At 62.1% G+C, this 56,889-nt stretch carries 54 protein-coding genes and 1 tRNA gene (2 of these 55 only partly in view); 17 read left to right on the top strand and 38 right to left on the bottom strand.

Annotated elements, in window-relative coordinates; all coding sequences use genetic code 11:
* Positions 1-476, top strand: the 3' portion of a protein-coding gene (locus ACFVHU_RS01285) for an HAD-IA family hydrolase (RefSeq protein ID WP_133833365.1). Its footprint begins 112 nt before the window's first position; only the last 476 of its 588 coding nucleotides appear in the window; its start codon lies off the left edge, out of view; its stop codon occupies positions 474-476.
* A 55-nt stretch (positions 477-531) separates the two neighbouring features.
* On the opposite strand, the gene ACFVHU_RS01280 is transcribed toward ACFVHU_RS01285, so the two are convergent.
* Positions 532-999 carry an SRPBCC domain-containing protein gene (locus ACFVHU_RS01280; protein WP_388022037.1) on the bottom strand — a complete coding sequence of 156 codons (468 nt, stop codon included), beginning with the start codon at positions 997-999 and terminating at the stop codon, positions 532-534.
* 172 nt (positions 1,000-1,171) lie between these two features.
* Positions 1,172-1,534, bottom strand: a complete 363-nt coding sequence (locus tag ACFVHU_RS01275) for an ArsR/SmtB family transcription factor (RefSeq protein ID WP_388022035.1) — start codon at positions 1,532-1,534, stop codon at positions 1,172-1,174.
* Positions 1,535-1,852: 318 nt separating this feature from the next.
* Between ACFVHU_RS01275 and zapE the strand changes: the two genes are divergently transcribed.
* The 6 genes from zapE to ACFVHU_RS01245 all read left to right on the top strand — a co-directional run bounded on the left by zapE (position 1,853) and on the right by ACFVHU_RS01245 (position 6,501).
* Complete coding sequence (zapE, locus tag ACFVHU_RS01270; RefSeq protein ID WP_166650693.1) at positions 1,853-2,905, top strand: AFG1/ZapE family ATPase; 1,053 nt, start codon at positions 1,853-1,855, stop codon at positions 2,903-2,905.
* On the top strand, positions 2,902-3,543 hold the full coding sequence (def, locus tag ACFVHU_RS01265; RefSeq protein ID WP_388022032.1) for a peptide deformylase: 642 nt from the start codon (positions 2,902-2,904) through the stop codon (positions 3,541-3,543). The genes zapE and def overlap by 4 nt, the downstream gene beginning before the upstream one ends.
* A complete protein-coding gene (locus ACFVHU_RS01260; protein ID WP_133833368.1) occupies positions 3,543-4,394 on the top strand; it encodes a putative RNA methyltransferase in 852 nt (283 codons plus the stop codon). The genes def and ACFVHU_RS01260 overlap by 1 nt, the downstream gene beginning before the upstream one ends.
* Positions 4,395-4,498: 104 nt before the next feature.
* Complete coding sequence (locus tag ACFVHU_RS01255) at positions 4,499-4,975, top strand: NfeD family protein (RefSeq protein ID WP_105657869.1); 477 nt, start codon at positions 4,499-4,501, stop codon at positions 4,973-4,975.
* Positions 4,976-5,030: 55 nt separating this feature from the next.
* Positions 5,031-5,969 carry an SPFH domain-containing protein gene (locus ACFVHU_RS01250; protein ID WP_105657849.1) on the top strand — a complete coding sequence of 313 codons (939 nt, stop codon included), beginning with the start codon at positions 5,031-5,033 and terminating at the stop codon, positions 5,967-5,969.
* Between the two features lie 184 nt (positions 5,970-6,153).
* On the top strand, positions 6,154-6,501 hold the full coding sequence (locus tag ACFVHU_RS01245) for an RNA polymerase-binding protein RbpA (protein ID WP_105657848.1): 348 nt from the start codon (positions 6,154-6,156) through the stop codon (positions 6,499-6,501).
* A 358-nt stretch (positions 6,502-6,859) separates the two neighbouring features.
* On the opposite strand, the gene ACFVHU_RS01240 is transcribed toward ACFVHU_RS01245, so the two are convergent.
* From ACFVHU_RS01240 to ACFVHU_RS01165, 16 genes are all read right to left on the bottom strand, one after another.
* Positions 6,860-7,588: a polyprenol monophosphomannose synthase gene (locus ACFVHU_RS01240; protein WP_105657847.1), complete on the bottom strand. Its 729-nt coding sequence runs from the start codon at positions 7,586-7,588 to the stop codon at positions 6,860-6,862.
* Between the two features lie 411 nt (positions 7,589-7,999).
* A complete protein-coding gene (locus tag ACFVHU_RS01235; protein WP_332594754.1) occupies positions 8,000-9,604 on the bottom strand; it encodes an amidohydrolase family protein in 1,605 nt (534 codons plus the stop codon).
* A gap of 56 nt (positions 9,605-9,660) precedes the next feature.
* Positions 9,661-12,444: a DEAD/DEAH box helicase gene (locus ACFVHU_RS01230; RefSeq protein WP_332727056.1), complete on the bottom strand. Its 2,784-nt coding sequence runs from the start codon at positions 12,442-12,444 to the stop codon at positions 9,661-9,663.
* Between the two features lie 28 nt (positions 12,445-12,472).
* On the bottom strand, positions 12,473-13,339 hold the full coding sequence (tatC, locus tag ACFVHU_RS01225) for a twin-arginine translocase subunit TatC (RefSeq protein WP_105657844.1): 867 nt from the start codon (positions 13,337-13,339) through the stop codon (positions 12,473-12,475).
* Positions 13,340-13,348: 9 nt separating this feature from the next.
* On the bottom strand, positions 13,349-13,564 hold the full coding sequence (tatA, locus tag ACFVHU_RS01220) for a Sec-independent protein translocase subunit TatA (protein WP_105657843.1): 216 nt from the start codon (positions 13,562-13,564) through the stop codon (positions 13,349-13,351).
* A 32-nt stretch (positions 13,565-13,596) separates the two neighbouring features.
* Entirely contained in the window at positions 13,597-13,857 is a 261-nt protein-coding gene (locus ACFVHU_RS01215; protein WP_388022027.1) for a hypothetical protein, read from the bottom strand.
* Positions 13,858-13,959: 102 nt separating this feature from the next.
* A complete protein-coding gene (locus ACFVHU_RS01210) occupies positions 13,960-15,963 on the bottom strand; it encodes a helix-turn-helix transcriptional regulator (RefSeq protein ID WP_388022025.1) in 2,004 nt (667 codons plus the stop codon).
* Positions 15,964-16,056: 93 nt separating this feature from the next.
* A complete protein-coding gene (locus ACFVHU_RS01205; RefSeq protein ID WP_013348985.1) occupies positions 16,057-16,452 on the bottom strand; it encodes an FKBP-type peptidyl-prolyl cis-trans isomerase in 396 nt (131 codons plus the stop codon).
* A gap of 16 nt (positions 16,453-16,468) precedes the next feature.
* Entirely contained in the window at positions 16,469-17,404 is a 936-nt protein-coding gene (locus ACFVHU_RS01200; RefSeq protein ID WP_332486254.1) for an FKBP-type peptidyl-prolyl cis-trans isomerase, read from the bottom strand.
* Between the two features lie 119 nt (positions 17,405-17,523).
* Positions 17,524-18,897 carry a Pup--protein ligase gene (gene pafA / locus ACFVHU_RS01195; RefSeq protein WP_388022022.1) on the bottom strand — a complete coding sequence of 458 codons (1,374 nt, stop codon included), beginning with the start codon at positions 18,895-18,897 and terminating at the stop codon, positions 17,524-17,526.
* A 78-nt stretch (positions 18,898-18,975) separates the two neighbouring features.
* The gene (locus tag ACFVHU_RS01190; protein WP_105657838.1) at positions 18,976-19,161 is read right to left on the bottom strand and encodes a ubiquitin-like protein Pup; all 186 of its coding nucleotides are present in this window, start codon (positions 19,159-19,161) and stop codon (positions 18,976-18,978) included.
* 66 nt (positions 19,162-19,227) lie between these two features.
* The gene (gene dop, locus ACFVHU_RS01185; RefSeq protein ID WP_388022020.1) at positions 19,228-20,844 is read right to left on the bottom strand and encodes a depupylase/deamidase Dop; all 1,617 of its coding nucleotides are present in this window, start codon (positions 20,842-20,844) and stop codon (positions 19,228-19,230) included.
* Complete coding sequence (arc, locus tag ACFVHU_RS01180; protein WP_166650701.1) at positions 20,841-22,478, bottom strand: proteasome ATPase; 1,638 nt, start codon at positions 22,476-22,478, stop codon at positions 20,841-20,843. The genes dop and arc overlap by 4 nt, the downstream gene beginning before the upstream one ends.
* Positions 22,479-22,698: 220 nt before the next feature.
* Positions 22,699-23,760: a tRNA (adenine-N1)-methyltransferase gene (locus tag ACFVHU_RS01175; protein ID WP_388022018.1), complete on the bottom strand. Its 1,062-nt coding sequence runs from the start codon at positions 23,758-23,760 to the stop codon at positions 22,699-22,701.
* Positions 23,761-23,805: 45 nt separating this feature from the next.
* Positions 23,806-24,930 carry a site-2 protease family protein gene (locus tag ACFVHU_RS01170; RefSeq protein WP_388022016.1) on the bottom strand — a complete coding sequence of 375 codons (1,125 nt, stop codon included), beginning with the start codon at positions 24,928-24,930 and terminating at the stop codon, positions 23,806-23,808.
* Positions 24,927-25,640 carry an HAD family phosphatase gene (locus ACFVHU_RS01165; protein WP_133833380.1) on the bottom strand — a complete coding sequence of 238 codons (714 nt, stop codon included), beginning with the start codon at positions 25,638-25,640 and terminating at the stop codon, positions 24,927-24,929. Before ACFVHU_RS01165 ends, ACFVHU_RS01170 begins: the two co-directional genes overlap by 4 nt.
* 83 nt (positions 25,641-25,723) lie before the next feature.
* On the opposite strand from ACFVHU_RS01165, the gene ACFVHU_RS01160 reads away from it, so the two are divergent.
* Positions 25,724-26,632 carry a PAC2 family protein gene (locus ACFVHU_RS01160; protein ID WP_133833381.1) on the top strand — a complete coding sequence of 303 codons (909 nt, stop codon included), beginning with the start codon at positions 25,724-25,726 and terminating at the stop codon, positions 26,630-26,632.
* A gap of 33 nt (positions 26,633-26,665) precedes the next feature.
* Here ACFVHU_RS01160 and mshC read toward each other — a convergent pair whose 3' ends face one another.
* The 3 genes from mshC to ACFVHU_RS01145 form a co-directional block, all read right to left on the bottom strand.
* Positions 26,666-27,928, bottom strand: coding sequence for a cysteine--1-D-myo-inosityl 2-amino-2-deoxy-alpha-D-glucopyranoside ligase (gene mshC, locus ACFVHU_RS01155; protein ID WP_133833382.1), 1,263 nt, complete (start codon positions 27,926-27,928; stop codon positions 26,666-26,668).
* A 127-nt stretch (positions 27,929-28,055) separates the two neighbouring features.
* Positions 28,056-28,880 carry an undecaprenyl-diphosphate phosphatase gene (locus ACFVHU_RS01150; protein ID WP_105657830.1) on the bottom strand — a complete coding sequence of 275 codons (825 nt, stop codon included), beginning with the start codon at positions 28,878-28,880 and terminating at the stop codon, positions 28,056-28,058.
* A gap of 78 nt (positions 28,881-28,958) precedes the next feature.
* Positions 28,959-29,168 carry a hypothetical protein gene (locus tag ACFVHU_RS01145; protein ID WP_105657829.1) on the bottom strand — a complete coding sequence of 70 codons (210 nt, stop codon included), beginning with the start codon at positions 29,166-29,168 and terminating at the stop codon, positions 28,959-28,961.
* Between the two features lie 44 nt (positions 29,169-29,212).
* Between ACFVHU_RS01145 and ACFVHU_RS01140 the strand changes: the two genes are divergently transcribed.
* Entirely contained in the window at positions 29,213-29,446 is a 234-nt protein-coding gene (locus ACFVHU_RS01140) for a DUF5703 family protein (RefSeq protein ID WP_105657828.1), read from the top strand.
* A 65-nt stretch (positions 29,447-29,511) separates the two neighbouring features.
* On the opposite strand, the gene ACFVHU_RS01135 is transcribed toward ACFVHU_RS01140, so the two are convergent.
* From ACFVHU_RS01135 to ACFVHU_RS01115, 5 genes are all read right to left on the bottom strand, one after another.
* Positions 29,512-30,651 (bottom strand): acyl-CoA dehydrogenase family protein, encoded by a 1,140-nt coding sequence (locus ACFVHU_RS01135; RefSeq protein ID WP_388022012.1) that lies wholly within the window; start codon positions 30,649-30,651, stop codon positions 29,512-29,514.
* Between the two features lie 47 nt (positions 30,652-30,698).
* Positions 30,699-31,988 carry a M20/M25/M40 family metallo-hydrolase gene (locus ACFVHU_RS01130; protein WP_388022010.1) on the bottom strand — a complete coding sequence of 430 codons (1,290 nt, stop codon included), beginning with the start codon at positions 31,986-31,988 and terminating at the stop codon, positions 30,699-30,701.
* Between the two features lie 111 nt (positions 31,989-32,099).
* Complete coding sequence (locus ACFVHU_RS01125) at positions 32,100-33,059, bottom strand: TAXI family TRAP transporter solute-binding subunit (RefSeq protein WP_388022008.1); 960 nt, start codon at positions 33,057-33,059, stop codon at positions 32,100-32,102.
* A 4-nt stretch (positions 33,060-33,063) separates the two neighbouring features.
* Positions 33,064-34,500, bottom strand: coding sequence for a HAMP domain-containing sensor histidine kinase (locus ACFVHU_RS01120; protein WP_133833385.1), 1,437 nt, complete (start codon positions 34,498-34,500; stop codon positions 33,064-33,066).
* Positions 34,497-35,165, bottom strand: coding sequence for a response regulator transcription factor (locus tag ACFVHU_RS01115; RefSeq protein ID WP_133833501.1), 669 nt, complete (start codon positions 35,163-35,165; stop codon positions 34,497-34,499). The genes ACFVHU_RS01120 and ACFVHU_RS01115 overlap by 4 nt, the downstream gene beginning before the upstream one ends.
* Positions 35,166-35,407: 242 nt before the next feature.
* On the opposite strand from ACFVHU_RS01115, the gene ACFVHU_RS01110 reads away from it, so the two are divergent.
* The 5 genes from ACFVHU_RS01110 to ACFVHU_RS01090 all read left to right on the top strand — a co-directional run bounded on the left by ACFVHU_RS01110 (position 35,408) and on the right by ACFVHU_RS01090 (position 40,096).
* Positions 35,408-36,688, top strand: coding sequence for an Nramp family divalent metal transporter (locus ACFVHU_RS01110; RefSeq protein ID WP_388022006.1), 1,281 nt, complete (start codon positions 35,408-35,410; stop codon positions 36,686-36,688).
* Between the two features lie 80 nt (positions 36,689-36,768).
* A complete protein-coding gene (locus ACFVHU_RS01105) occupies positions 36,769-37,413 on the top strand; it encodes an NADPH-dependent F420 reductase (RefSeq protein ID WP_388022004.1) in 645 nt (214 codons plus the stop codon).
* Between the two features lie 228 nt (positions 37,414-37,641).
* A tRNA-Leu gene (locus tag ACFVHU_RS01100) sits at positions 37,642-37,725 on the top strand.
* Positions 37,726-37,857: 132 nt separating this feature from the next.
* Positions 37,858-38,835, top strand: coding sequence for an alpha/beta fold hydrolase (locus ACFVHU_RS01095; RefSeq protein ID WP_388022002.1), 978 nt, complete (start codon positions 37,858-37,860; stop codon positions 38,833-38,835).
* 67 nt (positions 38,836-38,902) lie between these two features.
* On the top strand, positions 38,903-40,096 hold the full coding sequence (locus ACFVHU_RS01090; protein ID WP_332727068.1) for a glycosyltransferase: 1,194 nt from the start codon (positions 38,903-38,905) through the stop codon (positions 40,094-40,096).
* A 62-nt stretch (positions 40,097-40,158) separates the two neighbouring features.
* Here ACFVHU_RS01090 and ACFVHU_RS01085 read toward each other — a convergent pair whose 3' ends face one another.
* Genes ACFVHU_RS01085 through ACFVHU_RS01075 form a run of 3 tightly spaced genes read right to left on the bottom strand, consistent with a single transcriptional unit; the run spans position 40,159 to position 43,646 of the window.
* Entirely contained in the window at positions 40,159-41,013 is an 855-nt protein-coding gene (locus ACFVHU_RS01085; RefSeq protein ID WP_388022000.1) for a MaoC family dehydratase, read from the bottom strand.
* Positions 41,014-42,351, bottom strand: coding sequence for a 3-oxoacyl-ACP reductase (locus ACFVHU_RS01080; RefSeq protein WP_388021998.1), 1,338 nt, complete (start codon positions 42,349-42,351; stop codon positions 41,014-41,016). It abuts the gene before it with no gap.
* The gene (locus tag ACFVHU_RS01075; protein ID WP_105657820.1) at positions 42,351-43,646 is read right to left on the bottom strand and encodes an acetyl-CoA C-acetyltransferase; all 1,296 of its coding nucleotides are present in this window, start codon (positions 43,644-43,646) and stop codon (positions 42,351-42,353) included. Before ACFVHU_RS01075 ends, ACFVHU_RS01080 begins: the two co-directional genes overlap by 1 nt.
* A 75-nt stretch (positions 43,647-43,721) precedes the next feature.
* Between ACFVHU_RS01075 and ACFVHU_RS01070 the strand changes: the two genes are divergently transcribed.
* Both ACFVHU_RS01070 and ACFVHU_RS01065 read left to right on the top strand, forming a co-directional pair.
* Positions 43,722-44,381 (top strand): TetR/AcrR family transcriptional regulator, encoded by a 660-nt coding sequence (locus ACFVHU_RS01070; RefSeq protein WP_388021996.1) that lies wholly within the window; start codon positions 43,722-43,724, stop codon positions 44,379-44,381.
* Between the two features lie 52 nt (positions 44,382-44,433).
* A complete protein-coding gene (locus ACFVHU_RS01065) occupies positions 44,434-46,449 on the top strand; it encodes an acyl-CoA dehydrogenase (RefSeq protein ID WP_388021994.1) in 2,016 nt (671 codons plus the stop codon).
* 57 nt (positions 46,450-46,506) lie between these two features.
* Here the strand turns inward: ACFVHU_RS01065 and ACFVHU_RS01060 are convergent, their stop codons facing one another.
* The 3 genes from ACFVHU_RS01060 to ACFVHU_RS01050 all read right to left on the bottom strand — a co-directional run bounded on the left by ACFVHU_RS01060 (position 46,507) and on the right by ACFVHU_RS01050 (position 48,926).
* The gene (locus tag ACFVHU_RS01060) at positions 46,507-46,953 is read right to left on the bottom strand and encodes a VOC family protein (RefSeq protein WP_105657817.1); all 447 of its coding nucleotides are present in this window, start codon (positions 46,951-46,953) and stop codon (positions 46,507-46,509) included.
* A gap of 93 nt (positions 46,954-47,046) precedes the next feature.
* Positions 47,047-47,985, bottom strand: coding sequence for a dihydrodipicolinate synthase family protein (locus ACFVHU_RS01055; RefSeq protein ID WP_105657816.1), 939 nt, complete (start codon positions 47,983-47,985; stop codon positions 47,047-47,049).
* Positions 47,982-48,926, bottom strand: coding sequence for a DMT family transporter (locus ACFVHU_RS01050; RefSeq protein ID WP_388021992.1), 945 nt, complete (start codon positions 48,924-48,926; stop codon positions 47,982-47,984). The genes ACFVHU_RS01055 and ACFVHU_RS01050 overlap by 4 nt, the downstream gene beginning before the upstream one ends.
* Here ACFVHU_RS01050 and ACFVHU_RS01045 point away from each other — a divergent pair.
* A complete protein-coding gene (locus tag ACFVHU_RS01045) occupies positions 48,925-50,328 on the top strand; it encodes a PLP-dependent aminotransferase family protein (protein ID WP_105657814.1) in 1,404 nt (467 codons plus the stop codon). The two genes, ACFVHU_RS01050 and ACFVHU_RS01045, sit on opposite strands and share 2 nt — an antisense overlap.
* 1,098 nt (positions 50,329-51,426) lie before the next feature.
* Here ACFVHU_RS01045 and ACFVHU_RS01040 read toward each other — a convergent pair.
* From ACFVHU_RS01040 to ACFVHU_RS01015, 6 genes are all read right to left on the bottom strand, one after another.
* Complete coding sequence (locus tag ACFVHU_RS01040) at positions 51,427-51,987, bottom strand: hypothetical protein (RefSeq protein WP_105661251.1); 561 nt, start codon at positions 51,985-51,987, stop codon at positions 51,427-51,429.
* A 76-nt stretch (positions 51,988-52,063) separates the two neighbouring features.
* Positions 52,064-52,750, bottom strand: coding sequence for an N-acetylmannosamine-6-phosphate 2-epimerase (locus tag ACFVHU_RS01035; RefSeq protein WP_105657812.1), 687 nt, complete (start codon positions 52,748-52,750; stop codon positions 52,064-52,066).
* Positions 52,751-52,762: 12 nt separating this feature from the next.
* The gene (locus tag ACFVHU_RS01030) at positions 52,763-53,698 is read right to left on the bottom strand and encodes an ROK family protein (RefSeq protein WP_388021989.1); all 936 of its coding nucleotides are present in this window, start codon (positions 53,696-53,698) and stop codon (positions 52,763-52,765) included.
* A gap of 11 nt (positions 53,699-53,709) precedes the next feature.
* Positions 53,710-54,657 carry a dihydrodipicolinate synthase family protein gene (locus ACFVHU_RS01025; RefSeq protein WP_388021987.1) on the bottom strand — a complete coding sequence of 316 codons (948 nt, stop codon included), beginning with the start codon at positions 54,655-54,657 and terminating at the stop codon, positions 53,710-53,712.
* A 43-nt stretch (positions 54,658-54,700) separates the two neighbouring features.
* Positions 54,701-55,495, bottom strand: a complete 795-nt coding sequence (locus ACFVHU_RS01020; protein WP_388021985.1) for an ABC transporter ATP-binding protein — start codon at positions 55,493-55,495, stop codon at positions 54,701-54,703.
* On the bottom strand, positions 55,492-56,889 hold the 3' portion of the coding sequence (locus tag ACFVHU_RS01015; protein ID WP_332731074.1) for a dipeptide/oligopeptide/nickel ABC transporter permease/ATP-binding protein. It continues 615 nt past the right edge of the window; 1,398 of the gene's 2,013 nt are visible here — the last part of the coding sequence; its start codon lies off the right edge, out of view; it ends in the stop codon at positions 55,492-55,494. Before ACFVHU_RS01015 ends, ACFVHU_RS01020 begins: the two co-directional genes overlap by 4 nt.

Here is a 56,889-nt window from a genome sequence, read left to right as displayed (position 1 = left end):
CGGCTTTCGACCCTGCTCGCCTGGAAGGACTCACTACAGGTAAAATATCTCGTTTGACATGGATCAAGGAGATTGGGAAGAGCATTGGATCCACGGAAGCCGCCAACGCATGGGGTCGCATAGAGCCCGTTGTAGATCAGGATGTGCTGCAGCTACTCGACGATCTACAACGTGCAGGTATCACCACCGCCATTCTCACGAACGGCAGCGACACCATTGACATCGAACTTAAGCGGCAAGGAATCGCCACCCACGTCGCCCGAGTATTCAATTCAGCAACAATCGGTTATCCGAAGCCAGACCGACGAGCATTTCTGCACGTAATCAATGCTCTGCACCTGTGTGCAAACCAGATCCTCTTTACCGACGATTCCGCCGGGAAACTTGTCGGGGCGACCGATCTCGGGATCCACACACATCACTTTGCTTCCGCTGCGGATTTGAGGTCGGCATTGACCCGGCGCGGTGTACTCTAGCCGGATCGATCATCGTTTGGAATAACATCGAGGGGAGTGGCAAGAGGAAAGCGCCCTAGTTCTCGAATACCTCCTGATAAACGTCCCAGAATTGATCCATCGAGCGCGGAGCCCCAAGCAGGACGGCCTCCAGATACATGAGATGCGTTTCCCATCCCGCCAAGTAATTCGAGACGCCAACGCTGAGTTTGGAGTGGCTCAGCGCAAGTTCAGCTCCGAAGAGGCTCGACTGCAGAGTCAAACTAACCTCCGACACAGATTCTTCCGGAAACTTCCAGGACATCACGAGGGCGGATGCTGGCTCGACCTGTTCAATCCGGCTTTCGCAGATGAAGTTTTCCGCATGCTCGATCTGCACAGTAGAACCCACGCCAAGGCTTCCAGCGACGTGAGTTCCCAGCCAGAGTGGCAATGCCTGACGATCAATCATTGCGTGCCAAAGCCTGTCGGTCGATACGCCGAAGGACCACCTGAGATCCACAGATCCCGCCGAAGCGTCCGCGAACTTTCGAATGATGGGCATGAAAGGAGCCTGCTTCGATAGACGGGGCAGCCAGCACAAATGGCTGCAGTGAGACCCTGCGTGGGGAGTCGTGGATTTCCATTACTTTACATAATGTAGATTATCGGCTTATTCGCAATGTCGCTGGAAGTAGCCATATTCGTCCATTTACGCCACGGATTTCGAAGGCCGCTTACTGCTCAGCTTGTTGACGCTGATCCTGCAAATCCAGCCGGTGCCTCGCGAACTCCAGGGTCTGCCGAATGAACTCGCGCGATCGCTCATCATGCATCGAGTAGATGACATGGCGGCCGGACTTCCTCGTTTGCAATACACCAGCTGCTCGCAGCTTGGATAGCAATTGGCCGGCAACCGTTGGACTAACGCCGATCAACTGAGCCAAATCGGACAGGGAAAGATCGTCCATGGACAGCGCCCAGAGCATCTGGAGCCTTGCCGGATCCGACAAGGTTTTGAGTACCGTTGCCGACATGTCCAAAAGATCGCTGGAGACGATCTCGTCTTCAGCCGTTGGGACAATGAATTCACTGGTCATCTCACGCGCTCCCTCTCCGCATTTCGCCCGCCCTGGTCCGATTCAACTGCTTCAACCCAGCTCTATGGGTGTGTCCATTATGGCCACGGATCAAGATAAAGCGATAGGTATGCTCAAAATTCACAAGACTAAACAGGCTCGTAGCCATCTTTGGGAGCACTCCCCTATTTAAATCATCCGTTTCGAAATAAATCGAAGGCTTCTTGACTAGGCACTTTAACGTCGCCTCGGCACCGCAAGGCATCCCTGCAAGCTGGAATGGTGGCGATTGCATCACAGAAGATTGGCCGCGTCTGCGCTCAGTGGCAAAATTTAGATATGGCTAATCCGTTGCTACGCATTCCCCACGGGAATAAGTACGCTCTTCAGATCCGCGAAGCTCTCAAGCTGCAAGGTATCGAAGTTGACCCGGTTCAGAGTGATCTGATCGACCTTCTAGGACGTACTTTGCGTACGACGATGACGGCAAAGCACCCTGGCGTCTACATTTATGGCCCTCCTGGTCGAGGCAAAACCCTCATCATCAATACCTTGGTCTCGGTGCTGCCTGAAACCACGACAGCGCGCTTCCATTTCCACGAGTTCTTCCAGCGCGTAAATTCCCCGGTCAACCGTGTCCCGGGCCAGCCGCTGGGCGCGATTTTCTCGCAAGGGCTTGAGCGCGAGCTAGCTGGACTGCAGTTGCTGGTCTTCGATGAGTTCCATTGCACCGAACCTGGCGACGCGATGTTCATGGCCAAGCTCATTCGGCATTGCACGGAACACGAGATCCAGCTGGTCACTACGTCGAACTACGGGCCGGAGAAGCTGCTTGACGATGACACTTTCCATCACCTGGTTCAGCCAATTATTGACCGGATCCAACGGGACTTCACTGTATTCTCGCTGGATCATTCGGTGGACTACCGACAGCTCGCCGCCGATCCCGAGCAGGTCTTGGACGGGTATCGGAGAGGCACGCTAAATCTCTTCGAAGCACCAGGAGAACTGCCGGTCCACGATACGATGATCCAGATCGGCTACGACGAAATCGGGCCAGTCCACGTGAATGCGTATGAGATCTGGATCAGCTTCGATCAGATCTGCCGAACCCGTCGCAACACTGCCGACTATCTGGATTTGGCAAGCCGGTATTCGCGCTGGCATATAACCTGCATCCCAGCTAGTGCCACCATGCCAATGGATGAGGAACGCCGATTGGCGAATCTTATCGATATCTTCTACGACAAGAACGTGGAAGTCCATCTGTACGCCGCAGACAATCTGGGCAATCTTGGACACATGCTGCATGACACTGAAAAGGCCCGACTCACCTCGCGCCTGGCTCAACTTCAGCTCAACGAATACGAACGGACTAGCGCTTGCCGATGAACACCGAGTACACCGAACAGGACATCGAGAATATAGTTCGAGAAGTCCTGGAGACTGCAGATGAGAACCTCATACTGCCTATTGTCCAGCTGGGACATCCCGTTCTCCGCCAGCAGGCGGTGGCCTACGAGCAGCAGCTTCCGCAGGAACTGCTCGAAGAACTCCTTGAAGCAATGCGCCAGACCATGTACGACGCCCCTGGCGTAGGACTCGCCGCTCCTCAGGTGGGTATCCCCCTGCAGATTGCCGTGCTCGAAGATCTCTATCCCATTCCGGAGGAAGCTGCCTCGCACAGAGAGCGTGAGCCGCTGGAGTACTTCGAGATCTTCAACCCCGTATATACGGCATCAACAGAGCGCGCGGCAGTCTTCTACGAAGGTTGCCTGTCTTTCGAAGGATTCCAAGGCGTAGTGAGCCGGGCCGCCGATATCACCGCCACTTATAAAGATCGGGACGGCCAGGAAATAACTCGAAGCTTCTCCGGTTGGCAGGCCCGCATTGTCCAGCACGAAACTGATCATCTGTCGGGCACTGTCTATATCGACAAAGCACTTACCCGCTCCTTGATTAACGAATCCGAACTGTGGCGCCATGAAAGCATGGACGTTGCAACGGCACAAGAGGTTCTGAAATTCTAATGTTCTCCGGCACCACGAACGTTACTTGCCCGGTCTGCGAGCAACCCCTTGGCTTCGAGGAATCTCGGGATAGAACCCTGAGTTGCGAAGCCGGGCATCGTTTTGATGCTGCCAAACAGGGTTACTTCAACTTCCTTACTGGCAAAGGAACGAACTTCCTCGAAGACACCTCGGCCATGGTCCAAGCCCGCGATGCTTTCCAGTCAAAGGGACATTATGAGCCTCTGGCGCGCGCGCTGTCCGAGCTGATCAATGATCATCACGACGGACATTCGCTTGACGTGCTGGATGCGGGCGCAGGTACCGGCTACTACCTGGGGAAGATTCTAGAGAACTCTCCTGCTGCTGAACTTGATGCTTTGGCTCTGGACATCTCCCGCTTTGCCATGCGTCGTGCCGCGAAGGTTCCAAGCACGCTCGCTGTGGTCTGGGATGTCTGGCGCAAATTGCCTACTGCCGACCGATCACGCGATGTGGTGATCAACTGCTTCGCACCGCATAACCCGGCAGAGTTCCAACGTGTACTGCGTACTGGTGGATTATGCATTGTCGTGACCGGCGAACCAGATCATCTCAACGAAGTCGTCGACCCGCTGGGCATGCTCACCGTAGGACAGGGCAAGCAAGCCGCCTTGGTGGAAAAATTTGCGGCTGAAGGCCTTAATCATCGCGGATCCAAGAATCTGACATATCGGATGAACCTGAATGCGGACGATCTCTATAACCTTGCATTCATGGGTCCGTCCGGGCACCACCTCTCCCCTGAAATTCTTCATCAGCAGACGCTGGCGTTGGGTTCCCAGCCTGTAACAGCTTCCTTTGGAGTACACGCATTCGTCACGCAGGGCTAGAAGATACCCCAAAATGACTACACCTTTTATCTGCCTTCTACGGCAGAATGTAGGAAAGACCAGTTACGACTGGTCAATGTCCTAACAGAATTTAGGTGAATGCCATGACAACAGCCGAATGGATCATCAGCAACGCTTGGGTGATCTGGCTGGCACTGTTCTTGCTGCTGGCGATCATCGAGATGCTTTCTCTTGATCTCTACTTCATCATGCTCGGCGTAGGTGCCCTTGGTGGTGTAGCGGTCGCACTGCTCAGTGGACCCATGTGGTTGCAGGTCCTTGTATTCTGCGTCATTTCATTGTTGATGATCTTCCTGGTTCGACCTATTGCCGTCAAACATTTACGGAAATCACCCGAGGGCTTCCGCACCAATATCGAGCGATTAATCGGTGCGGATGCACTTATTCTCGAGCCGACCTCGCGCATGTCGGGTTCGGCCAAGATCCGTGGAGAGATCTGGACCGCCCGTGCTGAATCCAGCGTTCCGACCATGAATCCCGGCACCTATGCCGTGGTTTCACGTATCGACGGGGCAACTGCATACCTCACCGCGAAGTCCCCTGACCCTGCTAACGGCTAGCTAGCCTGACGCCCCCAAATTCATCACTACTGCACAAGGAAAGAGAGTACGAACCATGAATTCAGATGGCTTTGGCTTGACTATTGTGCTTGTCGTTCTGGCAATCTTCGTGATTGTCGTCCTACTGCGCAGCGTGCGCATCGTGCCGCAGGCACGTGCTGGCATCGTTGAGCGCCTCGGCAAGTACAACCGAACCCTAAATCCCGGTCTGACAATCCTGATCCCCTTTGTGGATCGCTTGCTGCCGCTGCTGGACCTGCGTGAACAAGTTGTTTCCTTCCCGCCGCAGCCAGTTATTACCGAGGACAACTTGGTAGTTTCGATTGATACCGTGGTCTACTTCCAGATCACCGAGCCGCGTGCCGCGACGTATGAAATCGCTAACTACATCCAGGCCGTAGAACAGCTGACCACCACTACGCTTCGTAATGTCGTCGGTGGCCTGAATCTGGAAGAGGCCCTGACTAGCCGCGACCAGATCAACGGCCAGCTGCGTGGTGTCCTTGACGAGGCAACCGGCAAGTGGGGCATCCGTGTTTCCCGTGTCGAGCTGAAGGCTATCGATCCACCGCTGTCCATCCAGGACTCGATGGAGAAGCAGATGCGCGCCGAGCGTGACCGCCGTGCTGCCATCCTGACCGCTGAGGGCACCAAGCAGTCCTCCATCCTTACTGCCGAAGGCGCACGCCAGGCTTCCATCCTCGAAGCCGAGGGCGATGCACAGGCCGCAATCTTGCGCGCTGACGGCGAGTCCCAGGCCATCCAGAAGGTCTTCGATGCAATTCACGCCGGCAAGCCGGACCATGAGTTGCTCGCCTACCAGTACCTGCAGACTCTGCCGAAGCTTGCCGAAGGCACTTCGAATACCCTGTGGGTGATTCCAAGCGAACTGACCGAAGCACTCAAGGGCATCGGCGGAGCGCTGGGCGGCAACGGATCGGGCAGCAAGCCTGCCACTCCGGAATCGCCATCGGCCCCAGGTAGCAACCTGTAGCAACAGCTGGTTTAGAACCGATTAGCCGTCTGCGGCGAGGTGCATACAATGCACCTCGCCGCAGACGCGTATAATGGATGTTTTGGCACCAAGAATTATCTTCACCTCTAGTCGGAGGGAATTATTTCCGAGTGCCAAACGTTGGTACGTGTAGCGAATTCTTCAATCATCGCGGAGGGAAAACATGAGCGATCGCAGCCTACGAGGCATGCGCCTGGGTGCACAGAGCATGGAATCTGAGGCAGGTGTGGAGCCGGCTGCCCGTCAGCGTGTGGAATACCGTACCGAAGAGGGCGAGACCGTCTTCGTCGTCTTTGCTGCCGAAGCTGAAATTCCAGCAACCTGGCACACCAAGACCGGTAAGGAAGCCAAGCTCGTCCACGGCGAAGCCAAGGCCGAAGAACCGGGCAATGAAAAGCCTGTCCGTACCCACTGGGACATGCTTCTTGAGCGCCGTTCCGAAGAAGAACTGGAAAAGACTCTGGCAGACCGCCTCCAGCAGCTGCGCGCTGCTCGCGGGGAAACTGCCTAATCTCCCCCACGCACGGTTCCATGCTGCCTTAGCATGGCCGTAGGGGCTTGGTTGAGGGCTGGGTTTGATGACCAATGGTTATCAAACCCAGCCCTCACTCTTTTGCCTGTCTGCTATGGGGCTCAAAGACCACGCCCAGTATTTTCAACTGCGTCAAAGAGCCTGCATGAAATTGCGCGGCCAGCGCCGCCGGCCTAAGCAGCTTCGTAGAAGCTATCTTCATCCTGCACAGTCCGCCTTTGGGGCGGTGGGCTGGTTTGTATTTCACTGCCTGCCCGAGACCTGATGATGATTCCTGGTTAAACGAACTGGCGTGCAACGATCCATCGTTGCACGCCAGTTCGCTTAAACACGGGTATTACTTCTTGGAAGTCAGCTTCTTCCACCGGGCGCCCAAGCCCCAGCGGGTGACATTCCACATTGCTTCGAACACAATGTTGCCGCTCATCTTCGACGCGCCCAGTTCGCGCTCTACGAAGGTCACGGGAACTTCAACGATCGTCTTGCGCAGCATGGCCACGCGGAAGGTCATGTCCACCTGGAAGCCGTAGCCGCGCGACTCAACGGCGTCAAAATCGATTGCTTCCAGGGTTTCGCGCTTGAAGGCGCGGTAGCCTGCGGTGATGTCGCGCAGAGGCAAGCCCAGCATGGTGCGCGAGTAGAAGCTGCCGCCGCGCGAGATGATCTTGCGCAGCATTGGCCAGTTCACGACTTCGCCGCCCTTGACCCAACGCGAACCGATTACGAGATCTGCGCCCGCGGCACTGGCTTCCAAAAGGCGTGGAAGCTGCTCTGGCATATGCGAGCCATCGGCATCCATCTCTACCAGTACGTCGTAGTCGCGAGCCAACGCCCATTCGAAACCTGCAATGTAGGCGGCTCCCAGGCCATCCTTGCCGGTACGGTGCAATACGTGGATATTCGAGTCCTCAGCAGCCATCTTGTCTGCAAGTTCTCCGGTGCCGTCAGGCGAGTTATCATCAACGATCAATACATCCGAGTCAGGAACTGCGGTACGCAAGCGTCCTACGGTCAGCGGGAGCGACTCCAGTTCGTTGTAAGTCGGAATGATTGTAATGACGCGCACGCGGCGGCACCTTTCTGGGTATACAACACAAAGCCTCTTGCCTGCTCGGCGTCGACTGCATGGCTTATGCAGGACACCGGGTCGAAAAGAGTTAATCCAAATTCAAAGTATAGTCATCATTTGCCAATCAGCGCGCTGGAGACACCGCATTAACGAACGATCCTCAGTGACTTCGGCCCTATTCTCCACGCCGAAAGGCACAGAGAATGTTATCTAAGGTCACTGAGGATCGTTGTTTAAATTGCGTAGTTTCCAACGCAATGCATGTGCATCTCGAAGAGGCGCTTAGACCAGCCTAGTGGGTACCCCACCTAGGCTGTCAACCATCAAATGACTTCACTCTTTACCTAGACACCACTAGTCAGGGCAAATTTTGCGAATTCATTCTGCTTATTGAGCATCTGTTTCGCTTTAAGCCGATTCGCTTGGCTCAAGGGTATTGAAAAGCGTGATTCCAGCGCGTACTGTACGCAGGCACTGCGGAATTTCCTCATCAACGACCGGAAGCATCGGAGTTCCAGCTCGTGCATCGGTACTCCAAGAACTGATTCGGACGTCCGGAGTTTGCACAGCAAGTTCAGAGGCAGTCCACACTGCAAAAGTCGCCGGCGCGCCGATCACGAGCTGCCCGGCAAACGGGTTCATCTCGCCCATGGCGCGGTAGGTGGATCGGGTTTGAGCCAAGAAGGCCGCACGAGCCGAAATGCGAGCCTCAGCATTCGTCATGTTCATGCCGGCGCGAACAACCTGCCAGCCATCAACCTCCGTTACCGGAGCATCAGAGCCAAGCACCATTGGCACACCAGCCGAAAGCATAGCGGAGAGGTTGTTCATCGATGCTGCGCGCTCCCCCAGGCGCTGCGCGTACATGCCGTTCGAGCCGCCCCACGCCTGGTCGAAGACCGGCTGCATCGAAACCATGATGGCGTACTGCAGCAAACGGGCCCGCGAGTCTTCATCAACCATCTCGACATGCTCCAGACGGTGCCGGCACATCTGCAGCTTAGCTGCCCCAATCTGCTCAGCAGCCAGGTCAAAACCTGCCAACACCTCGTCCAGGGCGCCGTCTCCGATCACATGGAACGAGGCCTGGATCTCCCGGGAACTGCAAGCGACCAGGTGGGCCGCAATTTCGTCACGCTTCAGATACAGGGTGCCGCGTTCGCCCGGCTGATCGCTGTAGTCTTCGCGCAGGTACGCCGTGTGGCTGCCTAGCGAACCATCCACGCGAAGATCGCCACCCAAGCCCAGCACCTTTCCCGTTGGGAAGGATGCGACCAGTTCCTGGGCGATGTCTGCATCGCTAACCAGTTCGCCCCAGTAGGCATGGACTTGCGGCAGTTCAGGGTTGTCGATGGCCAGCAACTGCTCCAGCGCCTCTCGGCCCTCAATATGCGGGGCCGCCATCTCCACAACGCTGGCGAAACCACGCGAGGCGTAGTGCTCCAGTGCCAGGCGCTGGTATTCCTGTTCGGCCTTCTGCGTATTGGTGAGTGCTTCACGCACGGCGTCGTGATCCGCACCAGAAATGATGCCAGCGGCGAGGTGGCCCAGGTCCAGCAGATCCAGCAGTTCCCGATTGACCAGGGCACTGTGCACATCGCGACGCGCCAGGTAATAGCCGCGGCCTTCCGCGGCACTGGTCAGGTCGGTTTCCGCGGGCAGCTGCTGGTCAGCCCAGTTCGAGTTGTCCCACCCCTGAGCCAGGACCAGCTTGGTCGACTTCTGCGCCTGCTCGGCGACGAGGGAAAGCAGCGAAGAAGCCGAGGTTGCTGCACCCAAATCGGCTCCCGAAAGGGTGCGGCCCAAGGCGGCAAGGTGCGTGTGGGATTCGACGAACGCCGGGGTAATCAAACCACCATTGAGGTCGACCACTTCGTCGACGGCAGACGCGTGGCGCTCGGCTGCGTCCTCGCCGCCCAACCATGAAATGGTGTCGCCGTCCACCACCATTGCGGTAGCAAATGGATCGGCCGCTGAGTAGATGGACCCGTTTCGGTAGAGTGTTTTTGCCATCAGCGTCTCCCTTTTCTCGTGCACTGGCTAATAAGTTTTTCGGCTGGACCTGCTGGCTAGTCCAGCACGTTCGAGTAGGCCACTACACCGCGCTTGATCTGGTCTACTGCCTTGTAGGCATTGCGAACCAGCAATGGCGGAAGGTCGCTATTCTTTGCGAACTGGTCCAATGTGTCGATGACCTGCTTGGCCCAGCGCACGAAGTCACCCGGTGCCAGATCGGTACCGCGCAGCGCGCTGTTCAGGCTCGAACCGCGGGCCCACTTGTACATTGGCCAGATCAAACCGGATTCCGGTGGAGCGGTCGGGTCAAGGCCCAAGGCCTCTTCAGCGTCCGATAGCTCGCCCCAAATCTTGATGGTGCTATTCCAGATGTCATCGATCTTGCCCGTTGGCATTTTCGGATCGGCACGGTCCCCGTCGCGGCGTGCCTGGTAGACCAGGCTGGCGACAACCGCGCAGAGTTCTTCCGCATTGAGCTGCGTGAGCTTGCCGGTCTCCAGGATTTGGCTGGTGAGCAGATCTCGGTCGCCATAGATGCGGCGCAGGCGGCGGCCCGAGTCGGTCAGCGCGAAATCTTCGCCGCCCTCGGAAGGCACGAGGTATTCGAACTGCTCGAGCACTTTGCAGACCTTGTCGAACTGCGTGGCAATGGTATTGGTTCGCCCGCGGATGGCGCGACGGGCCTTGTCCGTGTCCTTCTTCAGCTTCCAGTACCTGTCGGCCCAGCGCATGTGCTGGTCCTTCTCCGAGCAGGCGTGGCAAGGATGGTCCTTGAGCTCCAGGCGCAGTGCGTTGATTTCACGCTCGAAGGAATCCGAGCCTTCGAAATCAAAGCTCTGGGCGTCCTGGCGTGGAGGACGCGACTCGTAGATCGCGTTGCGCAAGGATGAAGCAAGGTCCCGGCGCTCCTTCGGTGTGCGCCCGTTGAACCCCTTGGGAATCTTGATCCGCGAAATGATCTGCACTGGTCCGTTGAGGTCTTCCACCGAGAGCCGGCGAAGCTGCGCTTCTTCGGTCAGCACGGTGTGTCGCGGGTTGTACATGGCCTTATCAAGCTCGACGACCACGGCGCGGCCGAAGCGGCGGCCACCTGGCAGGTCCACCACGTCGCCGCGGATCACGGCCTGCAGTGACTGCTCAGCTGCCGAACGGCGCTCGTGGCGGCGGTCCTTCGCAGCGTTCTTCTCGACCTGGGCCAGGTTTCGTTGGAGTTTCAGGTACTCGGTGAAATCTCCGAGATGGCATTCCATCGACTTGGCGTAGCCGGCCAGGGATTCTTCCTTGGAACGCACCTGGCGCGCCATGCCCACCACGGAACGGTCCGCCTGGTACTGGGCAAAGGAGGTTTCGAGGATTTGACGAGTCTGTTCACGGCCAAACTGCGCCAGCAAGTTGGTGGACATGTTGTAGGTCGGACGGAACGAGGAATTCAGCGGATAGGTTCGCTTCGAAGCGAGTCCTGCCAAGGATTCCGGTTCCAGGTCGGGGTTCCAGACAACAATTGAATGGCCTTCGACGTCAATGCCGCGGCGCCCGGCACGGCCGGTGAGCTGGGTGTACTCCCCCGAAGAGATCTGCACGTGGGATTCGCCGTTGAATTTGACCAGTTTTTCCAGCACGACCGAGCGTGCTGGCATGTTCACGCCCAGTGCCAGGGTCTCGGTTGCGAACACCACCTTGATCAGGTTGCGTGCAAAGAGGTCTTCAACGATTTCCTTGAAGATCGGGAGCAGGCCGGCGTGGTGGGAAGCGAAGCCGCGAACCAGACCATCGCGCCAGGACCAGAATTCCAGAACGTCCAGGTCTTCGCTGGGGATCCGGTAGGCGACTTCATCCAGCGCTTGCGCGATCTCGGCGGCTTCTTCATTGGTCGTCAGGCGCAGGTCAGCCATGGCGCACTGCTGCACGGCCATATCGCAGCCCTTGCGGGAGAAAATGAAGAAGATAGCTGGCAGCAGAGCAGCCCGGTCAAGCTTCCCGATAACCGCTGGACGGTTGATGCGGTGCCCCATGCCTGAACTGCGCTGGGGGCCGCGGCCGCCGCGACCCCGGCCGCGCTGCACTCGGCCGCCAGGGCTGTGGGAGCGTACGAGTTTTCGCAGTTCGGGGTTGACCGAGGCCTTTGAATCGTCTTCAGCCACCTTGTCGAAGGCTACGTCTTCGGCAAACAGGTCCACCACGTTAGGGCCGACCATGACGTGCTGGAAGAGCGGCACCGGGCGATGCTCGGAGACGATGACATCGGTCTGGCCCCGGACGGTATCCAGCCAGCCACCGAATTCCTCGGCGTTGGACACGGTTGCCGAGAGTGAAATGATCTGCACGTTGGACGGCAGATGGATGATGACTTCTTCCCATACGGCACCACGGAACTTATCGGCGAGGTAGTGGACCTCATCCATGATCACGTAGCCCAAGCCGTCGAGGGTTTGGGAATCCGCGTACAGCATATTGCGCAGCACTTCGGTGGTCATGACGACGATCTGCGCTTCGGAGTTGATGGAGGTGTCGCCGGTCAGCAACCCGACCTTCTGCGCTCCATAGCGATTGACCAGTTCCGAATACTTCTGGTTGCTCAGCGCCTTGATGGGCGTGGTGTAGAAAGCCTTGCGGTTCTCGCCTAGAGCCTGGTAGATGGCGTATTCGCCAACAACAGTTTTTCCGGCGCCGGTGGGCGCAGCGACCAGTACGCTGTGCCCTTCTGCGACCTTCTGGCAAGCTTCGGCCTGGAATGGATCCAGGTCGAAGGAGATGCTTGCCCGGAATCCAGGAAGTGCAGTGCCGTTTTCGACCTGCCGTGCCTTGGAATTCGCGTAGCGTTCCGCGGGTGAAGTCACTTGTGGTCGTTCACTTTCTTGCCCTGGTTCAGAGCTGGGATTTAGGTTCGTCAATCGAGCTAGGGGTTTCAATGCCAGAAGTTTCACCAGCTGCTAGGCGTTCATTCTCGGCTTCCCGTGCCGCCAGCTTCTTTGCGCGCTTCTTGTCGTTGAAGTGGCAGATCAAGGTGGCAACGGCGAAGGTGAGGAACAACGGTCCAGCCAACGCGAACATGGTGATTGCATCGCCGCCTGGTGCTGCCATAGCGGCAACCAGGGCGATGAGGAAGACGGTGATACGCCAGTTCTTCAAGATGAGCTTGGCTGGCAGGACGCCAACCATGTTCAGGCCAACCATCAGTACCGGTACCAGCATGGCCAAGCCGAATGCCAGGAGCAGGCGGAAGATAAACGGCAGGTACTCGGAAATGTTCAGCAGGTTATCCGAGTTCTCCGGCGACAGGCTAATGAAGAATTCCAGCGCAAACGGAAGAACGAAGTAGGCCATCGCCACGCCGCCAAGGAACAGCGGAACCGCGGCTGCTACGAAGCTGTAGCTCAAACGGCGCTCGTTCTTTTTCAGTCCCGGCACGATGAATGCCCACAGCTGGTAGAGCCACACCGGCGAGGAAACGATCAGGCCGACGAACAGCGCCACCTTGATCATGATGTCGAAGGGTGACATCACCGCGGTGAACACTACCGAGCCGCCGGCAGCTTTCACAGGCGCGATCAGCAAGGCAAGCAGCCAGTCGTATACGAAGAAACCGGCTACCGTGCCCAAGGTCAGCGCGATGAGCGACTTGAATAACCGGTTCCGTGCTTCAATCAGATGCTCTTTGAGAGCCATCCGACCTTCTGCGTCCTTGGCCCGCTTCTTCTTGCTGCGCGGGTTCTTGTCTTTATTTGTTGCCACTGAAGAGGTCTACGAGTTGTTCTTTTCGTTGGGGTTCGGATCATTGATGGTGCCATCAACGGTTTCAGATTTAGGATCATCATCCTTCATCTGGCGAACCTCGGACTTGAAAATGCGCAGCGACTGGCCCATCGAGCGAGCCAAGCCTGGAAGCTTTGGAGCGCCGAAAAGCAGCAGTGCAAGCACGATAATGATGACCAAATGCCATCCCTGTAAGCCACCCATGTGGATTCCCTTCTCTCTATCTAAAGTCTACGTCAGAACAAGCCAAGATCGCGCATGTTCTGAGCTTGGCCGCGCTGTGCGCGACGTGCGACGCGGCGAACTCGACGCGCCTCGATTCTTTCAGCTTTGCCCTTATCGCGAAGCTTTTTGATCTTCTCCGGATCCGCGTGCGTGGCATCGGTTCCGTGCGGGTAGCGACGAGGGTTCGTAGCGTACTCGACGACGGTGCCCTCCTGGCTTAAACCGGCGCTGATGTGATCCGCAGCGTCGCCCAGGCCCTCGACGACCGCCATTCCCCGTTTGAACAAACGGAAGCCGGCAAGTGCCGCAACAAGTATTGTCGCCAAAACGAGCACAGTCCACAAAAGTACCCAAAACCACCAAGGAAGCATCTATTAATCCTCATACATTGCGATAGCCTCGTCCAACCAGTTCACTACCTGTTCGCGCGTAGCGTCAGGAGAGACCACAGTCAGTTTACCGCTATGGCGAGCCACGAGCGGCGCAGCTACCTGGTGATCCGAGAACCGGACGTTGGCCAGATACCCCGTACCGACCTTTCCCGTGGACCAGGAAAGAGGATGGAAAGCTTCGATAACCGGTAAGATCTCGGCGTCTACATAGACCATGACCTCTAAGTCATCGTCGTTGGAGGCATACCGGATCTGGACATCTTGCTGGTCTTCATGCCGAGCCGCCAGCTCGAATTGTTCACCGGCAGTTTCCACACTTAACATCCGGTCCACCCGGAAAGTTAATAGGCTCTGGCGCTTTCGGCACCAAGCCCGCAGGTACTGCACCGCTCCGTCTTCAATGAGCCGGATCGGTTCCACATCGCGAACCTGGTGAGTTCGCGAACGGGCCGAGTAGTAATCGATGCGCACGACGTCTTGGGAACGAATCGCCTGAATCAGCTGCTGCGGAATATCGTTCTCGCGCGCCTCGGACAGTGCGAAGCCCAGCGCCCCGCTCCAGCCGTCAAAACGGGCCACCGCGGAATTCACCTTGGCCAGTGCCGCGTCGAGCACCTGCTGGTGCTCGAACTCGGGAATGCTTGCCAGGGCGTTGAGCCCGCCGAGCACGGCTACTGCTTCCAGCGGCGCCAGCTTCTGCGGCTCGGCCAGCAGGGCTGCATTGGAGATCGTAACGGTATCGGATTCAACGTCGCCGTCATTGACGTTGATCAGTTCGTCATGCTGGCCGTACGGGACACCGCACATCATGATCATGGCCAGCTCTTCACGGACCTTGGCAACGCTCATGGAGTAGCGTTCTGCCAGCGCTTCGATTTCTACGGCACCATGGGCGTGCACATACTGGATCATGTCGATATTTCGCATGACCTGAGTTGTGGTGGTGCCACGGCCGGTGGCGCGATGCGGACGGAACTTCACCTCTGCGTAGGCATCCTGGTTGCCCTGGCTGGTCTGGGAGCTGCGCGCGTCGCGCAGAATCCGGCGCACCTGGGCCACCAGTTCGGAGGGTCCCAGGACTTTCACGGCCGGACCATAAGCTGCCAGCTGCTGGGCAAATGAATGCGGATCCGCATAGCCGATCTGCAGCTCATCCTGATCGCTGCGGCCATTTACTGCCTGGGCGCGCAGCGGGATTGCTTCATCGCCCAAGAGCCGCACCGTTGCCACCAGTCCCGGATTCTGCAGGTCGAAATCCTGCAAGACCTGGGTCATGTCGAAATCCTGGGGGCGGGCGTGGTACTGCCCGTCGGCGTTAGCGCCGCCATGCCGGTAATTCGTGAACTTGCCCTGAACCCGCGAGAGGCGGAAGACACGGGTATCTTTCCGCGTGTGGTCATAGCCGGTGAAGTACCAGTTGCCGTAGCGCTGCCCGATCCCCCACACATCAACAATTCGTTCGCTCTGTGCGCCGCCAGAGGACGTATAGGCGAACTTGAGCGTGTTGCGGTTGAAGACCGCCAGGGCGCATTCGCGGAAGTTCGGTTCATCCATGGAAAGGCGTGGGACCAATGAGCCGGCCAACGGAGCGACCGGCGAGGCCACGCCATCATGGCCGGTGACTCGGGCCGCGGCATTGAGCCCCAATGACTGGAGCTTGGTGTCTTTCCAAAGGCTCGCGGCCAATGCGACCAGGCCGGCTTCTGCGGGGCTGAATTCCACCGGCGGCAAGAACCACTCGGTCGTGTCGATGCTGTAGTACGTAACATCGTCGATTACTTCTTTGTCCAGCTGCAACCCGAAGTCATTGCGGATATCGTCCTTGAGGCGATCCAGCGCCTTCTCTCGGGTCTCCTTGGTACCGCCTGGCACCAAATAGGATCCAATGCGGTCGGCGTTGAACTTCCGTGATTTAGTTGCCAGCGCATAGATGAGGCTGGTCAGGCGTTCTGCCTTGCTGGGTCCCGGGGATTGCTTTGTGCTCACGTGCCTAGACTAACCAACTTTCGCCGATAAGGATGACTTCTGGGACAGCAATGGCCCCGATTATTTAATCGAGGCCATTGCCAGCACTTGGAATTACTTGGTGCCCATCAGATCCACAACGAAAATCAGTGCTTCGTTAGGCGCAATGGCGCCTGGGGCGCCACGCTCGCCGTAGGCCAGGTGCGATGGGATATCCAGTCGGCGACGGCCGCCGACCTTCATGCCCAGCAGGCCCTGGTCCCAGCCCTGGATAACCATTCCGACACCCACTGGGAAGTCGAGGGTCTGCCCGCGGCCCCAGGAAGAGTCGAACTCTTCGCCGGTGGACCAGGCAACGCCTACATAGTGCGCTTCAACGGTGGTGCCTGGGGTGACCTCGGCGCCGGTTCCCTCGACCAGGTCGGTGATGACCAGTTCTTCAGGAGCGTCGGTGCCCGGGAAATCGATCTCAGGCTTGGTGCGGTCGTAGTTGCGTTCTCCGAACGACATAGTCACGGCCTTTCTGTTACTTGCTTTCGCTTACCTTGTCTAATTCTACGTAGAAGACCAGTGGTCCTGCAGGACGCCCCTGGGCTTCAGCTGTTTCGCCGTAGGCCAAGTCCGTTGGGACAGTCAGCAAGACCTTGCTGCCTTCCTTCAGGCCCTGGAAGCCCTGCAGCCAGCCCTGGATGACTCCGCCGGCCATATCGGCTTCGAAGCCTTCTTCGTTGCCGAAGTTGCCGTCGAACTTCTTGCCATCTTCCCAGCGCACGCCGTGGTAGTGGGCAGTGACCTTGGACGTTTGGCCAACGGCTGGGCCGTCGCCTTCTTCAAGGACGTCCACTGCCAGGCCTGCCGGGGCTTCGGTGTCCTTGGGGATGGTGATCTGCGGATCGCCCTTGCCGGTCTTCACGGTGGGGAGCTTGCCGTCGTCCTTGAGCTGCTGGACTTCTTCCTTGCCCATCGTCTGGCTAGGGCTCTTGGAGTCCGCAATCTTGATCACGATCAGCCGTTCGGCACGCGAGCCTTCGGCCGGTTCGGCGATGGACCCGTCCGGCTGCTGAACGCCTTCGATGGCTGCGTAGGCGATCCAGTCGCCAATCTGGGACTTCAGCAGGGTTTCGTAGAGCTCGGGCATCTGCTCCTTGAGCGTCTCGTCAACCTTCATGGGAGCCGGATCAGCAGTGAAGTTCTCATTGGTCAGCAGGCCGTCGATGGTCTTGTACAGGCCCGACTGGATCTGGATGGTGTCGCCTTCCTTGATGTCGGAACCCTCGCCCTCCACCACGGTGACTGCTTCTGACTTTTCGGTCAGGAGCGGCGCATCGAATTTGACCTCAGGTGCGGTCTTGCTATCTTCTGCTGGCTTGACGTCGATGCCGCTCAGGGATGACGAACCCGAACCGCAGGACGCCAGGGCAAGGATGGACGCGGTGGCGCATACTGCCAAAACTTTTCGCACGAATCTTCTTTCCGGTTGGACTAGCTGGTCATGCATTGCGGGCTTGCACAGGGCAAGGCCCGTAATGATCTGCGTCCAGCTTAGAGGTTTTTGCTGTGTAAATACTTGTTTCCAGCTAGCTAAAGCTGCTGGCCCATCAGCTCAATGAGCTCGTCAATCTGTGAATTGGTGGTTGCGAACGGGTCCTTGCACAGCACAATTCCGCCCGGGCCATCCTCATACTTCATGTGGACCCAATCGGCGCTATAGCGTCGCCCATTGGCGCGGGCGGCGTGAATGAATTTGCTTCGCAGTGCCGCGCGTGTCGTGGCTGGCGGGTTGTTCACAGCCTGATTGATTTCAGCGTCGGAGACGACTGCGCTGGCCAGGCCGCGGCGCTTGAGCAGGTGGAACAGGCCGCGCTGCGGGTCGATGTCATGGTAAGTCAGGTTCAGCTGCGCGATCCGTGGCGCCGAGAGCTCCAGGGAGTTCTTCTGGGCATAGCCCGTGAGCAGCTTGTGCTTGATCGCCCAGTCGATGTCCCGGTCGATCAGCGAGAAGTCCTGGCTTTCCACTGCGTTCAGCGTGCGTTCCCACAATTCCAGGACGGTATCCACCTGGTCGTGGTGCGCGCCGTGGCGGGCGATGAATTCCTTGACGGATTCGAAGAGGATCCACTGGATCTGCAGTGCGGTCGGTTCGTCGCCGCCCATGAGCCGCACCACGGTCTGGCCAGTGAAATCGTGGGAGATCTGGCGGATGGAGCGAATCGGGTTTTCCAGTCGCAGATCGTGGTAGATTTCGCCGGATTCGATCAGGCGCAGCACCAGGTCGGTGGCGCCGATCTTCAGCAGCTGGGTGGTTTCGCTCATCGACGAGTCGCCCACTATGACATGCAGCCGGCGGTGGTACTCGGCATCGGCGTGCGGCTCATCGCGGGTATTGATGATCGGACGCGAGCGCGTTGTGGCCGAGGAGACCCCCTCCCACATGTGATCGGCGCGCTGGGAGAAGACGTACTTGGTCTGCTCTTCATCGGTGATCAGATGCCCGGCACCGCACAATAGCTGGCGGGTGACGAGGAAAGGGATGAGCATGTCAGCGAGGCGCTTGAACTCGATTTTGCGTGGAATCAGGTAGTTCTCGTGGCAGCCATAGGAGTTCCCGGCGGAGTCCACATTGTTCTTGAACATGTAGATCCGGCCTTCGTGGCCTTCCTCGGCCAGCTGGTCCTCTGCCTGGTCAACGAGGTCCAGCATGAACGCCTCCCCAGCGCGGTCGTGGGCGATCAGCTGCTTGAGCTGGTCGCATTCCGCGGTGGCGTACTCCGGGTGCGAGCCCACATCCAGGTAGAGGCGCGAGCCGTTCTCCAGGAACACATTCGAACTGCGCCCCCAGCTGACTACCGGCTTGAACAGGTGCCGTGCGGCATCCTCCGGGGTGAGCCGGCGCCCATCCGACGGGACATAATTCAGCCCGAATTCGGTTTCCAGACCAAAGATTCTGCGATCCACGCGAAGCTACTTCCCCTCAACTGCGGTTCCGCCACATTGGTCAGAACACGACTTCCAAAGCTGTGTGCCCGTTGGGGCTTACTGGCCGCCCTTTTGCACGAATCCGCGGACAAACTCTTCAGCGTTGGATTCCAGCACCGAGTCGATCTCGTCCAGCAGGTCATCCACGCCGGCGGACTGGCCGGTGGTATTCACCTGGACCTGTTCCGTTTCGGCCTGCTGGTTCTGGGTGCTGCGGCGGGCCGAGAAGCTTTCCTGAGTCATCGTTTTCTCCTAAGTCGTCGTGAATCCCGGAATTACGCGCCGAGACTCATACCTATTCTGCGCCGATTAGCGACGCCTGGCCAATTCGTCGATAAATTCCGCAATCTCCAGCTGCGTGTCGAACAGCTCGCCAACCTGCGCACGGGTTCCGCCCAGCGGCTCGGGCATGTGGAAGCGGCTGATCTTGCGCGCCCCGGGGACGGCGAAGGACAACGCATCCCAGTTCGCTGCGACGACGTAGGGCGCATAGCGCTGCAGGGTCATGCCGCGCAGGTAGGCGCGGGTATCCTCCGGCGGGGCGCCCACGGCTTGGTTGATCTCCTGCTGGCTGAAGATCCTCTGGATGGCCCCGCGTTCGGCCATGCGGTAGTACAGGCCCTTGTCGGTCCGCAGATCAGCCCATTGCAGGTCCAGCATCGCCACGCGTGGATCGGACAGCTCAAGCTGGTGGCGCTGGGCGAAGCCGTTGACCAGCTGGTATTTGGCGATCCAGTCAATCTGATCTGCCGCGTCCATCGGGTCGCGCTCGAGCAAATCCAGGATCTGCGCCCAACGGCTGAGGATCTCGGTGGTGTCCGGATCATCAATCCCGCGTGCCGCACAGTAGTTTTCTGCCGCATGCAGGTAATGGCGCTGGATTTCAATGGCGGTGAGCTGGACCCCGCCGCGCAACCGCACCTTGGCCTTCAGCGTGGGGTCGTGGCTGATTTGCTGCAAGGCCAGGACCGGCTCGACCAGTTCCAGCTGCGGGGCCATCCCCGCTTCGATCAGCGAGAGCACCAAGTTGGTAGTGCCCACGCGCAGCAGGGTGGAAATCTGCCCGAGGTTCGCATCCCCGATGATCACGTGCAGGCGGCGGTACTTGTCCCAGTTCGCGTGCGGTTCATCGCGGGTATTGATGATCGGGCGGTTGATCGTGGTTTCCAGGCCCACTTCCGCCTCGAAGAAGTCGGCACGCTGGGAGACCTGGAAGGCGGCGCGCTCGTTGAGCATGCCCTGGCCCACCCGGCCGGCACCGCAGAAGATCTGCCGGCTGGCAAAGAACGGGGTGAGCCCGCGGACAATCGAGGAGAACTCGATGCCGCGCGGCATCAGGTAGTTCTCATGCGAGCCGTAGGAGACCGACTTGTTATCGGTGTTGTTCTTGTACAGCAGCAGTTCCCCGCTGCCCAGGCGCTGGGCGGCGGCCGCGGCGCGGCGCATCACTTCATCGCCGGCTTGGTCCCAGAGCACCGCATCACGCGGAGTCATCGATTCGGGGCTGGAGTATTCCGGGTGGGCGTGGTCGACGTACAGGCGTGCGCCATTGCCCAGGACCATATTCATCACGACATCCGTGGATTCCTTCTCCTGATAGAGCGTGGAACCCAGATGCGCGTCATTGCCATCCAGCGCAATGGATTCGGCGGTCCAGATGCCCTCGTCGTCCAGCCCCGGCTCCAGGTCGGTCAGCTGGCTCGGATGCGCTTGGGCCCGGTCCATGGCGAATCCGCGCGCATCTTGCAGCGGGGATTCGTCGCTGTAGTCCCAGCGTGCTGCCTTGGCCGCCGAATCCTGCTCGGCGACCAATTGCGCGTAGGCGTCAACGATCTGCGCCGAAAGCACCGTGGCGTTGGCCTTGGGCATGTTCGGGCGGATAATTCCGTATTCGGTTTCCAGGCCGACCAGGCGACGGGCGCTCATTTGCCGGCCTGCTGCTGGACCAGGGAACGGATGTTGCTGATCCGCTCGCCCTTGCGGCCGGAAATCCGGGCCCAATCATCGGGGTTGGTGGTGTTGGGCATGTCTTCGTGCTCGGCGAACTCTTCGCGCACCGCACGCAGCAGGTACTCCATTTTCAGTCCGCGCTCGTTCTGCGTAATCAGCGCCTTGATGGCATGCTTCTTGGCGCGGTCCACGATGTTGTGGATGACCGCGCCCGAGGCGAAGTCCTTGAAATAGAGCACTTCGGTGGCACCGGTAACATAGGTGACTTCGAGGAATTCGTTGATCCGCTCGGTGGAGTACATTGCCTGGACGGCTCCGCGGATCATGCGCGCTATGGTGGCGCCGGCATCCCCGGCATCGGCATCGAGCTCATCGGCGTGCAGCGGCAGTTCGGTCGTCAGGTACTTGCTGAAGATTTCTGTGGCGCCCTCGGCATCGGGACGGCGGATCTTGATCTTGACGTCCAGGCGTCCCGGACGCAGGATCGCCGGGTCGATCATGTCCTCGCGGTTGGACGCGCCGATGACAATCACGTTATCCAGGCGCTCGACGCCGTCAATTTCGGCCAGCAGCTGCGGCACGATGGTGGTTTCCACATCCGAGGAGACACCGGTGCCGCGGGTACGGAACAGCGCTTCCATCTCGTCGAAGAACACCACCACCGGATCTCCATGCAGCGCCTTCTCCCGGGCGCGGGCGAAGATCAGGCGGATGTGCCGCTCGGTTTCGCCCACGTACTTGTCCAGCAGCTCCGGTCCCTTGATGTTCAGGAAGTAGCTGCGGTTGCTGGCCCCTTCCTTGCGCTCGACGACGCGCTGGGCCAGGGAGTGCGCCACCGCCTTGGCGATCAGGGTCTTGCCGCAGCCCGGAGGGCCGTAGAGCAGAATCCCCTTTGGCGCGCTCAACCCGTGTTCGCGGTACAGCTCAGGGTGGGTGAAGGGCAGCTCCACCGAGTCCTTGATGGCTTCGATCTGCGAGTTCAGCCCGCCAATGTCCGAGTAGGCAATGTCCGGGACTTCCTCGAGCACCAGTGACTGCATGTCGGTGAGCTGGACGCGGGATACCGCCATGCCCGAACGTGAGTCGATGGCCAGCTGGTCGCCCACGCGCAGGTGCATCTCGCGCAGCGGGCCAGCGAGTTCAACGACGCGCTGGTCATCGGCACGGGCCATGACTACGGCGTGGTGATTTTCCAGCAGTTCCTTGACCGTGACCAGTTCACCGGTCTCCTCGAATCCCAGGGCCGCGACGATCACCAGTGCTTCATTGAGCAGCACCTGCTGGCCGATGACCAGCTTGTCGAAATCCATCAGCGGGCTGACGGCCACGCGCATCTTGCGCCCGGAGTAGATGACATCTGCGGACTGGGCGCCGGTGGATTCGATGCCGAGCCCGGGTTCGGGGTGCTTGCGCGGGTGCTTGGCCACGATGGTGCCGTGGCTGAAGGGAGTGTCCCCGTCTTTTTCCAGCGCCGACTTCAGGTTGATGATCTGCTCGCGGGTGGTTTCCAGCAGGGCCACCAGGCGCTTGTTATTGCCGCTGATCCCGGCGAGTTGCTTGTCGAGGTTGCGATTCTTGTCGCGCAGCACGTTGACCTGGCGTTCGGTCATCTGCAGCCGCTCGGCCAATTGTTCTGCCTCGCGATTATCGTTCACGTTCCAACCTCCAACATCCAACGTCACCGGGGCGGTTCGTGCGCCCTGATGAGGTTTTTTCCGGTGCTTGGCGCACCGTCTTGCTTCCATCCTAGGAACTGAAGGCCCCGAGTGCAGAACACTCGGGGCCCAATGTCACATAATGAGACGCAATATCTCAATATATGGTTGCAGCTCAGGCTTCGCCGCCAGCGCCTTCGGCGTCTTCTTCAGCGGCACGCACGCGCACGGACTGGTTGGCATCGCGGGCGGCCCGGCGCAGCTTCTTATCCGACAAGCCGCGCTCGCCCAGTGCTTCAGCGGTCCACTCGCCGTCGGCGTGATCGCGCGTCCATGCGCTCAGGTCCTCATCGGAGTACGAGTGCTCCTTGATGCGCTTGGCCTTCGGGATGCCATCGGCGGAATCGGCCAGACGGCGGCAGGTGATCAGGAATGCGGTGTGCGCCACCATCCGGTGATCCGGGCGGACGGCCAGGCCGTCGACGTGCCAGCCGCGCACCAGGGTTTCGAAGCACTCTGGCTCGGTGAACTGGCCCGAAGCACGGATGGCCTCGACCACGCGGGACATCTGGGTCACCGAGGACACGTAGTTGGTCCACACGCCGCCTGGCGCCAGCACGGTAGCTACCGCATCCAGGCACTCCCAGGGGCTGAGCATGTCCAGGACCACGCGGTCGATGCTGCCCGGTTCTTCCAGCTCGACGACCCTGTCCTGGAAGTCGCCGATGGAGATCTGCCACGACGGGTGCTCGCCACCGAAGACGGTGGAGATGTTGCCGCGGGCGATATCGGCGAATTCCTCGCGTCGCTCGAAGGAGTGCAGGAAGCCCTCATCGCCGACCGCGCGCAGCAGCGAGATGGACAGCGCGCCGGAACCGACGCCGGCTTCGACGACGCGTGCGCCCGGGAAGATGTCGCCGAATTGCACGATCTGCGCGGCATCCTTCGGGTAGACCACGGTGGCGCCGCGCGGCATGGAGAGCACGAAATCCTTGGCCAGCGGGCGCAGGGCCTGGTAGCGGAAGCCGTCGATATTCTCGATGACCGAGCCTTCGGGCAGGCCGATGATGGCCTCGTGCGGCAGCACGCCCTTGTGCGTGTGGAACTCTCCACCGTGCTGCAGGGTGATGGTGTTGATCCGGCGTTTCTCGTCGGTCAGCTGCACGCGGTCGCCGACACGGAAGGGGCCGCGACGGGCTGCCGCGCCGTGCGGCGCCTGGCTCTTAGCTTCGCTCACTGATGTGATCCTTTTCTTGGTGCTTTTCAGTCTGTATAGAGTTTACTAGCGGCGTCCGGTGACGGCGTTGACGATCTGCCGCTGGTGCAGCAGGCCCACCACCTGCCCGGTGGCGCTGATCACCGCGTATTCGGCGCTGTCCACGCTGGCCAGGTAGTCGATCAATGCGCGGCCATCGGAATCCTCGGCCACGATCGCGCCCTGGCCCAGGGCACGGGACACGGCCAGGGCCGGAACCTGGGCCGCCTGGTTCGGGTCCACCCGGGACAGCGCCTGCGCATCGATGACCCCGACCGGCATCCCCTTCGGGTCGACCAGGATGATCTCTCCCCCGCGCGCGTTCTGGCGGGAGAGCACGTCGGCAACGGTTGCGTGCGAAACCATGGCCGAAGCCGGGCGCATCAAGTCGGTGGCGATCACGGTGGGCAGGTTCAGCATCATCTTGGAGTGCGCAATCAGCTGCGTGGTGGCTTGCCACATGAACATCGCCACCATGATGCCGACCACCACCGTGATGATCTGGGGCTGCTCGCCGCGTACCAGAGGATAGATCACGAAGTAGAAGACCAGGCCCACGGCGATCGCCCGGCCCACCCAGCTCGAGGCGATGGTGCCCTTGAACTGGGATCCGGTGGCCTTCCAGACGATCGATTCGACCAGGCGCCCGCCATCGAGCGGAAGCCCGGGCAGCGCGTTGAAGGCGCCGAGCAGCAGGTTGGCATAGACGAAGAAGTCCAGCAGCAGGTTCGGGTACACGCCCATGGGCGCGTTCTCGATCACCAGCCAGCCGATTCCGGCCAGCAGGAAGTTCGACAGCGGTCCGGAGAGTGCCACCCAGAGCGAGGCGCCGGGCTTGGCCTTGAAGGAACCGAACTGGGTGTGCCCGCCCATCAGCGTCAACACGATGTGCGCATCTGGCCACTTGAAGGCGCGCGCGGTCATCGCGTGCGCGACCTCATGGATCAGCACGGCCACGGCAATAGCCACCGCGCAGGCCAGGCCCATCAGGTAGGCGTTCAGCGGCGGAATGATTCCGCCGCGCGAAAGCTGGATGCCAACGCTGAAGGTGATGACCGCGGTGATGATGAACCACGAGCTGGAGAGGTAGACCGGGACGCCGCCGATACGCCCCAGCTTGATTCCAGGGGACTTTTCCTGAGTGTCGCTCACGCGCTAACCTGCACCAACCATCGAGTCATTTCATGTACATCCACGGATGCCAAGCTGTCGATCCGGCGCCAATTGCCTTCGCCCGGGTCGGTGGCGTTGGGGACCAGCACCGCATGCAGCCCGGCCGCGGACGCCGAGGCGATGCCCGGCACGGAATCCTCGAAACCAATGCATCTGGCTGCTTCCAGTTCTTTCCCGGTGCACTGGCCCAGCAGCTGCAGTCCAGCCAGATAAGGTTCCGGGTGCGGCTTGCCGTTGGCGACCTCTTCACCGGTAACGCTGGCCTGGAAGATGCCTTCGGGGATGCTGAGCATCAGTTCATCGACGATGCTGCGCTCGGACATGGTCACCAGGGCCTGCGGGATGCCTGCCTGCTTGCACGCCGCGAGCAATTCGCGGGCTCCTGGCCGCCAGGGGATCTCGCGGCGAATGCCGGCAACCACCCGGGCAGAGAGCCAGTCGATGATCTCGCGGATCTCCAGCTTGACCCCGGCCTGCTGCAGGGCCCGGGCGCCATCTGGCAAGGCGTTGCCGACCAGGGCCAGGCCTTGTTCATGGCTCCATGAGCCGCCATGGGAAGCCACCAGCTCAGCTTCGGCAGCCAGCCAATAGGGTTCGGTGTCGATCAGCGTACCGTCCATATCCCACAGGACAGCTTGCGGGGTTGCGGGCTCGGTTCCGGCGGCAAAGTCAAAACTGGTGCTTGGCATGAGTCCATTCTAGATGGAAGAGTGGGGCTAAGCCGCTTCGGCGAGCCACGCCGAGAGCATCGAGTGCTGCCAAGGAGTCTTCAATGAACGAGGAATACCACGCCCCGACGCTGAATAGCTATATCGCCAAGACCCAGCATGAGATTCGCCCCACCATCGTCTTGGCTGCCTTCGAGGGGTGGAACGACGCCGGTTCGGCGGCCACGGACGCCGTCCGCCTGCTGCTCGAGTCCAACGCCCATGAGCATGTGGCCACCGTGGGCGAGGACGATTTCTACGACTACCAGTTCACCCGGCCCAAGACCCGGCGCACCGGGAGCGGGCGCGTAGTGGACTGGCCGTGCACCGAGATCTTCAAGATCCATTTGCCCCAGGCGGCCGCCGACCTGCTGGTGGTGCTGGGTGTCGAGCCGACGTTCAAATGGCAGACCTTCTGCTCGCGGATCATCAAGGTGGCCCAATCCCACAATGCCCATACCGTGCTCACCCTGGGCGCCTTGCTGGCCGATGTGCCGCATACCCGGCCGGTGCCGACCTCGCTGGCCAGCGACGATCCGCGGTTCCAGGAGCACCTGAGGATCAGCGCCTCCACCTATGAGGGGCCCACCGGAATCCCCTCGGTGCTCGGCGTGGAGTTCGAACGGTACGGGATCCCGAGCCTGTCGCTGTGGGCGCAGCTCTCCCACTATGTTGCGCAGTCCCCCAGCCCGCGGGTGCAACTGGCCATCATCGAGCTGCTGGAGGAAGTCATCCCGGTCTCCGTGCCGGACCAGAAACTGCGCGAGGATGCGCTGGCCTGGAAGCATGGGGTCGATGAGCTCGCGGCAGCGGATCCGGATGTGGCCAAGTACGTTGAACAGCTGGAGCAGGCAACGGACACCAGCGAGCTTCCCGAGGCCAGCGGCGAGTCCATTGCCCGGGAATTCGAACGCTATCTGCGCCGCCGGGGAAAGTACCGCAAAGACAGCCCGGGGTCCGACTTCGATATCTGAAGCCGGACCCCGGGATGCTTGGCGCGGTGCTGCCTAGAGCTTGAGCCCCAGCAGCGCGTCGATGCCGTGGCGCAACGCTTCGGCGCCGTCGCCATTCGAGCCGGCCGGCTGTGCAGCCCACCGGTCGAGTGCCTCCAGCGCGGAGGGCGCATCGATGTCATCTGCCATGTGCTTGCGGATGCTTTCCACTACCTTGGCTGCGTCCTCGGTGCTGGTGGTGGCCAAGGCCTGGCGCCAGGCAGCCACCCGCTGCTGGGCTGCGGCCAGCAATTGCTCGGTCCAGAACCAGTCGCTGCGGTAGTGCTGGGAGAGCAGTACGGCGCGGATCGCTACCGGCTCGACGCCAGCTTCGCGCAGTTTGGAAACCAGCACCAGGTTGCCTAGGGACTTGCTCATCTTTTCGCCGTCCAGGCCCACCATGCCGGTGTGCACGTAGGTCTGCGCGAGTTCCGCGTTATCGCCAGCAGCTGCGTGGGCCGCGGAGAATTCGTGGTGCGGGAAGATCAGGTCCGAGCCGCCACCTTGGACGGTGAAGGGGGCCGGCAGGGTCTTGCGGGCAATCACCGAGCATTCGATGTGCCAGCCCGGGCGGCCGGAACCGAGCTTGCCGCCATCCCATGACGGTTCGCCCTCGCGGGCGGCACGCCACAGCAGCGGGTCCAGCGCATCGCGCTTGCCGGCACGATCCGGATCCCCGCCGCGTTCGGCGAAGAAGCCGAGCATGGTCTGGCGGTCGTAGTTCGAAACGGCACCCAGTTTCCAGGCATCGTTCTGGGCGGCCAGGGTGTCGAAGTACACGTCGCCTTCCACCCCATCGGCACCAGCTGGCACACGGTAGGCCAGATCCGCATCGAGCAGCTGCTCGACCACCGGGACCAGCCAGTGGATGGATTCCACCGCGCCGATGTAGTTCTGCGGCGGAATGACGTTCAGGGCTTCCATGTCGTCGCGGAAGAGCTGGATCTGCGACTCGGCCAGTTCGCGCCAATCGACGTTGGTTGCTGCGGCGCGTTCGAGCAGCGGGTCGTCCACGTCGGTGATGTTCTGGGTGTAGGCCACGGTTCGACCGGCATCGCGCCAGGTACGCTGCACCAGGTCGAAGGTGACGTATGTGGCGGCGTGGCCCATATGGGTGGCGTCATAGGGGGTGATACCGCAAACGTACATGCTGGCCGGCGCAATAGCTTCATCCGCTGGCGCAGTGGCCTGTCGGGCTCCGGTGGCGGTATTGAAAAGTTCCAGTGTTGGTGCTGAACCAGCCACCTGAGGTACCTCAGGGTTATTCCACGCGTGCACTTATGGACATCCTTTCGCAGATGCGACGTATTTCTTCCTTTAACTCCAAGTGAAGCAAGGCGAGGTTTATTCCCGTTAACTGCAAGATGCCCGTGAAGCAGTCCACGGACATCTTGGAAAACCTGGATCAGGCGGCCATCCAGCCCAATCCCAGAGCGACGAACAGCGCCAGGCCCAGCAGGATGCGGTACCAGACGAAGAAGCGGTAGGAGTGGGTGGAAACGAACTTCAGGAACCAGCCCACAATCAGGAAGCCGACGACGAAGGCCACGACGGTAGCGACACCGGTCTGCGCCAGGGTATAGACACCTGGTTCGTCGAAGGACTTGACCAGCTTGTACAGGCCCGAGGCGAACACCGCCGGGATCGCCAGCAGGAACGAGTAGCGGGCTGCGGCTTCACGGGTGTACCCCATGAGCAAACCCGCGGTGATGGTGCCGCCCGAACGCGAGACGCCCGGAATCAAGGCCATGGCCTGGGCGAAACCGTAGAAGATGCCGTGCTTGACGGTCAGCTTGTCCAAGGTGCGCTGCTGCTTGCCGTAGTGGTCGGCGATGGCCAGGATCAGGCCGAAGACCACCAGTGTGGTCGCAACAATCCACAGCGAACGGAAGTTCGTATCGATGTAGTCTTCCAGCAGCAGGCCCAGGATCGCGATCGGCAGGGAGCCGATAATGATCAGCCAGCCCATCTTGGCATCCGGATCCGAATGCGGGATCTTGCCGGCCAGTGCCTTGCACCAGGCGCCGATGATCCGCACGATGTCACGCCAGAAGAAGACGATCACTGCGGTTTCGGTACCCAGCTGGGTAATGGCGGTAAATGCCGCTCCGGGGTCTTGGGCGTTGGGCAGGAGTTCGCCAACGATACGCAAGTGGGCTGAGGACGAGATCGGGAGGAACTCGGTCAGGCCCTGGATCAATCCTAGGAAAGCTGCTTCAAACCAATTCACCCCTCGACATTACTTCACCGATTGCGACTATCTGGACTCAGAAACACGGAATAGGAAAAATTCACTCCGTGGTCGTACTCACGCATCATCCGAGGGTATGGTGAAGGGCAATAACTCGGAATACTGATCGTAGAGGGCGTCTTCATAGTCTTCGAAGGCATCGGCCAGCGCGCCAAAAGCCGCGTCGACGGATGCCTCGCCAGCACCGCGGCTCTGCGACACAATTGCCAGGTGCTGCTCCAGGCGTGCAATAAATGCTTGCAGTGCAAAACTCGGTTCAGTACTCATAGCATGAGGCTACAACGCACGGCGTTCTTTAGATAGGGGGCAGGATGCTCGAAGAAAGAATTAAGCCACCGCTGCATCATCCCGATGACCAGCGCTTTGAATACCTGGTCATAACTTCTTTCCCGGGCGAACCAAAGCATGTCGCCCGCGCCGCCCTGCGGGAGCACGCCGATAACGGCAAATGGGAGCTCATGCGCACCTGCCGCTATGAAGGCGGCGCCCAAAAGTACTGGCTGCGCCGCCGGGTGATGCGCATTCGCAGCACCCTGGCTCCCTGAACCGGCAACAGGGCACATGGCACCATGCCCGCCATTGGCCCTCACGGCAATCGCGGGTCCTTGCCTCAGCTGTCGAGCGGGCCTACCAGCCACGAGGCCACCGTATTGGCTGCCGAGGCGGCATTGGACGGGTGGTACCAGCTGGCCTGCACGTCGCGGTAGAGCCGTTCGAACTCCGATCCCCGGAAATATCCGCCACCGCCCAGCAGCTGTCCGGCAACCTGGATGTTCTCCCGTGCAGTGCCCCCGGCCAGGGTGCGCAGCGTCACCAGCTTGGGGAACCACGCGCCCTGGTGATCCGCCTTGGCCTCCAGGTCACCGGCCACCGAGCGTTGCAGGGCATCCAGGGCCAGCAGGCGCATCGCCGCTTCGGCCAAGAGCCCGCGGGCACGCACATCCTGCGCATACCGGGTCCCGTCCTGGTGCACCCGCTGGCCCAGGGCCTCCTGAGCCAGGGTCACCGCACGATCTGCGATGCCCACGTAGACGCTTGCGGTCAGGGTCAGGAAGGATGCGAAGATGCCGAAGACCAGCGGGTCCTGGTTAGGACCGGCCGGCAGCCGGCTATGCACCCATTCGCGCGGGGCCACCGCATTTTCCAGCTTCGTGGTGTGCGACTGGCTGGCCCGCATGCCCAGGGTGTTCCAGTCGTTCATGGAATGCACGCCCTCGCCCCTGGCGACGAAGCCGTGAACCAGTTCCCCGGATTCCTCATCCTTGCCGAACACCCCCAATCGGGTGAACGCCGGCGCCAGCGAGGTGAAGATCTTCACGCCATTGAACTCCACCGAGCCATCGGCATCAGTTCTCGCCCTGGTCTTCGAGTCGAAGAGCACCGCGTCGTTGCCGGGCTCCGAAATCCCGAACGCCATCACTTCGCCCTCGGCAATCCAATCGGCCACCATATCCAGGCGCCGGTCCCCGCGGGCCTGCAGCAAATACGCGACGCCCGCCCATACCTGGTGCATGTTGATCGCCAGGGCCGTGCCGGGTGCCGCGGTGGCCAGGCGGCGCTGGGCCAGGGCCAAGGTCTGGAAGTTCCACCCCAGTCCCCCGCGCTCTGCCGGCACCAGCGCCTTGAGGTAGCCCAGTTCCACCAGTTCGTTGAAGTCTTCGATGGCGAACGAGTTCGACTCGTCATAGCCGGCGGCCCGGTCCCGGAAACGCTCAAGCAGCTCGTCGCTCAGTATGGATTCGATGGTCAAGGATTCTGCTCCTGGATTCTGTTGTGCTGGCTGGGCCAACGCTGGTTCTAGTATTCCTGCAAGAGGTTTTGCAGCACCCGCACGCCGAACTTGATCGAGTCCACCGGCACGCGTTCATCGACGCCATGGAACATTCCGGTGAAATCCAGCTCGGCAGGAAGTTGCAGCGGCGCGAATCCGTAGCCGGTGATCCCCAGTTTGGCCAGCCATTTGTTATCGGTTCCGCCAGAGAGCATATAGGGCAGAACCACGGCATCCGGGTCTTCAGCCAGCAACGACGCGATCATGGAATCCACCAGCGCACCGGCGAAGGGCACCTCCAGGGATTCCTGCTCATGCACCATGGACAGCTCGACGTGTTCCCCGGCCAGTTCACGCAGGGTCTGCAAGGTGGCTTCGTGCTGCTCGGGCAGGGTGCGGCAGTCGATCAGCGCTTGGGCCTGCCCGGGAATGACGTTGTGCTTGTAGCCTGCCTCCAGGGCGGAGGGATTCGCGGTGTTCTGCAAGGTAGCCCCGACGAAGCGCGAGACATTGCCCATGGCCGAGAGCAGCGGGGCCGGATCGGCTTCATCGAAGTCCAGTCCGGACAGCTCGGCCACCTGCTCAAGCAATGCGCGGGTGGTTTTGGTGTAGGACAGCGGCCATTGATGCTCACCGATGCGATGGACGGCTCCTGCCAGATGGGTGACCGCATTATCGGTGTTGAGCTGCGAGCCATGGCCGGCCATGCCCTTGGATTCCAGCTTCAGCCAGGCGATGCCCTTTTCCGCAGTCTGCAGCATGTAGGCCCGGCGGCCGTTGATTTCGACCGAGAACCCGCCGACTTCGCTAATGGCCTCGGCCGCCCCGGCGAAGAGTTCGGGATGGTTCTGCACCATCCAGCCGGAGCCATAGTCCCCGCCAGCTTCCTCATCGGCGAAGAAGGCGATGACCAGATCGCGCCGCGGGGTGATGTTCTCGCGTTGCAGGTGCCGGATGGCGGCGATAATCATCGCGTCCATGTTCTTCATGTCCACCGCTCCGCGTCCCCAGATCATCCCATCGATGATCCGGGCCCCGAAAGGATCCACGCTCCAGTCTTCGGCGATGGCCGGCACGACATCCAGGTGGCCGTGCACGACCAGGGCCGGCAATGACGGATCGGCCCCCGGGATGCGGGTGACCACGTTGGCCCGCCCGGGAGCGGATTCATAGATCTTGGTATCCAGGCCGACGTCCTCGAGCAGCCCAGCGACATAGCGGGCGGCTTCAAGCTCCCCCGCGCCCTTGTTGCCTCCATAGTTCGTCGTGTCGATCTGAATCAGTTTCCTGCAGATCTCTACGGCTTCATTTTCCATGAGTGGAATGTCGCCAGCAGTGGACATCGCCAATGATCCTCTCGTAGCAGTGCTTTGCAATACACACTAGTGGGCAAAGCCCTCACCGTCGTGTGCGCACGTGCGCAATTTCTAGCCGTGAAGTTCCTGGTAGGCCTTCCTCGCGCCCGGGTGCAGGGGCTGGCCTCCGGTGCTGACCAAGGTTTCGGGGGTCAAGAACTGGATGCCGGCACTGGATTCTGGCACCAGCTGATCGGCATGGGCGACCAGGAGCTTGACGACGGCTCCGGCCAGCTCCTCGGGCATGTCCGCGCGCGCCATCAACAGGTTGCCAACCCCGATCGTCTCCACGGACTTGATTCCGCGGTAGGTTCCCTCCGGGATGACTACCCCGTCGTAGAGATCCGGGTACTGCTCGCGCAGCTGCGGCAGCACCGCTGAAACATCGAGCAGGCCCAAGTCCATGTCTGAAGCGAGCCGGCTCAGCGAAGCAACCGGCAGGCCGCCGAAAAGGAACAACGCGTCAATGCTTCCCTTGCCCAGCGCCTCCAGCCCTGCCACGTACCCGTACTGCAGCTCCTTGGGCGCGATCCCGCTATTCTTCAGCTTCGCTGCCCGCAATATGCGCTGGCCGGTCACCCACGTACCTGACCCTGGCGCGCCGGTGCCGATGGTGCGTCCTGCCAGATCCTGCAGCGAGCTAATCCCGGCTGCTGTGCGGATGATGCAATGGAAATAGTTCTGGTAGACGCGGCCCAGGGCCAGCGGCTGCGCGTGTGGAGCACTGTCCTTCCGGTACTGGTCCACCGTATCGGCTAGGGCAAGAGCCAGCCCGGCCTTGTTTTCTGCGAGCATCGCCAGATTCTGGGCGCTGGCCTGGGTGTTGAGGGCTGTGGAATGCTCGGCGACGCCGTGGTCCACCAAGGCGTTGGAGAGCAACGAGGCAAATTGGAAGTACATGCCCCCGTCTTCACCGGAGGCGATATCCAATCGATGCGCAGCGGGCAACGAGCTGCAGGAACTCAGTACTGGCAGTCCGGCGGCGACTGGGGCTGCCAGGAGATATCGAAGCAAGTTCCGCCGCGACGGCATGGGCTCAGGATTCATCGGGCACCTCGGGCTTGCCGCCATGCAGGGGCAGGCTGATCGTTGCTTTGAGCCCTTCGCCCGGAGCCGATTCAAGCGTGAGCTCACCGGCATTCGCGCGCGCCAAGCGATCCACGATAGCCAGTCCCAAACCTGTTCCCGGACTGTGCCGCACACGTTCTGCACGCCAGAACCGCTCGCCTGCATTCGCGAGTTCAGCAGTGTTCATTCCGGCTCCGTGATCCTGTATTTGGATGCTGGCAGTTCCCGGATCGAGCCGCAGGCCCAGGACGATCTTGCTGCCAGGGGCGTACTTGAAGGCGTTTTCCAGTAGTTCTGCGAGCATCTGCTGCAAATCGAATCCGTTGCACCACACCATGGCGGTCGGCCCCGAGGTGGCACTGCCATCGAGCACCAGCTGGTTTCCCCGTTGCCGGGCAACCTCGGATTGGCGTTCGACTTCCTCGGCGAGCATTTGCCCGACGTCGACTTGTTGGCCGTGCACGGCTGTCTCGGGCAAGGACTCCCCCGCATTTTGCTCGGCTAGCCGATGCTCGGCGCTGGCCAAGCGCATGACGCCGTCCAGCAAGGTTTCCACCCGATGCAGTTCGTTTTCCACCGCGTGCACTCCGACGGGATCCGCTTGGTCGCCCATGCGCATCTTCAAAAGATCCACGCGCAACCGCAAGGCGGCAACGGGGTTCCGGAGCTGATGGGAAGTTTCAGCAATGAACTCCTGCTGCTGCTTCAGGCTCTCGGCCATAGTTCGGGCCATGCTGCCCAGCGACCGCGATAGCCGGCGCAGTTCCGGTGGGCCTTGCTCTTCGAGGAGAACCGGTGCCTGATGCCGCGCAATGTCATTGACGGCATCATTGAGCTGGTGCACCGGACGGAGCACCCAGAAGGTCAGGCGGTCGGCCAAGAGCAGGAGTCCAGCGCCAATGGAAATGACGACAAGCCACAGCAGGCTGGACTTTTCCAGCACCTTGGCGCGTGCAGTTTCCAAGTTCACTTGCATCGTGACAGAGCCGAGCACTTGGGCGGAATTGCCGAACGGCTGCGAGAGCAAGGCGGTGGCATCCGAGAGAGGATCGATCGGCGGGATCTGGACCAGTCCCAGATTCAGCTCTGAATCGCGCACGGTGCCAGCGACCTCGGGATCCGCAGGATCGATACTGCCCGAGACCAGTTGCCGCTGGCCCAGATTGATCAGCAGCCCTTCGCCATAGAGGTCGCTATAGGTGTCCATCTCCAGCTGGAGCAGCGACATGTCATTTGCCAGATCAGCATGGGCGGCAAGCTGGACAAAGCGGTTCAATGCCGATAACCGGTTCAGCTGGACTTCAGCGGTGGCATCACGGCTGACGCTCTGCAACAGCATCGCGCTGACGATGGCGACGATTGCAAGCAGCGCCGTGCCCAAGATGCCCAGTACGCGCAGCCTCACGGGTTTGGCGTCTCTAGCCGGTAGCCGACTCCGCGGACGTTCACGATCATCCCGGGCGCAGCAAGCTTGGAGCGCAAACCGGTGAGGTGCACATCCAGGGAGCGCGACACCGCCACGAACGCGTCGCCCCACAAGCGGTCAAGAATCTGCTCCCTGGTAACCACCGCTCCGTCATGCTGGGCCAGCAATGCCAGCAGCTCGAATTCCTTGGCGGTCAGCTGGAGGTGCCGTCCATTCAGAATTGCTTCGTGCTTCCCGGTGTCCACACGCAATCCGCCGGCGATGAGCACACCGCCGTTGTCATTGGATTGGACCTTGGCGCGGCGGGCCACCGCATCGATGCGTGCGAGAAGAACCGCCAGCCCGATGGGCTTGACCAGGAAATCGTCGGCACCCTGGCGCAGTCCCCGGACAACGCTCCGCTCGTCATTGCGCGCCGAGAGGATGACCACGGGGACTTCACTGATTTGGCGCAGTTTGCGCAGGACTTCCAGTCCATCCATATCCGGCAGGCCCAGATCCAGCAGGATCATCTGTGCATTGTGGTGCTTCAAGAGCGCGTCAGCACCGCGGCTGACATGCTCGGCCTGATGGCCTGCGGCACTCACAGCATCGATCAGGGCGCGAGCGACGGCGTGGTCGTCTTCGACGATCAACAGCTGCACGGCATCATCCTCGACGTTCAGATCCGGGCTCGGCGCCCATGGGTAACTGCTCAATTCTACCAATCGGGGCACGCAGTGTTCTCCAGGTCACTGCATTCCTAAGAAAGTGTTAGTACTTGACTGTGAGTTTGCCAGTAAGAAAGATCACTACCAAGATTGAATACGATCTCACACCCCCGTGGTCCGCGTCACTGCCGATGCGACTCCGCGGCGGCATCGCACTGTGGCAAAAGGAAAATCAAATGAGCGAAAACATCCAGGCGCAACGCGCCGACCTAGACGGTGGCGGCCCGCCGCGCTGGAAAGTCATTGGCCCGGGACTGGTCGTTGCGGCGACCGGCGTTGGCGCCGCCGACATGGTTGCCACACTAGTAGCCGGCAGCCAGTACGGCTATGCGCTGCTCTGGGCAGTGATTGTCGGCGTGATCCTGAAGATTGTTCTGGTTGAAGGCGCCGGCCGCTACACCCTGGCAACTGGCAAAACCATTTTCGAGGGTTGGAAGACCCTGGGCAAGTGGACCACTTGGTATTTCGGTCCCTACATCATCATCTGGGGCTTCGTTTACGGCGCTACAGCGATGAGTTCCGCTGCATTGCCGCTGGCAGCCTTGATGCCGGCAGTGGATCTGAAAATCTGGGCAGTAATCATGGGCCTGCTGGGCTTCGTGATGGTCTGGTTCGGAAAGTACAGCTTCTTCGAGAAGATCACCGCTGTACTGGTGGGCATCATGTTCGTAACCGTGGTGGGCTTGGCTTTCATCGCTGTGCCCAATATTCCGGAAATACTCAAGGGCCTGATCCCGATGATCCCAGAAGGCGGCGTGGTCTACACCCTGGCGTTGGCTGGCGGCGTCGGCGGTACCATCACCTTGGCCGCTTACGGCTACTGGCTGCGCGAAAAAGGCTGGTACACCCCTAAGTGGATGCGGGTCATGCGCATCGACAACTCCATGGCTTACGTCATGACCGGCATCTTCGTGCTGGCCATGCTGATCGTTGGCGCGGAAGTTGTTCGCGCCGCCGGCGTGAGCATCTCCGGTGGCGACAAGGGCCTGCTGGAACTGGGCGACGTGCTGAAGGCCGAATACGGCGATGTCGTAGGCAACGGCTTCCTCATTGGTTTCTGGGCCGCGTCCTTCTCGTCGATCATCGGCGTATGGAACGGCGTTTCCCTGATGTTCGCCGACTTCTGGGGCCATATGCGCAAGAAGCCGGCAAACCACCCGGATACCCTGACCGGCGGCAAGTACTTCAAGTTCTATGTCCTGTGGCTGACCTTCCCGCCAATGGTGCTGTTCCTGCTGGACAAGCCAATTGCCCTGATTCTGGCCTATGGCGTCCTCGGTGCGCTGTTCATGCCATTCCTGGCAGTCACCCTCCTGGGCCTGCTCAACGGCAAGCGCATCCCCAAGGCATGGGCCAACCGCTGGCATACCAACACCGCACTGGCGATTACCGCTGCGCTGTTCATCGTCTTGGGCGTACAGCAGCTGTACAAGTCACTGGCACCGCTCTGGAGCTGATGGCCTTTCGCTAGGCAAAAGCCATGGTGGCATGCAATGAATTGCATGCCACCATGGCTTTCGCGTTTAGGCTGGAGGCTATGAGCATCAAGCGGATTGGAATCCTTGGAGCGGGACGAGCCGGCACAGCCCTCGCCCGCGCAGCAGCATCGGCCAGAATCGACGTACGCATCGCAGGTTCCAGGCCTCCACGGATGATGAAGTACCACCTGGCGCAGTACGCATCGCATGCCACCGCCGTACTGGCCGAAGACATCGCCGAGGATGCCGATTTGGTGGTGCTCATGGTGCCGCAAGAGGAACTCGACGACATTGATGTCCCATCCCTGGCGGGCATCTTGCTGGTGGATGCAACCAATCGCTGGGAAGACGAGCCGCTTCCCGACTGGCTGGAAACATCACTTGAGGCCGGCTTGTCCAGCTCCGAAGGCATTGCAACCCACTTCAAGAGCTCTCGCGTGGTCAAAGCGCTCAATCACATCAGCCACTGGGACATGGACGCGGATCGGGCAACCAAGCAATCCGCGCAACGCGCCCTGGGCGTCGCATCGGATAACAAGCAGGATGCCCAGACGGTTTCGGAACTTACCCTCGCCTTGGGCTTCTCTCCGGTCCTCCTGCCCAACTTGGCCGCGGGCCGCGGCTTGGAACCTGGTGGCGCGATCTTCAACGAAGTAATCGATGCGGCAACGCTGTCCGCCAGGCTCGGCCCACCTGCGCAGTAGAGCCGCTAAACCCGGGTTTCACTAGGCAGATCGCATGACATTCCTGTGACGCTCGACACTGATTTTCTGAATTTTTACCTTAAACCTCTACTCAATCCCGGTTTTCCCGCGGAATTCCGGGGTTTTCACCCTCCAGTTGCGAGGAGTTTCCCGATTGGAAATCCCCTGCTGGGGGTGGTAAAGTTTTACTTCGTTGCCAGCGATAACAACGCGAACAACAGACAACCTGCGCGGGTGGCGGAATAGGTAGACGCGCTAGCTTGAGGTGCTAGTCCTCGCAAGAGGGTAGGGGTTCAAGTCCCCTTTCGCGCACAGGTAGAATCCCCGGTTGACTTCGGTCAACCGGGGATTTCTTTATTTAATCCGAACGACTCCCCGCCCTCGATTGAGGATGCGGCGCATGCCTCCCCCGCGCTTGCACGTGCGCTGTCGTAAAGTGCTTATATGACTGACTTTTCCCCGGGCAACGTCCCCGCCCAGCAGGGGCTCATGCCAACTGATGACGGCCACCAGCTGTACTGGGAAGAGTTCGGCAGTCCCGGGGGAATCCCGGCACTGCACCTGCACGGTGGACCAGGAGGAACACTCGGCGCGAGCGGCTACCGGAACCGCTGGGATCTGTCCCGTACTCGCCTCATTGGTTTTGAACAGCGCGGTTGCGGACGTTCTCTCCCCTCGGCAGCCGCTGCGGATACGGACATCGGAGAATTCACTACCCAGCGGCTGATAGCCGATATCGAAACGCTGCGTGTCGGGCTGGGTATCGAGAAATGGATTATCAATGGCGTGTCCTGGGGCGCGGCCTTGGCTCTCGCCTACGCACAGGCCCATCCCGAACGCGTCGTCGGCATGGTGCTTTTCGCCGTCACGACAACGAGCCGTGAAGAAGTCCAATGGATCACCGAAACTGTTGGAGCACTCTTCCCGGAAGCATGGGACCGCTTCTCGCGATTCGCCAGCAGCCACATTCCGGCCTACGCGGCGGGTGAACTGCGACTGGTCGAGGCCTACGCACAACTGCTCGGCTCCACCGATCTGGAACTTCGCGATGCGGCGTCCCGCGAATGGGCGCTATGGGAGGATACCCACATTTCCCTCGGATCGGAGCAGGTCATCCGCGATCCGCGCTGGCATGACCGCCGCTTCCGGCATTCGATGGCACGGCTGACCACTCATTTCTGGGCCCATGATGGTTTCTGCCAGCCGCCGATCATCGAGAATATGGCTGGGATCCGGCACCTGCCGGCCGTTTTGATCCACGGACGAGCCGATGTTTCCGGACCGTCAATGACGGCATGGAAACTTCACCAGCTCTGGCCAGCTTCCTCACTGGTTATCTGCGAGACCGATGGCCACGGCGGAGCGGAGATGGTCGATCACTGGACATCGGCGAACGCGAACATGCTGGACCTGGCTTCTTGATAGCATCAGAGGCGGAGTTTTGAACGAAAAATTCCGTCACTAGCACAGCACTACTGGAGTACTGAACATGCGCATAGCCATGCTTTCCCTGCATACCTCACCGATGCAGCAGCCGGGCTCCGGCGATGCAGGTGGCATGAACGTGTACATCCAGAACCTTTCCTATGCGCTGGGCGCCCTGGGCCACGAAGTCCACATGCTCACGCGCACCGCCAACGAATCCGAGTCGCTCCAGGTCAGCGAGGGCGTGTGGATGCATCAGGTGCAGATCGCTGCCCATCGGAACCTTGCCAAGGAACAGCTCCCGGCGATCATCGACGAGGCCGCGGAGGAAATCGCAACGCACTTGCACGGAGTGAAGTTCGATGTCGTCCACGGGCACTATTGGCTCTCCGGAATGGTGGGGCTGCAACTGGCGCAGCGCTGGTCCGCTCCCTTGCTGGTCTCGATGCACACCTCGGCCGCGGCCAAGGAACACGAATCAGGTCTCCCCGAGCCGGGGAAGCGAAAGGAAGCGGAGAAGCAGCTGCTCGCCGCCTGCGCGCGCATCATCGCGAACACGCCCGTCGAGGCGAAACAGCTGCAGCGCTTCTACGCCGTGGACTCGAACAAGCTCGACATCGTCCTGCCGGGCGTCAACCACCGCATCTTCCACCCGGATCAGGACAAGCTGCGCCGGCCTCTGGGCGACGATGACTTGCACCTGGTCTACGCCGGGCGCATGCAACCGCTGAAGGGAGCCCATCTTCTGCTCGAAGCCATGGGCATCGCGCGTCGCGAGGATCCAGCCCTGCGCATTACCGCATCGCTGTTCGGCGCGCTGTCCGGGGCAACGGACTACGACCTGCCAGCGCAAGCCCAACGCCACGGCTTGGAGGACGTCGTCCGGTTCTTCGATCCGCTCTCCCCCGAGAAGCTGGCGCTCGTCTTCGCCAATGCCGACGTCGTTGCGGTACCGTCGCTCTCCGAGACTTTCGGGTTGGTAGCCGCCGAAGCGCAGGCCTGCGGCACGCCGGTGTTGGCCAATGCGGTGGGAGGGTTGGCCTACGCCGTCAATGACGGCGAATCCGGTTGGCTCATGACCGAGCCTGATGCCCAGCTTTGGGCCGCTAAGCTGCTTGAACTGGCCCGGGATCCTGAACAGATTACCGCTGCCGGACATGGGGCGCTGGAACATTCGGCCCTCTTCACCTGGGAACGCGCGGCCGTGGCCACCCTGGCCAGCTACCGTGTCGCCCAGTCCGAGCGCCAAGTACGTTGAATGCAATAGTGCCTTGGCCTTCATTGGAAATCCATTGAAGGCCAAGGCACTAGCGGTGGAGCCTAGCTGCGCACCAGATCCAGCTCGAAGTGGGGCTTGGACTTGCGTGCATTCCACGCGTGGACCTTGTACCCATCGGCTTGCGGCTGGAAGGCCAGGTCAACCGATGCCGGAAGCACTACCGGGGTCTTGAACTCGATGCTCCAGTGGTACGTTCCGTTGGCTGGTTCGATCCCCGCCAATGCCCGGGCTGCCAGGTAGATGCCGTGGGCAATAGCCGCTGGCATGCCCAACGCCTTGGCGCTGAGCGCGGACAGGTGAATCGGGTTGTAGTCGCCGGCTACTGCGGCCCAACGACGTCCCGTTCCCTGATCCAGTTTCCAGCTCGCGGTACGCTGCGGTGCAGCAAAGGCCGGATGCGCGCTCTTCTCCGGTGTGCGGCCCTCGAGCCGCACGCCCTTGGCCAAGAACGTGCTGCGCAGCAGCACCCGGTCCTGCCCGTCCACCACGAGGCGCATCACCAAGTCGGAGGTGGCCCCATGGGGATGGGCCGAAAGGTTCTCGCTGTGCACCTCGATATCGAATGCTTCGTGCTCCCCCAGCGGCTGGTCCACGTCGACCTGGTTGGACAGGTGGATCATGCCCAGCAGCGGCATGGGGAAATCATCTTGCACCATCAAGGACATCGCCAGCGGGAAAGCCAGCGAGTGCAGGTAGAGGCTGGGCAGCACGCCGTTCATCGGCGCGCCTACGGCCTGGCGGAACTCGGCGAGTTTCACCGGATCGGCCTTGGCGCCCTGGAAGACCAGGACGGTTTCGGGCAGCACCGGATTCTTCGGCTTCCGCTTCAGGGTCTTCACGGCCTTGGCATAGACCGAGGCCATCGAGGGAATCCCGGTGACGAACTGCGCACCCATCTAGGCACCTACCAGCGATTGGCCGCAGACCCGCAGCACCTGGCCGTTCAACCCGGCTGCGGCATCCGACCCGAGGAAGCTAATCGCCTCGGCAACGTCTACCGGCAGACCGCCTTGCATCAGCGAAGGCAGAACCATGCGGGCCACGGTGCGGGTACCCAGCGGGATCTTCGCGGTCATCTCGGTCTCGATGAACCCGGGAGCCACAGCGGCGATGGAGCCGCCATTTTCTGCAAACAGCTTGGCGCTGGCGTGCACCATGCCGATCACCCCGCCCTTGGAAGCTGCATAGTTGGTCTGGCCGCGGTTCCCGGCAATGCCGGAGGTGGAAGCCAGCGAAACGATGCGCAAACCGGGCAGCTTGGCTGCCAGGAAGGCTTCATTCATGCGCAGCTGCGAAGCGATGTTCACGGCAATCACCGAGTCCCAGCGGCCGGCATCCATATTGGCCAGCAGCTTGTCCCGGGTGATGCCGGCATTGTGGATCACCAGATCCAGCGAGCCATGGCGGCCGATCGCATGGTCCATGATCTGCTGGGCGGCATCCTGGGCGGTGACATCCAGCTGCAAGGCGGTGGCGCCGATGGAGTTGGCGACCTTGGCTAGCGATTCGCCGGCAGCAGGCATATCCACCACAACCACCTGCGCGCCGTCGCGGGACAGCGTCTTGGCGATGGCCGCGCCGATGCCGCGAGCGGCACCGGTCACCACCGCGACCTTGCCGGCCAGCGGCTTGGCGAAGTCGGCAGGCAGCACGCCATCATTGGTGCGCACAGAAAGGAACTGGCCGTCCACGTAGGCGCTGCGCCCGGAGAAGAAGAAGCGCAGCGCGGCCAGCGCACTAGGGCTGGCAACGCTGGTGCCTTCGGCAAGCACGATGCCATTGGCGGTGGCCCCCGCTCGCATTTCGCGGCCCATTGAGCGCACGATGCCGTCGATCCCCTGGCGCACGGCGGAAAGCTCCGGCGCATCGTCATCGCTGGCGGGACGGGAGAAGGCCACCACGCGGCCACCTGGCAGCAGCTTGCGCAACGCCTGGCCGGCCGCCAGCATCAGCGGCGACAGCTCGGTGGGGTGCTCGAGTTCATCGAGCAGCAGCACCAGCCCGCCGAGCTTGGCATCGCCGGCGTCGTGCCGGCGCACATCCAGCCCCCAGGCGACCAGGGTGTCGCTCAGGTCCTGGGCGTTGGACGAGGCACCGAGCACCAGCACCGGGCCGGGCAGCAGTGGCGCATCGGGGCTGTAGCGGCGCAAGCGCGGAGGACGCGGCAAGCCCAGCAGGGTGGCCAGCTTCTTGGTGATCCCGGAATTAACCAGTTCCATGTACTTGTCCGCCATTAGCTGCGAGCCTCCAGAATTGCGACGACGCCCTGGCCACCTGCGGCGCAGACCGAAATCAGCGCGCGGCCCGAGCCCTTTTCATGCAGCATTTTCGCGGTGCTGGCGATGATGCGCCCGCCGGTGGCGGCGAAGGGGTGCCCTGCGGCCAGCGAGGAGCCGTTCACGTTCAGCTTCGACCGGTCGATGGCGCCCAGCGGGGCATCCAGCCCCAGCTTCTCGCGGCAGAATTCCTCGTCCTCCCACGCCTTGAGCGTCGAGAGCACGGTGCCTGCGAAGGCCTCGTGGATCTCGTAGAAATCGAAGTCCTGCAAGGTGAGGTTGTTGCGCTCCAGCATCCGGGCGGTGGCGTAGGCCGGAGCCATCAGCAGGCCCTCGGCACCGTGCACGAAGTCCACTGCTGCCGCTTCGAAGTCCACGAAATTGGCCAGCATCGGCAGGTCGTTGGCTTGCGCGTAGTCTTCGCTGCCCAGCAGCACGGCCGAGGCGCCGTCGGTCAGCGGGGTGGAGTTTCCGGCGGTCATGGTCGCCGCATCGCCCAGGTTCTTGCCGAAGGCGGGCTTGAGCTTGCCCAGCTTTTCCATGGTGGAGTCGGCGCGCAGGTTGTTGTCCTTGGACAGGCCGTTGAACGGGGTGACCAGGTCGTTGAAGAAACCGCGGTCGTAGGCGGCGGCCAGGTTCTGGTGGCTGGCCAGGGCCAGTTCATCCTGGGCCTCGCGAGTGATGCCCCACTTCTTGGTGGTGATTGCCTGGTGGTCGCCCATGGACAGGCCGGTGCGCGGTTCGCCGGTGCCGGGGGCTGCGGGGGCCAGATGGCCTGGGCGCAGCTTGGCCAGCGCGGCGAGCTTGGCCTTGGTGCTGCGGGCGCGGGAAAGCTCCATCAGGATGCCGCGCAGCGCATCCGAGACGGCGATCGGCGCGTCGGAGGTGGTGTCCACGCCGCCGCCGATGGCGGAATCGAGCTGTCCCAGCTTGATCTTGTTGGCCAGCGAGCCGATGGCTTCCATGCCGGTGGCGCAAGCCATCTGCACGTCATAGGCAGGGGTGGCGTGATCCAGCGAGGAGCCGAGCACCGATTCGCGGATCAGGTTGAAGTTCTTGGAATGCTTGAGCACCGCGCCGCCGGCGACGGCGCCGATGCGCTGTCCCTGCAGGCCGAAGCGGGCGACCAGGCCCTCGAGTGCTGCAGTGAACATGTCCTGGTTGGACGCATTGACGTAGGCGGTATTGGAACGGGCGAAGGGAATGCGGTTGCCACCGATGATCACGGCATTGCGCACAGAGGGCTGGCTCATGTTCGTTGAACTCCTACAAATATTCTGGTGTGACAAGTATTACTGTAACCAAGAGTACATGATACTGTGAGTTACGTGAACAAGATCACTGGGGAAATCGACCGCGAGACCGACGGCCGGGCAGCTCGCTGGCAAGCGCATCGCACCGCTCGCCACGAAGAACTGCTCAAGCTGGCGCGCAAGGCCGTGCACAAGCTCGGCCCGCAGGTCTCGATGGAAGATATTGCTGGGCACGCACGCACCTCCAAGCCGGTCTACTACCGGTACTTCGGTGACAAGGAAGGCCTGCGCCAGGCGCTGAGCGCCATGGTGATCAACGACTTCCGCGAACGCGTCATCGCCGCAGGCCTGGCCAAGGAAGACGAAATCAGCGCCCTGCACGCCATGGTTTCCTCCTACCTGGAGCTGGCAGCCAACAGCCCGAACCTGTACTTCTTCGTGACATCGGCCCCGCGCTGCGCCGACGATGAATCCGCTGGCGCCCTGAGCACCTTCTTCGAAGAGGCATCCAGCTTGATGAGCGAACGCCTGCTCAAGCTCTATGACCAGCGCGCCACTTCCGCGACCCTGGAGTTGTGGCCGCGCGCGGCGCTGGGCATGGTCCGCGCGGCCGGCGAACAGTGGCTGCGCCAACCGGATTCCGCCAACAAGCCGGCATTGCCGTCGCTGGCCGAAGAACTGACCAATTGGCTGGCCTATGGCATCGCCTCCACCCGGACCCCGAAAACCTGCTGAAGCACCCAGGTGCAACCCCAAACCGAGACACCACCGAAATGAAAGGTACGTCATGAGCGTGAACCGCATCAACGTCAACGCCCTGTCCGAACAGCTCTTCGGCCCTTATGCCGAAATCCGCAAGGCCTCTCGCGCCCGCGCCGCGGACCCGCAGCTGCAGCGCGACCCGCTGCTGGGCATGGATGAGCACCGCGAACGCGTTCTGGGCCAGCTGGGCATCCTGGTGCAGCAGGAAGCCGTCCAGCGCGCCTTCCCCACCGAATTCGGCGGCAAGAACGACCACGGCGGATCCATCGCCGCCTTCGAGGAACTGGTCGCCGCGGACCCGTCGCTGCAGATCAAGGCCGGCGTGCAGTGGGGCCTGTTTGCCGGGGCGATCCTGCACCTGGGCACCGAAGAGCACCACAAGGCATGGCTGCCCGGCGCGATGAACTTGGACACCCCCGGCGCCTTCGCCATGACCGAAATCGGCCACGGCTCCGACGTGGCCGCGGTGGGCACCACCGCCACCTACGACGAGGCCACCGATGAATTCGTCATCCACACCCCCTTCAAGGCGGCCTGGAAGGAATTCCTGGGCAACGCGGCCCTGCACGGCAAGGCCGCCACCGTCTTCGCGCAGCTGGTCACCAAGGGCGTGAACCACGGCGTGCACTGCTTCTACGTGCCGATCCGCGATGAGCAGGGCAACTTTCTGGAGGGCATCGGCGGAGAGGACGACGGGCTCAAGGGCGGGCTGAACGGCATCGACAACGGCCGGCTGCACTTCACCAATGTGCGCGTGGCGCGCACCAACCTGCTCAACCGCTACGGCAACGTGGATGAATCCGGCACCTACTCCTCGCCGATCGCCTCCCCGGGCCGCCGCTTCTTCACCATGCTCGGCACCCTGGTCCAGGGCCGCGTCTCGCTGGACGGCGCCGCCACCAACGCCTCGAAGATCGCCCTGCAGATCGCGGTGACCTACGGCAATCAGCGCCGCCAGTTCAACTCCGTCTCGGACACCGAGGAAACCACCTTGCTGGACTACCAGCGCCACCAGCGCCGGCTACTCACCCGGCTGGCCCGCACCTATGCGTCCTCCTTCGCCCACGACGGGCTGCTGGAGAAGTTCGACGCGGTGTTCTCCGGGCGCGAGGACAGCGACACGGACCGCCAGGATCTGGAAACCCTCGCCGCGGCGCTCAAGCCGCTGAGCACCTGGGACGCGCTGGACACCCTGCAGGAATGCCGCGAAGCCTGCGGCGGAGCCGGGTTCATCGCCAAGAACCGCTTCACCCAGCTCTATGCAGACCTCGATGTCTACGTGACCTTCGAGGGAGACAACAATGTGCTGCTGCAGCTGGTGGGCAAGCGCCTGCTCACCGACTATGCCGCCGAATTCCGCAAGCTCGATACCGGGGCCATGGCCCTGTACGTGGCCAAGCAGGTGGGCACCACTGCCCTGCACCGCTCGGGCCTGCGCAGCGTCGGCCAGGCGTTCGCGGATATCTCCGACGAGCGCAAGAGCGCCAACTTCTTCAAGGACCCGGAGAACCAGCGTGCCCTGCTCACCGACCGCATCAACGCCAAGGTGGCCGAAATTGCCGGCGCCCTGCGTGCTGCCGGCAAGGACAAGGCCAAGGGCGCCGCGGCATTCAACGAGAACCAGGACCTGCTGATCTCCGCGGCACGCGACCACGGCCAGCTCTTGCGCTGGGAAGCGTTCACCGCCGCGTTGGAGCAGACCGGCGATGCTGCCACCAAGGAGGTGCTGACCTGGCTGCGCGATGTCTTCGCCCTGAGCCTGGTCGAAGACGACCTGGGCTGGTACCTGGCCAACGGCCTGCTCTCCATGCAGCGTGCCCGCACCCTGCCCGGCTACCTCAACCGCCTGCTCGCCCGCCTGCGCCCGCACGCACAGGACCTGGTCGAGGCCTTCGCCTACACCCAGGACCACCTGCGCGCGGACATCTCCTCGGGCGGCGAAGCCGAGCGCCAGGACGAGGCCGTGGAGTACTTCCGCAAGCTGCGCGCCAGCGATGACGCGCCGGTCAGCGAAAAGTCGCTGCAGAAAGCCAAGGGCTAACCCGTAGCCACGCCGATGCCCGTATCCCAAAGCATTCTGGGTGCGGGTATCGGGTGGTTAACCGTTCAAGCGCTGGGCCAGCGCCACAATGATCCCCTCAGGTCCGCGAATGTATGCCATTTTCCACACGCCTTCATAGTGTCCGATGCCGCCGATCAGCGGATAGCCGTGCTGGTTCAAGTCATCCACCGTGGCCTGCAGGTCATCGAGCTCGAAAGCGATCGAACGCAGTCCCAATTCATTGGCCATCGCCGCACGGTTTCCCGGCAGGTGCGCTGGTCTTTCGAAACTCGACAGCTCGATTCCCACATTGGATCCGGGAGCCTTGAGCATCACGATATTCGTGCGCGAGTCGGGCACAGCGCAGACGGTCTCCAGGAACTCGCCTTCAAGCCCGTTCGCCCGGCCTTCCACTTCCAGCCCCAGGCTGACAAAGAAGCCGGTCACCATCTCGAGGTCGGCAACAGTGATGCCTACATGGTCGAATCGAATGGGTCGCGGCATGGGAATCGGTTCGCTTTCGCTCGAAGGTACGCCACAGCCTACCCCGATGGACGGCGGCGAACCAGATCGCCGCTGCCTTTTGGCACCGGCAAACTAGCTAGCCCCCAGTGAAAGCTCGTCCACCACCTTGGCTACCAGCTCCCGCTCTTTCGGGCTCACCGCCTGAACCGGCAGCGGCAAGCAATCTTCAGCTACCCAGCCGAAATGCTCGGCGATGGCGGCACTGATCCTAAGGCTCCCGCCGCAGTGTGCCATCAGCTCCCACAGCGGCTCCAGTCTCGCTGAGATCGCCAACGCCTTTTGCGGGTCTCCTGCCTGCACGGCACGGGTTATTGCCACCATCGGAGCCGGAACGGTTCCGCCCACCGCGGTAAACCACGCGTTGCATCCTGCGATCAGGCCAGCTGCCCCTAAAGCGTCGCCCGATACGCCGATGCCCACGTGTTCGGGCAGCACCGCACGAATTGCGGCCACGTGCTCCTTGGCCTGCACCGGATCGGCTGGAACCCCGGGAATCTTGATTGACACGATCCCGGGCAGCTGCGCGATGCGCCCGTAGAGCCGGTTGCTGAAGGCGAAGTGGGTGGTTCGGGGATTGTCGTAGACAATGACCGGCAGCTCGCTGTGTTCACTGGCCGCCTTGAACAAAGCGAAGACCTCATCGTCATTCAGCTGCTGATAGCCCACCGGGGCGAGCAGCACGCCGACGGCACCGGCGTCCCGGGCATCGCCAATATGTTCCAGGACGCGGGAAGTGCGCAGTGCACCCACGCCAGCAAGCACCGGGATCCGGTCCGCGTGCTGCACGGCCAGCTCGATGACGCGCCGGCGCTCGGCGCGATCCAGGTACATATACGAGCCAGTTGAGCCCAGCACGGTGATCGAATCCACCTCGGCCCGCACTAGCCGCTGCACCAGGCCAATGAATGCCGGCTCGTCGAGCCGGTCATCGCGCAAGGGCGTGAGCGGGAAGGCACTGAGCCCGGTCCACGCAGTTGCCGGCGCCGCGTTGTTTTTCGCTGCCAAGCTCATGATCCGTTCTCCTTAATGATGCGCTGGTTCCTCGATCTTACGGCGAGCAGTGCGCAGAGGATGACCGCGCATCCGCCCACGACGGTGGGCCAACCGATGGATTCGTGCAGCAGCAAGCCCGCCCAGCAGATGGTCATCACCGGTTGCGCCAATTGCACCTGGCTCACCTGCGCCATCGGCCCGATGGCCAATCCCCGGTACCACGCGATGAAGCCCAGGAACATGCTCACGACACCGAGATAGGCAAACGCAGCCCACTCGCCGGGTGTCGCCGTGGGCGGGTGCTGGACCGCTGAGACGGTGGCGAGCGTCAGCATCACCGGAGATGCGAGAACCAGCGCCCAGGAGATGGTTTGCCACGAGCCGAGCTCGCGCGAGAGCAAGCCGCCCTCCGCGTAGCCGATAGCGCAAGCCAGTACGGCGCCGAAAAGCAGCAAGTCTGCTCCGTGCAGCCCGCCCAGCCCGCCACCTTGCACAGCCGCAAAAGCCAGGGCGGCCAGTGCCCCGGCAGCTGCCGCAATCCAGAACCTGGTGCTCGGACGTTCCTTGGTGCGCAGCACTGCGGCAACTGCCGTCGCCGCGGGCAAAATGGCGATGACTACCGCACCGTGGCTGGCCGGAGCCGAGGTCATTGCAAAAGAGGTCAGCAGCGGAAACCCGGCGACAACTCCCCCGGCGACGACAAGCAGCCGCCAGCATTGCGGCCGCGTAGGAAATTTCTGGCCGGTCAACCAGAGTGCGGCGATGGCTAGCACTGCGGCGATCACCGATCGCCCCGCACCGGCAAACAGCGGATGCAGGTGGCCGTGCTCTACGGCGATGCGGGTGAAGGGCACGGTGAAGGAGAAAGCGAGAACGCCCAGTAGCCCCCAGAGCGGTCCGGCACCCGGGGTGGATAGCGGTTGTCCATTATTGACAGTAGCGGTACTATGTAGCTTCATGTTTAACAGTAGCAGTGAGCGTGTGGTTGCGAAACTCCAAGAGTGGATTGCGGCAGCCCCTGCCGGGAGCCAGTTGCCCTCCACGCGTGCTCTGGTGGCGGAACACGAAGTCAGCCCGGTCACGGTGCAAAAGGCTTTGCGCACGCTCATCGGCCAAGGCGTCGTTGAGTCACGCCCCGGTATCGGCACCTTCATCCGCAAGCAACCGGTAGCCCGGGCGCACGACTACGCCTGGCAAACCGCCGCGCTGGGGGTCGTCCATCGCCCGTTGCCGGAGTTGGCCGCCGCCCAGCGGGCGACACCCAATGACGTCATCTCCTTGCATTCTGGATACCCGGATCGCGAGCTGCTGCCTGAACGCCTGGTGCGCAGCGCCTTCGCCCGAGTTGCACGCAGCGACGCCGTGCTCCAGCGCACCGAAGCCGCGGGATTGCCGGAGCTGCAAAGCTGGTTCGCCAGCGAACTCGGGGCGATCACCGCGCCGGGACTGAGCGCCCCGGCGGCCAGCGATGTTGTCGTGCTCCCGGGCAGCCAAAGCGGACTGGGGTCGATCTTCCGCTCGCTGGTTGGGTCCGGAAAGCCGATGCTCATCGAATCCCCCACTTACTGGGGCGCCATCCTGGCTGCCGCGCAGGTCGGCGTGCAGCTCATCCCCATTCCCGCTGGGCCGCACGGTCCGGACACCGAGGTATTGGACCGTGCTTTCGAGCAAACCGGGGCTCGCGCTTTCTACGCGCACCCGAATTTCGCCAACCCCACCGGCGCCCGCTGGTCGCCCGAGGTTTCGCTGCGGGTACTGGAGATCCTGAAGCATCGCGGCGCGTTCCTGGTGGAAGATGACTGGGCCAAGGATTTCGGGATCGACGTGGATTCTTCACCGGTCGCCGCCCGTGATGACAGCGGCCATGTGGTGTATCTGCGATCCCTGACCAAGAGCGTTTCCCCTGCAGTGCGCGTGGCCGGGGTAATTGCCAGGGGCCCGGCACGTGAACGGATCCTGGCCGACAACCAAGCGCAATCGATGTATGTCAGCGGCCCGCTGCAAGCGGTCGCATTGGATGTGGTCACGCAACCCGGGTGGCGCACCCATTTGTGCTCCGTGCGCCAGCAGCTGGCAACCCGCAGGGACCTGGTCCTGGATGCTTTGGCGCAGCATCTGCCCGAAGCCCAGGTTGAACAGATCCCCCGAGGCGGGCTGAACCTCTGGGTACGGCTGCCCGATACAGCTAATCCGGCACAGCTGGTGCGCGACTGCGAGATGCGCGGTGTAGCGATCGCGGCCGGCGACAGCTGGTTCCCTGCCGAGCCGACCGGACGCTTTTTGCGGTTGAACTTTGCTGGTCCGAATCCCGGAGCCTTCAGCCAGGGAGTCGAGATCATTGGCCAGGTGCTGCGCGGCTAGTTGTACGTCTCCGAAATACTCAAAGAGTCCAATGGTGGACCGCGAACGCGTACCATCCCACTGCCGCCTTAGCGATCTCCGACTCCCAACGCGCCGCACTGGAAGTGATCGCGAGATCGCAGACCGCCTCCCAAGTTAACATGCAACGCGCGCAGGTCCTGCTGACGGCCACCGACGGTCTGGCTAACGAATCGGCCTCCAAGGTGGCCAGGGTACCTCCGGGGAAGGTCCGCGCATGGCGAACCCGTTTCGAATAGAAAGGGCTGGCCATCTTCCCCTTCACCACCCGCGGACACACCCTACCCCCGCTGCGCCGGCAACAGCTCATGCAACAGCTCCGAACGGCACACCGCGAATAGCTGCCGGAGATTCTCAGTGGGAAAACCGGGCTGGCCGGCCATGGAATGCCGTGCGGTCCATAACGAAAGCGTAAAAAACCCTCAAAGGTTCCTCCCCGAACTTAAAGGCACCCTCGCCAATCAATGTGAGCAAAGGGTAAGAAGTGTACAAATACCCATAGATTTCCTTCATCACCCCGCCTTTGGAATTTTCAAACTCACTACTACCGAAGGACCACGCTGATGGGTATTCATTTCTTTAAAGCACAGCAGTACCGGTACGAAGTTCGAGATTTGCCCACCAAGCTCGCGTTCCATCCTGGTTAGCTTTGTGGTTGCCTGTACTGCGAATCTCGTGATTTCATCACTGAAAGTGCTATTGAGACGGGCTACTGGACGCGGTGAGGACTGGCTTGTAATTGCCGCCATCCAACGACCGCTCTGCCGCGATGCCGCACAACGAAATGGCTGATTGCCCTACCAGTTATTCACTGAACAGCGAGTGTCAACAATGAGCGTTGTTCTTAGTCATAACGCCTCTTGGAATAATTACGAGCAACTGCATTACTCATAATCGTTCTCGTGCCGTTCGGCGGATAGCCAAGTGGTGCTCGCTCCACCGATCGATAGCGGCTCTCGGCATTGATGCACTGGCCAGAAGTGAAATGACCGGCCAGCATCTCCTTTCCGGAAGAAGAAAGAAGGCCCCGGTGAATGAAAAATAATTTCATCCACCGGGGCCTGTTGAACTCTTTGCTGGCTACAGTCCGTCTACCTCGACCAGGCCGCGGCGCGTAGGCACCGGGGCCACGTGCGTGCCGTTGGCCGCCACGCGCTGAACCGACAGCAACCGCGGCGGCGCCCCGTCGGCGGTTTGCAGGATCCACGGACCGACCATCAGGTAGCCGCGATCATTTTCGGCTTCGGTGACCACGCCGGTAATCACGAAATCACCGTAGGGTTCCTGGCTGAAGGATGCGGCAACCAAATCGCCGTGGGACAGCTCGGAAACTTCGACGTCTTCCGGGGCGAACTCGCCTTCGAAGACTGCGGGGAAGGCGCGCACGTCCTTATCAGGCTGGCGGGCCATGGTTTCGCCGCCGTCGGCGTCTTTGGCTTTCTTCTTGGCAGCGGCCGCGTTCAGCCCGCCAACCATGACGTCGTCGAGCACGGTGGCGTGCGCGGCACCGGTGATCAGGAAGTTGCCGAAGCGGGCGGTCTTGTAGAGCACCGAGATCACGTCCCCGGCTTCCACCTCGCCGAAGGCCGCTTTCATGCCGGCAACATCGCGCTTGGAAGGGCCCTTGATAAAGACGTCCACGGGGTGATTCTCCGATTCTGCAGGAATTAGGTTCTGCGCTTAATCGTAGGCCAGTTGCCAGCCACGAAGAAAACGCCTAGCCTCGCAGGGCGGCGTCGAACCATCCGGTAATGCTCGCCGGATGGGTGATTGCGGTGCCCACCACCACGGCGAACGCGCCGGCATCCAGCGCGGCTTTGGCCTGCGCCGGGGTGTGGATCCGGCCCTCGGCAATCAATGGCGGCTCCAGGCCCGCTGCTGCGATCTGTTCCAGCAGCTCAAGGTCCGGCCCCTCGGTCTTGTCCCGTTCCCCGGTGTAGCCGGCCAGCGTGGTGCCGATCAGATCGGCCCCGGCCTGCGCGGCAGCCAGCGCGTCGTCCAGCGACCCGCAGTCGGCCATTACCAAGGCGGCAGACCGTTCGTGGACCGCGCTAATGGTTTGCGCCAGGCTCTTGCCGTCGGGCCGTTCGCGGCGGGTGCCGTCCAGGGCCACGATGTGCGCCCCGGCGTTGGCCACCGCCAAGGCGTGGTGGATGGTGGGGGTGATGAACACGCCCTCATGGCCGTCCTTGAACAGCCCGATGACCGGCACCTCGACGGCCGAACGGGTGAATTGGATATCCGCGATGCCCTGCACGCGCACCGCGCCGGCGCCTCCGATCACCGCCGAGGCAGCCACCTGCGCCATGGTCTGCGGGTGGCGCATCGGCTCCCCCGGATAGGCTTGCGCCGAAACGATCAGCCGTCCGCGCAGGGCTTGCAGTGCTGCTGCCGAAAGCAACATGTCTTTCTCCTCTTAGTCTTGTGGCCAGAATAGGCTGGCCGCCCCGATCAGGGCGGCATCGGTTCCCAAACGGGCAGGTTCCAGCGCGGTGCCCCGCACCAGATCGATGGCGCTGGCGGCGAAGCCCTCGCGCAGACCCTCCCACCAGATCTTCCCCGCCCCGGCCATCCCGCCGGCAATGACGATTTTCTGCGGGTCCAGCACGTTGGCCAGCGATCCGGCGGCGGCGCCTGCGGCCAGGCCTCCGGTATGCACTGCCCGATAGGCCAAGGCGTCGCCGGCTCCGGCCAGCGCGGTGACCGCCTGGGTGTCGCGCACCTTCGGGTTGCCGGCCAATCGCTGGTAGTGCCGGTGGATCGCCGGCCCGGCGGCGATCGCCTCCACATGCCCGGTGCGTCCGCAGGAGCATTCCAGCCCGGTGGCGTAAGCCGAATCGATGTGCCCCATATGCCCGGCCACGTGGTGGAAGCCGGTGACCAGCTGGCCGCCGTGCAGGTAGGCTCCGCCGATTCCGGTGCCGATGGCCAACAGCATCATCTGGCCGGTTCCCCGGCCTGCGCCGAAGCGGGCCTCGCCCAAACCGTGGGCGTGCACGTCATTGACCGCGCGGATTCCCAGTCCGGTGAGCCGTCCCAGTTCGGCCGCCATGTCGGTGCCGGCCCAGCCCGCCAAGGTATCGGTGGCCGATACCACCTTCGCGGTTTCCGGGTCGATGACCCCGGCGGCGCCGATACCCAATCCGGCCGGCTGCGCCGAGCATGCACCGCGCAGCTGCTGCACCACGCCGGCCATGGCCGCGATGATTGCGGCGGCGCCTTCGCGGGCCGGTGTGGGTGCTTGGCTGCGCGCGGTGATGGTGCCATCGCGGCGCACTACGGCGCCGGCGATCTTGGTGCCGCCCAGATCCAGGGCGAGCACCTCGCCGGCGCCTGCTAGTTGTTCTTGCACTGGGCCAGGGCCTACTTGGCGGCCACCGGCAGCAGGCCGGTTTCGGCCAGGATCCCGCGGATCGCGGCGGCCTCGGAGGCATCCAGCGACGCCATCGGGGTGCTCATGGCGTTATTGGCGATGATGCCCAGTTCCACCAGGGCGGTCTTGAAGGCGCCCAGGCCTGCAGCCCCTGGCGACACCCGGGAAGCATCCGGGGTGTAGACGATGTCGAAGACGCGGGCCAGGCGGTCCTGCTCGGCCGCGGCGCCGGCCCAGTCGCCGGCCACGGCCAGCTCGAACAGGCGGCGGTAGCCAGCTGGGTCCACGTTGCCCAGGCCCGGGACCACGCCGTGAGCTCCGCCCAGCAGTGCCCCGTCGACGACGACCTCATGGCCGGTGAACACCGAGAAGCCCTCGATGTCCTTGGTGGCCAGCAGCAGCTGGCGGAAGGACACGTCGTCGCCCGAGGAGTCCTTCACGCCCACGATGGCGCCGGACTGCGCCAGCCGGATGGCCACATCCAGCGGCAGCTTGTGGTGGGTGCGCACCGGCACGTCGTAGGCGAAGATGTCGACCTGCAGGGCGTCGTGGATGGCGGTGAAGTGCGCTTCGATCTCCGGGCCGTTGGAGATGGCATAGAACGGGGTGGTGACCACCAGCGCGTCGGCGCCCAGGGCGATCAGGCGCTGGCCCTCGTCGATGACGCGGGCGGTGGTCTGCTCGCTGGCACCGACCAGCACCGGCACGCGGCCAGCGTTGGCGGCCACGATCCGGGCGAGTACCGCGTCGCGTTCGGCATTGGCCAGGTAAGGCACCTCGCCGGAGGAACCGAGCACGAACAGGCCGGCCACTCCCCCGTCGATCAGGTGTTCCACCACGGCATCCAGGCCGGCGGCGTCAATGGCGCCATCGGCGGTGCGCGGGGTGATGACCGGCGGGATGACGCCGGAGTACTTCGGGTTGTTCGTGTAAGCCACGGGAATTCGGTCTTTCTCTAGGTGCCGCAATTGCGACGAATGGTTAGTGCTCCAGCAGTGCCGGGGCAGCACCCAACAGGGTGCGGGTGTAGTCATTGGTGGGCGCGTCGAATACCTGTGCAGCATCGCCTCGCTCGACGATTTGCCCGGAGTTCATCACGCAGATGGTGTCCGAAACATAGCGCACGGTCTGGATATCGTGGGAGATGAACACCATGCCCAGGTTCAGCTCGGATTTCAGGTCGGTGAGCAGGTTCAGCACCTGCGCCCGCACCGAGACATCCAGCGCGCTGGTGGGCTCATCGGCCACGATCACCGCAGGTTCCAGGGCCAGCGCCCTGGCGATGGCCACGCGCTGGCGCTGGCCGCCGGAGACCTGGCTGGGCAGGGCCGAGGCCGCCGAAGCCGGCAGGCCCACCACCTCAAGCAGTTCCAGCGCCTTGGCCTTGCGCGAAGCATCGCTGCCGATGCCATGCACGCGCAGCGGGTCGGTGAGCGTGTCCATGATCGACATGCGCGGATTCAGCGCGGTGGCCGGGTCCTGGAAGACCACGCCCACGCTGCGCCCGAACTCCTTGCGGTCTGCGGCGTTGCGCTTGCCCACCGGCTTGCCGTTGAACAGCACCTGCCCGCTGGTGGGTTCCTGCAGTCCCACCAGCACCGAGGCCAGAGTGGACTTGCCGCAACCGGATTCGCCCACGATGCCCACGGTCTGCCCGCGGCGCACCGCGAAGTCCACCCCGTTGACGGCCTTGATCAGGCGCGGGGAGAACAGCTTGCCGCCGCGGATCTTGTGGTGCACGTGGATATCCTGCAGCTCGATGATCGCGTTGCTCATTTGCTGGCTCCTTGAAGGTGGCTGCCATTGCCCTGGTGGCTGGCCCAGCGGTGCTCGCTGCCGGCGTCCACCGGGACGAAGGACAGGTGCTGGTCCGGGTCGGCGCCGGCACGCTGCGAACGCTCGGCGAAGCGGTCGCCGGCGGCGAAATCGTACGGGCTGGGGACGGTGCCCGGGATCTGGTGCAGGCGTTGCGCCTTCGACTCGATGGAGAGCACCGCGCCGAGCAGGCCCTGGGTGTATTCGTGATGCGGGTCAGAGAGCACCTCGCTGATCGGACCGGACTCCACCACCTGGCCGGCGTACATCACGGTGACCCGGTGGGCCAGCGAGGCCACCAGTGCCAGGTCGTGGGAGACGAAGACCATCGCGAAGCCCAGCTGCTCGCGCAGCTCGTTGAGCAGGTCGACCACCTGCTTCTGCACGGTGACATCCAGCGCGGTGGTCGGCTCGTCGCAGACCACCAGCTTGGGGCTGCGCGAGAGGGCCATGGCGATCAGCACGCGCTGGCGCTGGCCGCCGGAGAGCTCATGCGGGTAGGAGCGCAGGGTGCGCTTGGCGTCCAGCTTGACCAGGGCGAGCAATTCCTCGGGGGTCTTGCGTCCGCCGCGGCGGGTGAGCTGGCGCAACTGGTCGCCGATGAGCATCGAGGGGTTCAGGCTGGACAGCGCGTCCTGGTAGACCATCGCGATCTGCTCGCCGCGCAGGCCCTTGTAGACCTTGTCGTCCCCGGCCCGGGTGCCGCCATCGGAGGTGGCCGGCAGCAGTTCCCGGCCCTCGAAGGTGATGGAACCGGAGAGCTGGGCGCTCCCCGGCAGCAGCCCCATGATGGCCAGCGAGGTGATGGACTTGCCGCAGCCGGATTCGCCCACCAGCGCCATGGTTTCGCCCTCGCGCACCGCGAAGGAGACATCCTGCACGATCGGGGTGTCCCCGTAGCGCTCCGGGAAGCGGATGGACAGGTTCTTGACCTCCAGGATGGTGCGCGGCGCGCCCTGGGAGGTATCGAGCACCAGGCGGTCGGTGCGCTGGGCCTCGGCCGCTGCCAGCAGGTCCAGTTCCCCGCGCAGCCGCTCGGCGGCCTGCGGGTCCGCGGCCGCCTTGGCCTTGGCCAGCGCAGGTTCGCCGTTCTTCTTCGCCTGCTTCCTGGCCGAGCCCTTGGTGTTCACCAGCGCATCGGTCATGCCTTCGGCCAGCATGTTCAGCGCCAGCACGGTCAGCAGGATCACCAGGCCGGCGAAGGTGGTCGCCCACCACGCGCCGTTGAGCACCAGGGTGCGGCCGTAGGAGATCACGTTGCCCCAGCTCGGGGCCGGATCCTGGATGCCTGCACCGAGGAAGGAAAGGGATGCTTCGAGGATGATGGCGTCGGCCACCATCACGGTGGCGAAGAC

The organism is Glutamicibacter sp. NPDC127525, assembly GCF_042672105.1.
GTDB lineage: Bacteria > Actinomycetota > Actinomycetes > Actinomycetales > Micrococcaceae > Glutamicibacter.
Note: the sequence above shows the minus strand (reverse complement) of the source record. Positions and strands in the feature narration are given on the sequence as shown.

What these genes read in the sequence shown, in the direction of transcription:
- ACFVHU_RS01280 (WP_388022037.1), bottom strand. Translation starts at nt 999, where the DNA reads ATGCCCATCATTCGAAAGTTCGCGGACGCTTCGGCGGGATCTGTGGAT.
- ACFVHU_RS01275 (WP_388022035.1), bottom strand. Translation starts at nt 1,534, where the DNA reads ATGACCAGTGAATTCATTGTCCCAACGGCTGAAGACGAGATCGTCTCC.
- zapE (WP_166650693.1), top strand. Translation starts at nt 1,853, where the DNA reads ATGGCTAATCCGTTGCTACGCATTCCCCACGGGAATAAGTACGCTCTT.
- def (WP_388022032.1), top strand. Translation starts at nt 2,902, where the DNA reads ATGAACACCGAGTACACCGAACAGGACATCGAGAATATAGTTCGAGAA.
- ACFVHU_RS01260 (WP_133833368.1), top strand. Translation starts at nt 3,543, where the DNA reads ATGTTCTCCGGCACCACGAACGTTACTTGCCCGGTCTGCGAGCAACCC.
- ACFVHU_RS01255 (WP_105657869.1), top strand. Translation starts at nt 4,499, where the DNA reads ATGACAACAGCCGAATGGATCATCAGCAACGCTTGGGTGATCTGGCTG.
- ACFVHU_RS01250 (WP_105657849.1), top strand. Translation starts at nt 5,031, where the DNA reads ATGAATTCAGATGGCTTTGGCTTGACTATTGTGCTTGTCGTTCTGGCA.
- ACFVHU_RS01245 (WP_105657848.1), top strand. Translation starts at nt 6,154, where the DNA reads ATGAGCGATCGCAGCCTACGAGGCATGCGCCTGGGTGCACAGAGCATG.
- ACFVHU_RS01235 (WP_332594754.1), bottom strand. Translation starts at nt 9,604, where the DNA reads ATGGCAAAAACACTCTACCGAAACGGGTCCATCTACTCAGCGGCCGAT.
- tatA (WP_105657843.1), bottom strand. Translation starts at nt 13,564, where the DNA reads ATGGGTGGCTTACAGGGATGGCATTTGGTCATCATTATCGTGCTTGCA.
- ACFVHU_RS01215 (WP_388022027.1), bottom strand. Translation starts at nt 13,857, where the DNA reads ATGGCGGTCGTCGAGGGCCTGGGCGACGCTGCGGATCACATCAGCGCC.
- ACFVHU_RS01205 (WP_013348985.1), bottom strand. Translation starts at nt 16,452, where the DNA reads ATGTCGTTCGGAGAACGCAACTACGACCGCACCAAGCCTGAGATCGAT.
- ACFVHU_RS01190 (WP_105657838.1), bottom strand. Translation starts at nt 19,161, where the DNA reads ATGACTCAGGAAAGCTTCTCGGCCCGCCGCAGCACCCAGAACCAGCAG.
- dop (WP_388022020.1), bottom strand. Translation starts at nt 20,844, where the DNA reads ATGAGCGCCCGTCGCCTGGTCGGCCTGGAAACCGAATACGGAATTATC.
- arc (WP_166650701.1), bottom strand. Translation starts at nt 22,478, where the DNA reads ATGACCGAACGCCAGGTCAACGTGCTGCGCGACAAGAATCGCAACCTC.
- ACFVHU_RS01165 (WP_133833380.1), bottom strand. Translation starts at nt 25,640, where the DNA reads ATGCCAAGCACCAGTTTTGACTTTGCCGCCGGAACCGAGCCCGCAACC.
- ACFVHU_RS01160 (WP_133833381.1), top strand. Translation starts at nt 25,724, where the DNA reads ATGAACGAGGAATACCACGCCCCGACGCTGAATAGCTATATCGCCAAG.
- ACFVHU_RS01145 (WP_105657829.1), bottom strand. Translation starts at nt 29,168, where the DNA reads ATGAGTACTGAACCGAGTTTTGCACTGCAAGCATTTATTGCACGCCTG.
- ACFVHU_RS01140 (WP_105657828.1), top strand. Translation starts at nt 29,213, where the DNA reads ATGCTCGAAGAAAGAATTAAGCCACCGCTGCATCATCCCGATGACCAG.
- ACFVHU_RS01130 (WP_388022010.1), bottom strand. Translation starts at nt 31,988, where the DNA reads ATGGAAAATGAAGCCGTAGAGATCTGCAGGAAACTGATTCAGATCGAC.
- ACFVHU_RS01125 (WP_388022008.1), bottom strand. Translation starts at nt 33,059, where the DNA reads ATGCCGTCGCGGCGGAACTTGCTTCGATATCTCCTGGCAGCCCCAGTC.
- ACFVHU_RS01110 (WP_388022006.1), top strand. Translation starts at nt 35,408, where the DNA reads ATGAGCGAAAACATCCAGGCGCAACGCGCCGACCTAGACGGTGGCGGC.
- ACFVHU_RS01105 (WP_388022004.1), top strand. Translation starts at nt 36,769, where the DNA reads ATGAGCATCAAGCGGATTGGAATCCTTGGAGCGGGACGAGCCGGCACA.
- ACFVHU_RS01095 (WP_388022002.1), top strand. Translation starts at nt 37,858, where the DNA reads ATGACTGACTTTTCCCCGGGCAACGTCCCCGCCCAGCAGGGGCTCATG.
- ACFVHU_RS01090 (WP_332727068.1), top strand. Translation starts at nt 38,903, where the DNA reads ATGCGCATAGCCATGCTTTCCCTGCATACCTCACCGATGCAGCAGCCG.
- ACFVHU_RS01085 (WP_388022000.1), bottom strand. Translation starts at nt 41,013, where the DNA reads ATGGGTGCGCAGTTCGTCACCGGGATTCCCTCGATGGCCTCGGTCTAT.
- ACFVHU_RS01080 (WP_388021998.1), bottom strand. Translation starts at nt 42,351, where the DNA reads ATGGCGGACAAGTACATGGAACTGGTTAATTCCGGGATCACCAAGAAG.
- ACFVHU_RS01075 (WP_105657820.1), bottom strand. Translation starts at nt 43,646, where the DNA reads ATGAGCCAGCCCTCTGTGCGCAATGCCGTGATCATCGGTGGCAACCGC.
- ACFVHU_RS01065 (WP_388021994.1), top strand. Translation starts at nt 44,434, where the DNA reads ATGAGCGTGAACCGCATCAACGTCAACGCCCTGTCCGAACAGCTCTTC.
- ACFVHU_RS01060 (WP_105657817.1), bottom strand. Translation starts at nt 46,953, where the DNA reads ATGCCGCGACCCATTCGATTCGACCATGTAGGCATCACTGTTGCCGAC.
- ACFVHU_RS01055 (WP_105657816.1), bottom strand. Translation starts at nt 47,985, where the DNA reads ATGAGCTTGGCAGCGAAAAACAACGCGGCGCCGGCAACTGCGTGGACC.
- ACFVHU_RS01045 (WP_105657814.1), top strand. Translation starts at nt 48,925, where the DNA reads ATGTTTAACAGTAGCAGTGAGCGTGTGGTTGCGAAACTCCAAGAGTGG.
- ACFVHU_RS01050 (WP_388021992.1), bottom strand. Translation starts at nt 48,926, where the DNA reads ATGAAGCTACATAGTACCGCTACTGTCAATAATGGACAACCGCTATCC.
- ACFVHU_RS01035 (WP_105657812.1), bottom strand. Translation starts at nt 52,750, where the DNA reads ATGTTGCTTTCGGCAGCAGCACTGCAAGCCCTGCGCGGACGGCTGATC.
- ACFVHU_RS01020 (WP_388021985.1), bottom strand. Translation starts at nt 55,495, where the DNA reads ATGAGCAACGCGATCATCGAGCTGCAGGATATCCACGTGCACCACAAG.